42 protein-coding genes and 1 pseudogene (1 of these 43 cut by a window edge) are annotated in these 57,671 nt (G+C 72.6%); 24 read left to right on the top strand and 19 right to left on the bottom strand.

Annotated features, from left to right (window positions below; translation table 11 throughout):
* Positions 1 to 614 carry the beginning of a hypothetical protein gene (locus ACFOWE_RS09590; protein WP_377286844.1) on the bottom strand. Its footprint begins 826 nt before the window's first position, so the window shows 614 of its 1,440 coding nt (coding positions 1-614); its start codon is at positions 612 to 614; its stop codon lies beyond the left edge, outside the window.
* A 218-nt stretch (positions 615 to 832) separates the two neighbouring features.
* Between ACFOWE_RS09590 and ACFOWE_RS09585 the strand changes: the two genes are divergently transcribed.
* Both ACFOWE_RS09585 and ACFOWE_RS09580 read left to right on the top strand, forming a co-directional pair.
* A complete protein-coding gene (locus tag ACFOWE_RS09585) occupies positions 833 to 1,675 on the top strand; it encodes a putative RNA methyltransferase (RefSeq protein WP_377286843.1) in 843 nt (280 codons plus the stop codon).
* 171 nt (positions 1,676 to 1,846) lie between these two features.
* Positions 1,847 to 3,610 carry a S9 family peptidase gene (locus ACFOWE_RS09580; RefSeq protein WP_377286842.1) on the top strand — a complete coding sequence of 588 codons (1,764 nt, stop codon included), beginning with the start codon at positions 1,847 to 1,849 and terminating at the stop codon, positions 3,608 to 3,610.
* Positions 3,611 to 3,623: 13 nt separating this feature from the next.
* Here ACFOWE_RS09580 and ACFOWE_RS09575 read toward each other — a convergent pair whose 3' ends face one another.
* Positions 3,624 to 5,165 (bottom strand): PP2C family protein-serine/threonine phosphatase, encoded by a 1,542-nt coding sequence (locus ACFOWE_RS09575; protein WP_377286841.1) that lies wholly within the window; start codon positions 5,163 to 5,165, stop codon positions 3,624 to 3,626.
* A gap of 122 nt (positions 5,166 to 5,287) precedes the next feature.
* Here ACFOWE_RS09575 and ACFOWE_RS09570 point away from each other — a divergent pair, with 122 nt between their 5' ends.
* Both ACFOWE_RS09570 and ACFOWE_RS09565 read left to right on the top strand, forming a co-directional pair.
* The gene (locus tag ACFOWE_RS09570) at positions 5,288 to 9,475 is read left to right on the top strand and encodes a HAMP domain-containing protein (RefSeq protein WP_377286840.1); all 4,188 of its coding nucleotides are present in this window, start codon (positions 5,288 to 5,290) and stop codon (positions 9,473 to 9,475) included.
* A gap of 4 nt (positions 9,476 to 9,479) precedes the next feature.
* A complete protein-coding gene (locus ACFOWE_RS09565; protein ID WP_377287121.1) occupies positions 9,480 to 10,109 on the top strand; it encodes a response regulator in 630 nt (209 codons plus the stop codon).
* Here ACFOWE_RS09565 and ACFOWE_RS09560 read toward each other — a convergent pair.
* The 4 genes and pseudogenes from ACFOWE_RS09560 to ACFOWE_RS09545 form a co-directional block, all read right to left on the bottom strand.
* Positions 10,102 to 10,728 (bottom strand): MFS transporter, encoded by a 627-nt coding sequence (locus ACFOWE_RS09560; RefSeq protein ID WP_377286839.1) that lies wholly within the window; start codon positions 10,726 to 10,728, stop codon positions 10,102 to 10,104. The genes ACFOWE_RS09565 and ACFOWE_RS09560 overlap by 8 nt on opposite strands.
* A 131-nt stretch (positions 10,729 to 10,859) precedes the next feature.
* Positions 10,860 to 12,497, bottom strand: a pseudogene (locus tag ACFOWE_RS09555) (ABC-F family ATP-binding cassette domain-containing protein); the annotation flags it as partial.
* Between the two features lie 315 nt (positions 12,498 to 12,812).
* Positions 12,813 to 14,342, bottom strand: coding sequence for an NYN domain-containing protein (locus ACFOWE_RS09550; protein WP_377286838.1), 1,530 nt, complete (start codon positions 14,340 to 14,342; stop codon positions 12,813 to 12,815).
* Between the two features lie 205 nt (positions 14,343 to 14,547).
* Positions 14,548 to 17,211 carry a zf-HC2 domain-containing protein gene (locus tag ACFOWE_RS09545; RefSeq protein WP_377286837.1) on the bottom strand — a complete coding sequence of 888 codons (2,664 nt, stop codon included), beginning with the start codon at positions 17,209 to 17,211 and terminating at the stop codon, positions 14,548 to 14,550.
* A 249-nt stretch (positions 17,212 to 17,460) separates the two neighbouring features.
* On the opposite strand from ACFOWE_RS09545, the gene pyrE reads away from it, so the two are divergent.
* A complete protein-coding gene (pyrE, locus tag ACFOWE_RS09540) occupies positions 17,461 to 17,997 on the top strand; it encodes an orotate phosphoribosyltransferase (RefSeq protein ID WP_377286836.1) in 537 nt (178 codons plus the stop codon).
* Positions 17,998 to 18,116: 119 nt separating this feature from the next.
* Here the strand turns inward: pyrE and ACFOWE_RS09535 are convergent, their stop codons facing one another.
* The gene (locus ACFOWE_RS09535) at positions 18,117 to 18,554 is read right to left on the bottom strand and encodes a hypothetical protein (RefSeq protein ID WP_377286835.1); all 438 of its coding nucleotides are present in this window, start codon (positions 18,552 to 18,554) and stop codon (positions 18,117 to 18,119) included.
* 222 nt (positions 18,555 to 18,776) lie between these two features.
* On the opposite strand from ACFOWE_RS09535, the gene fbaA reads away from it, so the two are divergent.
* The 4 genes from fbaA to ACFOWE_RS09515 all read left to right on the top strand — a co-directional run bounded on the left by fbaA (position 18,777) and on the right by ACFOWE_RS09515 (position 23,042).
* Entirely contained in the window at positions 18,777 to 19,799 is a 1,023-nt protein-coding gene (gene fbaA, locus ACFOWE_RS09530) for a class II fructose-bisphosphate aldolase (protein WP_377286834.1), read from the top strand.
* A gap of 411 nt (positions 19,800 to 20,210) precedes the next feature.
* On the top strand, positions 20,211 to 20,630 hold the full coding sequence (locus tag ACFOWE_RS09525) for a DUF3151 domain-containing protein (protein WP_377287119.1): 420 nt from the start codon (positions 20,211 to 20,213) through the stop codon (positions 20,628 to 20,630).
* Between the two features lie 129 nt (positions 20,631 to 20,759).
* Complete coding sequence (locus ACFOWE_RS09520) at positions 20,760 to 22,043, top strand: adenylosuccinate synthase (protein ID WP_377286833.1); 1,284 nt, start codon at positions 20,760 to 20,762, stop codon at positions 22,041 to 22,043.
* Between the two features lie 66 nt (positions 22,044 to 22,109).
* Positions 22,110 to 23,042: a glycerophosphodiester phosphodiesterase family protein gene (locus tag ACFOWE_RS09515; RefSeq protein WP_377286832.1), complete on the top strand. Its 933-nt coding sequence runs from the start codon at positions 22,110 to 22,112 to the stop codon at positions 23,040 to 23,042.
* Between the two features lie 85 nt (positions 23,043 to 23,127).
* On the opposite strand, the gene corA is transcribed toward ACFOWE_RS09515, so the two are convergent.
* Positions 23,128 to 24,159 carry a magnesium/cobalt transporter CorA gene (gene corA / locus ACFOWE_RS09510; protein ID WP_449301207.1) on the bottom strand — a complete coding sequence of 344 codons (1,032 nt, stop codon included), beginning with the start codon at positions 24,157 to 24,159 and terminating at the stop codon, positions 23,128 to 23,130.
* Between the two features lie 638 nt (positions 24,160 to 24,797).
* Between corA and purD the strand changes: the two genes are divergently transcribed.
* The 4 genes from purD to ACFOWE_RS09490 all read left to right on the top strand — a co-directional run bounded on the left by purD (position 24,798) and on the right by ACFOWE_RS09490 (position 30,047).
* Positions 24,798 to 26,033: a phosphoribosylamine--glycine ligase gene (gene purD / locus ACFOWE_RS09505; protein ID WP_377286830.1), complete on the top strand. Its 1,236-nt coding sequence runs from the start codon at positions 24,798 to 24,800 to the stop codon at positions 26,031 to 26,033.
* A gap of 214 nt (positions 26,034 to 26,247) precedes the next feature.
* On the top strand, positions 26,248 to 27,084 hold the full coding sequence (locus ACFOWE_RS09500) for a phosphoribosylaminoimidazolesuccinocarboxamide synthase (protein WP_377286829.1): 837 nt from the start codon (positions 26,248 to 26,250) through the stop codon (positions 27,082 to 27,084).
* A gap of 184 nt (positions 27,085 to 27,268) precedes the next feature.
* Positions 27,269 to 28,537 (top strand): UDP-N-acetylglucosamine 1-carboxyvinyltransferase, encoded by a 1,269-nt coding sequence (murA, locus tag ACFOWE_RS09495; RefSeq protein ID WP_377286828.1) that lies wholly within the window; start codon positions 27,269 to 27,271, stop codon positions 28,535 to 28,537.
* 223 nt (positions 28,538 to 28,760) lie between these two features.
* Positions 28,761 to 30,047 carry a GTP cyclohydrolase IIa gene (locus ACFOWE_RS09490; RefSeq protein ID WP_377287117.1) on the top strand — a complete coding sequence of 429 codons (1,287 nt, stop codon included), beginning with the start codon at positions 28,761 to 28,763 and terminating at the stop codon, positions 30,045 to 30,047.
* Positions 30,048 to 30,099: 52 nt separating this feature from the next.
* On the opposite strand, the gene ACFOWE_RS09485 is transcribed toward ACFOWE_RS09490, so the two are convergent.
* Both ACFOWE_RS09485 and ACFOWE_RS09480 read right to left on the bottom strand, forming a co-directional pair.
* Positions 30,100 to 32,085: a sigma-70 family RNA polymerase sigma factor gene (locus tag ACFOWE_RS09485; protein WP_377286827.1), complete on the bottom strand. Its 1,986-nt coding sequence runs from the start codon at positions 32,083 to 32,085 to the stop codon at positions 30,100 to 30,102.
* Positions 32,086 to 32,145: 60 nt separating this feature from the next.
* Positions 32,146 to 32,469 carry a YciI family protein gene (locus ACFOWE_RS09480; RefSeq protein ID WP_377286826.1) on the bottom strand — a complete coding sequence of 108 codons (324 nt, stop codon included), beginning with the start codon at positions 32,467 to 32,469 and terminating at the stop codon, positions 32,146 to 32,148.
* Positions 32,470 to 32,608: 139 nt separating this feature from the next.
* Between ACFOWE_RS09480 and ACFOWE_RS09475 the strand changes: the two genes are divergently transcribed.
* A complete protein-coding gene (locus ACFOWE_RS09475) occupies positions 32,609 to 33,304 on the top strand; it encodes a DUF998 domain-containing protein (RefSeq protein ID WP_377286825.1) in 696 nt (231 codons plus the stop codon).
* Between the two features lie 200 nt (positions 33,305 to 33,504).
* Positions 33,505 to 34,452, top strand: a complete 948-nt coding sequence (locus tag ACFOWE_RS09470; RefSeq protein ID WP_377286824.1) for an EamA family transporter — start codon at positions 33,505 to 33,507, stop codon at positions 34,450 to 34,452.
* Between the two features lie 155 nt (positions 34,453 to 34,607).
* On the opposite strand, the gene hisC is transcribed toward ACFOWE_RS09470, so the two are convergent.
* Positions 34,608 to 35,669, bottom strand: a complete 1,062-nt coding sequence (hisC, locus tag ACFOWE_RS09465; RefSeq protein WP_377286823.1) for a histidinol-phosphate transaminase — start codon at positions 35,667 to 35,669, stop codon at positions 34,608 to 34,610.
* An 82-nt stretch (positions 35,670 to 35,751) separates the two neighbouring features.
* Between hisC and ACFOWE_RS09460 the strand changes: the two genes are divergently transcribed.
* Positions 35,752 to 36,375, top strand: a complete 624-nt coding sequence (locus ACFOWE_RS09460; RefSeq protein ID WP_377286822.1) for a Uma2 family endonuclease — start codon at positions 35,752 to 35,754, stop codon at positions 36,373 to 36,375.
* Positions 36,376 to 36,387: 12 nt separating this feature from the next.
* Here the strand turns inward: ACFOWE_RS09460 and ACFOWE_RS09455 are convergent, their stop codons facing one another.
* From ACFOWE_RS09455 to ACFOWE_RS09435, 5 genes are all read right to left on the bottom strand, one after another.
* Positions 36,388 to 37,050 (bottom strand): NUDIX hydrolase, encoded by a 663-nt coding sequence (locus tag ACFOWE_RS09455; protein WP_377286821.1) that lies wholly within the window; start codon positions 37,048 to 37,050, stop codon positions 36,388 to 36,390.
* A gap of 193 nt (positions 37,051 to 37,243) precedes the next feature.
* A complete protein-coding gene (locus ACFOWE_RS09450) occupies positions 37,244 to 39,088 on the bottom strand; it encodes a DUF4434 domain-containing protein (protein ID WP_377286820.1) in 1,845 nt (614 codons plus the stop codon).
* Between the two features lie 52 nt (positions 39,089 to 39,140).
* Positions 39,141 to 40,229, bottom strand: coding sequence for a glycosyltransferase (locus tag ACFOWE_RS09445; RefSeq protein WP_377286819.1), 1,089 nt, complete (start codon positions 40,227 to 40,229; stop codon positions 39,141 to 39,143).
* A 21-nt stretch (positions 40,230 to 40,250) separates the two neighbouring features.
* Complete coding sequence (locus ACFOWE_RS09440) at positions 40,251 to 41,513, bottom strand: nucleotide sugar dehydrogenase (protein ID WP_377286818.1); 1,263 nt, start codon at positions 41,511 to 41,513, stop codon at positions 40,251 to 40,253.
* Positions 41,514 to 41,642: 129 nt separating this feature from the next.
* Positions 41,643 to 43,277, bottom strand: coding sequence for a glycosyltransferase family 4 protein (locus tag ACFOWE_RS09435; RefSeq protein WP_377286817.1), 1,635 nt, complete (start codon positions 43,275 to 43,277; stop codon positions 41,643 to 41,645).
* A gap of 99 nt (positions 43,278 to 43,376) precedes the next feature.
* Here ACFOWE_RS09435 and wecB point away from each other — a divergent pair, with 99 nt between their 5' ends.
* Complete coding sequence (wecB, locus tag ACFOWE_RS09430; RefSeq protein ID WP_377286816.1) at positions 43,377 to 44,546, top strand: non-hydrolyzing UDP-N-acetylglucosamine 2-epimerase; 1,170 nt, start codon at positions 43,377 to 43,379, stop codon at positions 44,544 to 44,546.
* A 60-nt stretch (positions 44,547 to 44,606) separates the two neighbouring features.
* Positions 44,607 to 46,694: a glycosyltransferase family protein gene (locus ACFOWE_RS09425; protein WP_377286815.1), complete on the top strand. Its 2,088-nt coding sequence runs from the start codon at positions 44,607 to 44,609 to the stop codon at positions 46,692 to 46,694.
* A 576-nt stretch (positions 46,695 to 47,270) separates the two neighbouring features.
* On the opposite strand, the gene ACFOWE_RS09420 is transcribed toward ACFOWE_RS09425, so the two are convergent.
* Entirely contained in the window at positions 47,271 to 48,113 is an 843-nt protein-coding gene (locus tag ACFOWE_RS09420; RefSeq protein ID WP_377286814.1) for an HAD family hydrolase, read from the bottom strand.
* A 213-nt stretch (positions 48,114 to 48,326) separates the two neighbouring features.
* Between ACFOWE_RS09420 and ACFOWE_RS09415 the strand changes: the two genes are divergently transcribed.
* Entirely contained in the window at positions 48,327 to 49,676 is a 1,350-nt protein-coding gene (locus ACFOWE_RS09415) for a tetratricopeptide repeat protein (protein WP_377286813.1), read from the top strand.
* 17 nt (positions 49,677 to 49,693) lie between these two features.
* On the opposite strand, the gene ACFOWE_RS09410 is transcribed toward ACFOWE_RS09415, so the two are convergent.
* Positions 49,694 to 50,500 (bottom strand): SDR family NAD(P)-dependent oxidoreductase, encoded by an 807-nt coding sequence (locus tag ACFOWE_RS09410; RefSeq protein ID WP_377286812.1) that lies wholly within the window; start codon positions 50,498 to 50,500, stop codon positions 49,694 to 49,696.
* Positions 50,501 to 50,833: 333 nt separating this feature from the next.
* On the opposite strand from ACFOWE_RS09410, the gene ACFOWE_RS09405 reads away from it, so the two are divergent.
* Positions 50,834 to 51,715 (top strand): alpha/beta fold hydrolase, encoded by an 882-nt coding sequence (locus ACFOWE_RS09405; RefSeq protein ID WP_377286811.1) that lies wholly within the window; start codon positions 50,834 to 50,836, stop codon positions 51,713 to 51,715.
* A gap of 654 nt (positions 51,716 to 52,369) precedes the next feature.
* Here ACFOWE_RS09405 and ACFOWE_RS09400 read toward each other — a convergent pair.
* Positions 52,370 to 53,398 (bottom strand): acyltransferase family protein, encoded by a 1,029-nt coding sequence (locus ACFOWE_RS09400; protein ID WP_377286810.1) that lies wholly within the window; start codon positions 53,396 to 53,398, stop codon positions 52,370 to 52,372.
* A 380-nt stretch (positions 53,399 to 53,778) separates the two neighbouring features.
* On the opposite strand from ACFOWE_RS09400, the gene ACFOWE_RS09395 reads away from it, so the two are divergent.
* The 4 genes from ACFOWE_RS09395 (at position 53,779) to ACFOWE_RS09380 (ending at position 57,598) form a co-directional block, all read left to right on the top strand.
* A complete protein-coding gene (locus tag ACFOWE_RS09395; RefSeq protein ID WP_377286809.1) occupies positions 53,779 to 56,223 on the top strand; it encodes a sensor histidine kinase in 2,445 nt (814 codons plus the stop codon).
* A gap of 67 nt (positions 56,224 to 56,290) precedes the next feature.
* Positions 56,291 to 56,698 (top strand): roadblock/LC7 domain-containing protein, encoded by a 408-nt coding sequence (locus tag ACFOWE_RS09390; RefSeq protein WP_377286808.1) that lies wholly within the window; start codon positions 56,291 to 56,293, stop codon positions 56,696 to 56,698.
* Positions 56,695 to 57,042: a DUF742 domain-containing protein gene (locus ACFOWE_RS09385; protein ID WP_377286807.1), complete on the top strand. Its 348-nt coding sequence runs from the start codon at positions 56,695 to 56,697 to the stop codon at positions 57,040 to 57,042. The genes ACFOWE_RS09390 and ACFOWE_RS09385 overlap by 4 nt, the downstream gene beginning before the upstream one ends.
* Positions 57,023 to 57,598, top strand: coding sequence for a GTP-binding protein (locus ACFOWE_RS09380; RefSeq protein ID WP_377286806.1), 576 nt, complete (start codon positions 57,023 to 57,025; stop codon positions 57,596 to 57,598). The genes ACFOWE_RS09385 and ACFOWE_RS09380 overlap by 20 nt, the downstream gene beginning before the upstream one ends.
* Positions 57,599 to 57,671: the final 73 nt, after the last annotated feature.

Genomic DNA, 57,671 nt, shown 5'->3' with positions numbered 1-57,671 from the left:
CGGCCGGGCGTGGTGTCCGCGACCGGCAGGAAGAGCACCGGGAGGAGAACGAGCGGCGCCAGCGCGGCCCGGACCACCCAGGAGCGCCGGGCGTGCGGCGGCCGCGCGGCACGCAGCATGAGCCACAGGGAGGCGAACGTGACCAGCCCCTGCACGAGGCTGGTGGAGACGAGGAACGGACCGCCCCACATGTCCAGGCAGTTGTTCTCCAGCACGGCGTCCACCACGGCGTCCACCCCCAGCGGCAGGAGGGGGAGGAGGGCGACCAGGGCGATCGCTACGGCGACGACGCGGGCGGCGGCCCGGCCGATCCCCGGCAGGCCCTGCCGGTTGCCGGCCAGCCAGGCCGCCAGGGCCCCGGCCATGAGCGGCGAGCCGCCGAACTCGAAGAACGGCACCGCGTAGACGGCCTGGAGGATCCCGTAGCCGTGGTCGTCCATGAACGTGTTGCCCACGCATCTGGCCGGGTCGCCGTAGACGGCGTAGCCGTAGCTGTAGGACTCCGGGCCGGTGAGCAGCCAGTGGACGGTCGGCGCCACCGCGAAGGCGAAGGCGGCGGCCCACTGCGGCCACGCCGCCCTCCTGGCCTGGACCGCCACGGGACCTTCGGTCACGACGACTCCTTCCGCGAGCCTGCCGCCTGCCCTCCGCGCCCTCCGGTGCGGATCAAGATCGGCTCACTGTACGGCGGGCAATCGTAAGGGTGTGAGGCGACATTCCGCCTCTTTCCGGAGAGCGAGCCGCACGGCCGGGCCACTCCTGGACCGGACCGGGCCCGCTCCGGGGGGAGCACCGGGACCGGCCGTGCCGCCGGGGGCGGGATGATGGGGGCATGCTGGCCGACATCGTGGAGTTCCTCGTCTGCCCGGTCTGCGCGGACCGGCTGGAGTTCGGGGAGCGGGCGCTGCGCTGCCCGGCCGGGCACACCTTCGACGTCGCCCGGCAGGGCTACGTCAGCCTGCTGACCGGCTCGCGGGTGCCGGGCACGGCCGACAGCCCCCAGATGGTGGCGGCCCGGGAGGCGTTCCTGGGGGCGGGCCACTTCGACCCGCTCGCCGAGGCGGTCGCGGAGGCGGTCTCCGCCGCCTGCCATGCGGCGCGGGCGGTCGTCGCGGACGCGGGGGCGGGGACCGGCCACTACCTGGCCCGGGCGCTCGACCGGCTCCCGGGCGCGGCCGGGATCGCCCTGGACGTCTCCAAGCACGCCGTCAGGCGGGCCGCGCGGGCGCATCCCCGGCTGGGCGCGGTGGTCGCCGACGTGTGGCGGCCGCTGCCGGTGGCGAGCGGCGCGGTGGACGTGCTCGTCAACGTCTTCGCCCCGCGCAACGGCCCGGAGTTCGCCCGGATCCTGCGCGACGGCGGCACCCTGGTCGTGGTGACGCCCACCGCGCGGCACCTGCGCCCGCTGGTGGAGCGGCTGGGCCTGCTCTCCGTGGACGAGTCGAAGGAGCGCCGGACGGCGGAGAGCCTGGGCGGGCATTTCACCGAGACGGGGCGGGCCACGCACGAGTTCCCCATGGCGCTGGGGCGTGCCGCGGTCGAGGCGGTCGTGGGCATGGGACCGAGCGCCTGGCATGTGGATTCAGGTGCCATGGCGGCGAAAATCGCGGAACTTCCCGAGACGAGCGAAGTGCTCGCGTCTTTCCGCATTTCTACCTTCAAGCCGCTGCTCTGATCAAGAGAACGACTTGACATTTCCCTTTGTCGCCCGTGTTACTGAAGTGATATTAGCCGTAAATCGCACACATTTCTTAAGCAAATCAGCGGAGAAGGCGACATACTAGACGGCAACCCGGCGGGCCCGTGCTCGTGCGCGCGGAGCCGATGCCTTTGATGGAGGCAATTCATGAAGACGGAGGGACGCTGGCAGGCGAGGTTCCGGGCGCCCCGCGTGACGCTTCCCGTCTGGGCGCGGCAGGCCCCCTCCCGCGCCGTCTACCGCAGCAACGCCTCCGGAGTCTGGGAGGTCTACGCCTGGGACCGCGCCGAGGGCACCACCCGCCAGGTGACCGCGCGCCCCATGGGCACCTCGCACGGCACGATCGACCCCACCGGGCGGTGGATCTGGTGGTTCGACGACACCGACGGCGACGAGTGGGGCCGCTGGATGCGCCAGCCCTTCGCCGGCGGACCGGACGAGCCGATCGACCTGGCCCCGGGTCATCCCGCCGGGATCGCCCTGGCCGCGACGGGCGACGCGGTGATCGGCATGGCCCGGCCCGGCGAGGGCTTCACCGTCCACCTCCTGCGGCCCGGCGGCCCGGCACGGGTGCTCTACGCGCACACCGAGGCCGCCTCCGTGGCCGCGGTCTCCCTGGACGCCTCCCTGATCGCGATCGGCCACAGCGAGCACGGCGACACCCGCCACCCCGCGCTCCGGGTGCTCCGGCAGTCGGGCGAGACGGCCGGCGAGCTGGCCGACGGACCGGGCAGGGGCGTCGTCGGCCTGCGCTTCGCCCCGGTCCCCGGCGACCGGCGGCTGCTCGCCCTGCACGAGCGCCGGGGCCGCCGCGAGCCGCTGGTCTGGGACCCGGTCAGCGGCGAGCAGCGGGAGATCTGGCTGCGCGACCCCGGTGAGATCACCGCCGACTGGTACGGCGACGGCCGCTCCCTGCTGGTCGTCCGGACCCACCGCGGCCGCACCCACCTGCACCGCTACGACCTGGCCGGGGGCGTGCTCACCCCGATCGAGACCGAGCACGGCATGATCGACGCCGCCGTGCCCCGCCCCGACGGCACGGTGGAGTACTCCTGGTCCAGCGGCGCCCACCCGCCGGTGATCCGCTCCAGCGGCGGCCAGGTGGTGCTGGGCCACGGCGGCCCGTCCTCTCCCCCGTCCGTCCCGGTCGAGGACGTCGACGTCGACGGGCCCGGCGGGCGGGTCCACGCCCTGGTCTCCCGCCCCGAGCGCGGCGCCGGGCCGTACCCGACGGTCTTCCTGCTGCACGGCGGGCCCGCGGCGCAGGACGACGACTCCTTCCTGCCGCAGGTGGCCGCCTGGGTGGACTTCGGCTTCGCGGTCGTGCGGGTCAACTACCGGGGCTCCACCGGGTACGGCTCCGCCTGGCGCGACGCGCTGTCCGGCGAGGTCGGCCACATCGAGCTGGCCGACGTGGCGGCGGTGCGCGAGGCGATGGTGGCGCGCGGTCTGGCCGACCCGGAGCGGCTGGTGCTGGCCGGATCCTCCTGGGGCGGCTACCTCACCCTGCTGGGGCTGGGCACCGAGCCGGAGGTCTGGGCCGCGGGCGTCGCGGCGATCCCGATCGCCGACCACGCGGCGGCCTACGAGGACGAGCCGGAGTCGCTGCGGGCCTACCACCGGGCGCTGCTCGGCGGCTCGCCGGACGAGCAGCCGGAGCGCTACGCGCGCTGCTCTCCGATCACCTACGTCGACCGGGTCGAGGCGCCGCTGCTGATCCTGGCCGGGGAGAACGACCCGCGCTGCCCGATCCGCCAGGTCGAGGCCTACGTCTCCCGGCTCGCCGCCCGGGACCACCGGCACGAGGTCCACCGGTACGGCGCCGGCCACGGTTCGCTGGTCGTCTCCGAGCGCATCGCCCAGATGGCCGCCCAGCTGGACTTCGTCCGCCGGCACGTGCGGACCGCCTGAGGGGAGCCGGCCGTCAGCCGGCGCGCAGGACGACGATCGCCATGTCGTCCGCGCTCGGCTCGGGCGCGAACTCCTGCACGGCCCGGCGGATGCGCGCCGCCACCGCCCCCGCCGACAGGCCCACGCACTCGGCGAACAGCGCGGCCAGCCCTCCGTCGTCGTCGAGCAGCCGGTCGCCCCGGCGCCGCTCGGTGACGCCGTCGGTCACCGCGAGCAGCACGTCACCGGGGTCGAGGTGGACCGTCTCGGCCTCGAAGGCCACCTCGGGGAAGACCCCCAGCAGCGACTGGGAGGTCACCACCGTCTCCACCTCGCCGCCCGGCTTGAGCCGCAGCGCCTCCGGATGGCCCGCGGAGACGAGCTTCAGCTCCAGGCCGGTCCCCACCGGCGTGATCTCCCCGTGCAGCAGGGTGAGGAACCGGGCCCGCTCGCCCTCCTCCAGGATCGCCTGGTTGAGCCGGCCCAGGACGGCGGCCACGCCGTACCCCTCGCGGGCGAGCAGGCGCAGCGTGTGGCGGGCCAGGCCGGTGACCGCGGCGGCCACCGGGCCGGTCCCGCAGACGTCGCCGACCGCGAACCGCCACGTGCCGTTCCCCGTGGCGAACAGGTCGTAGAAGTCGCCGCCGACCTCGTTGGTCTCGCCCGCGGGCTCGTAGACCACGGCGTGGTCGAGCCCCGGGATCTCCCCGGGGTCGTCGGGCGGGAGCAGGCTGCGCTGCAGCGCCCGGTTGGCCGCGGCCTGCTGGGCGTAGAGCAGCGCGTTGTCCAGGGCGAGCGCGGCGCGCCGGGCGATGTCCTCGGCGTACTGCATGACCTCGTCGCTGAAGCGCTCCGGACGCCCCAGGCACATCGCGCCGAGCGAGCGGCCCCGCGCCAGCAGCGGCACCACGAACACGTGGGAGTCGCCGAGCTGCAGCGAACCGCCCTCCGCGGGGACCGTGCTCCCGGCGAGCACCTCGCTCAGCTCGTCGATGCGCCCCTCGTCGGCGTGCCAGAGGTAGGCCGGGCGCCCCGGGGCGCCGTCGTCGGTCCAGGTGTAGACCGCGCACCAGGTCGCCAGCCGGGGCACCGCGATCTGCGCGATGATCGCAGGGACCATGTCCGGGTTGAGCGTGCCCGCGAGCAGGTCGCTGGCGTCGGCCAGGAAGCGCAGCCAGATGGGGCCCCGGCCCGCGGGCTCCTCCTCGACCCACTCCGGGACCTGGCGGTCCGGGACGCCGGGGAGCGCCAGCCAGGCCCAGTGCACGCGGTGGTCCGCGCCGAAGGTGACGCCCCACTCCTCCACCGGGACGCCGGGCGCCCCCGGGGCGGCTCCGGAGCCGCTCGCCTGCCGCACCTCCGCCCGCACGCCGTACCCCAGATGGGTCCAGACCACCTCGAACGGCGCGTCGGCCGCCTGCGCGGCGAGCTCCGCGGCGAGCTCCTCGGCGACGTCCAGCACGGGGACGGCGGCCCAGGCGGTCATCACCTCGCGGGTGAACCGCCGGACCGCGGGCACGGCGGTGTCCCCGGGGGTGAACGTCGCGGCGAGCAGGGCACGGGGAGCGGTGGTCATCGTTCCCTGATTACCACACTCCGCACCGGCGCGGGTAAAACGAAGGCACGACCAGGGGGTTGCGCATCGTGACAGACTGGTACTACCCGGGGCCGCCCCCTCGGGAGTCAAGGAGGTCCGCCATGACGACGGCCGACACGGTGCCCGACACCGAGGAGCGGCGCTACAGCGAGTCCGACCTGCAACCGGTCCTCGAGACGCTCTTCGCCTGGCGCGACGGCGACTTCCGCCGTCGCGTGCCGCACGCCCCGCCCGGGATCCTCAGCGAGATCCGCCTGCTGCTCAACGAGGTCGCCGACCGCCGCGAGCACCTGGCCAACGAGCTGCTGCGGGTCCGCCGCGAGGTCATCGACGAGGGCCGGTTCGGCGAGCGCCTCTCCCCGGGCCCCGGCGTCGGCACGTGGGCGGAGAGCGTGCACTCGGTGAACGACCTGATCGACGCCCTGGTCGGGCCGGTCCGCGAGGCGGCGGACGTGATCGACGCCGTGGCCAAGGGCGACCTGTCCCGCAGGGTGGACCTCGAGCAGGGCCCGCAGGGCGAGATCCGCAGGCTCGGCAAGGCCATCAACGGCATGGTGGACCAGCTGTCCATGTTCACCTCCGAGGTGACGCGGGTCGCGCGCGAGGTCGGCACCGAGGGACGGCTCGGCGGCCAGGCGCAGGCGCTGGGCATGGCGGGCAGCTGGCGCGACCTGACCGAGGCCGTGAACGCCATGTCGACCCGCGTCTCCGCCCAGGTCCGCGACATCGCGCTGGTCACCACCGCGGTCGCCAAGGGCGACCTGAGCCGCAAGGTCACCGTCGACGCGGTCGGCGAGATGCTCGAACTGAAGAACACCGTGAACACCATGGTCGACCAGCTCTCCGCCTTCGCCGAGGAGGTCACCCGCGTCGCCCGCGAGGTCGGCACCGAGGGCCAGCTCGGCGGCCAGGCCCAGGTCCGCGGCGTCTCCGGCGTCTGGAAGGACCTCACCGACAACGTCAACGTCATGGCGGGCAACCTGACCACGCAGGTGCGGGCCATCGCGGCCGTCTCCACGGCCGTGGCCCAGGGCGACCTGTCGAAGAAGATCACCGCCGACGCGCAGGGTGAGATCCTCCAGCTCAAGGACACCCTCAACACCATGGTCGACCAGCTGTCGATGTTCGCCGACGAGGTCACCCGCGTCGCCCGCGAGGTCGGCACCGAGGGCCAGCTCGGCGGCCAGGCCCGCGTCCGCGGCGTCTCCGGCGTCTGGAAGGACCTCACCGACAACGTCAACCTCATGGCGAACAACCTGACCACCCAGGTCCGCAACATCGCCGAGGTCACCACCGCCGTCGCCAACGGCGACCTGACCCGCAAGATCGACGTCAACGCCCAGGGCGAGATCCTCGCCCTCAAGACGACCATCAACACCATGGTCGACCAGCTGTCGTCCTTCGCCTCCGAGGTCACCCGCGTCGCCCGCGAGGTCGGCTCCGAGGGCCGGCTCGGCGGCCAGGCCCAGGTCCGCGGCGTCTCCGGCGTCTGGAAGGACCTCACCGACAACGTCAACCTCATGGCGAACAACCTGACCACCCAGGTCCGCCAGATCGCGGCGGTCTCCACGGCGGTCGCCAACGGCAACCTCTCGAAGAAGATCACCGCCGACGCGCAGGGTGAGATCCTCCAGCTCAAGGACACCCTCAACACCATGGTCGACCAGCTGTCGATGTTCGCCGACGAGGTCACCCGCGTCGCCCGCGAGGTCGGCACCGAGGGCCAGCTCGGCGGCCAGGCCCGCGTCCCCGGCGTCTCCGGCGTCTGGAAGGACCTCACCGACAACGTCAACTCCATGGCGAACAACCTGACCTACCAGGTCCGCAACATCGCCGAGGTCACCACCGCCGTCGCCCAGGGCAACCTGACCCGCAAGATCGACGTCAACGCCCAGGGCGAGATCCTCGCCCTCAAGACGACCATCAACACCATGGTCGACCAGCTGTCGTCCTTCGCCTCCGAGGTCACCCGCGTCGCCCGCGAGGTCGGCTCCGAGGGCAAGCTCGGCGGCCAGGCCCGGGTGGAGGGCGCCGAGGGCATCTGGAAGCGCCTCACCGAGAGCGTGAACGAGCTCGCCGGCCGCCTCACCACCCAGGTGCGGGCCATCGCCGAGGTCACCACCGCCGTCGCCCAGGGCGACCTGACCCGCTCGATCACCGTCGACGCCGAGGGCGAGATCGGCGAGCTCAAGGACAACATCAACACGATGGTGTCCGTGCTCCGCGACACCACGACCGCCAACCAGGAGCAGGACTGGCTCAAGTCCAACCTGGCCCGCATCTCCCGTCTCATGCAGGGCCACCGCGACCTCATGCAGGTCGCCAAGCTCATCATGAGCGAGCTGACGCCCCTGGTCTCCGCCCAGTACGGCGCCTTCTACCTCGCCGAGCCCACCGGCGAGCACGACCTGCACCTCATCGCCGGGTACGGCGTCCGCCCGGGCGTCGGCCCCCGGCAGCGCTTCGCCGTCGGCGAGGGGATCGTCGGCCAGGCCGCCCTGGAGGGCAGGCGGATCATCCTGCGGGACGTCTCGGACCGGTACCTCACGGTCGACACCGGCCTGAGCTCCTCGACACCCGCGCAGATCGTGGTGCTGCCGATCCTCTTCGAGGACCAGGTGCTCGGCGTGCTGGAGCTGGCCTCGCTCAACGAGTTCAGCGAGATCCACCACGACTTCCTGGTCGAGCTCGTCGAGACCATCGGCGTCACGATGAACACGATCATCGCCAACTCCCGGACCGAGGACCTGCTGACCGAGTCCCAGCGCCTCACCACCGAGCTGCGGGAACGCTCCGACGAGCTCCAGCGCCAGCAGGAGGAGCTGCGCCGGTCCAACGCCGAGCTGGAGGACAAGGCCGCGCTGCTCGCCAAGCAGAACCGCGCCATCGAGATCCAGAACTTCCAGATCGAGCAGGCCCGCCGCACCCTGGAGGAGCGCGCCGAGCAGCTCGCGGTCTCCTCGCGCTACAAGTCCGAGTTCCTGGCCAACATGTCGCACGAGCTGCGCACCCCGCTCAACAGCCTGCTGGTGCTGGCCAAGCTGCTGTCCGAGAACGCCGAGGGCAACCTCACGCCGCAGCAGGTGGAGTTCGCCCGCACCATCCACGGGGCCGGCTCCGCGCTGCTCCAGCTGATCAACGACATCCTGGACCTGTCCAAGGTCGAGGCCGGGCGGATGGACATCCACCCCCAGCAGATCTCCCTGCCCAAGCTCGTCGACTACCTCGAGGCCACCTTCACCCCGGTGGCCCACGACAAGGGCCTGTCGTTCGCCGTCGAGGTGGAACCGTCGGTCCCGCAGGAGCTCCGCACCGACGAGCAGCGCCTCCAGCAGGTGCTGCGCAACCTGCTCTCCAACGCGATCAAGTTCACCCCCAAGGGCGAGGTTCGGCTCCGCGTGGTCCACGCCCCGCGCGACGTGGCCTTCGTGGACGAGACGCTCCGCGGCGTCGACGGCATCCTCGCCTTCGAGGTCGTGGACACCGGCATCGGCATCGCCGCCGACAAGCTGGAGGTCATCTTCGAGGCGTTCCGGCAGGCCGACGGGACCACCAGCCGCAAGTACGGCGGGACCGGCCTGGGCCTGTCCATCTGCCGGGAGATCGCCCGCCTGCTCGGCGGCGAGATCCACGTGCACAGCGACGTGGGCCAGGGCAGCACCTTCACCCTGTACCTGCCGCCGGCCTACACGGGCCCGCTGGCCTCGCGCGACGGCGGGGCCGCGACGCCGGGCGTCCCGTCCCGCCACGCGGTGATCCCCGGCCAGGTGGAGCAGTCCGACGAGCCCGCGGCCGAGCTCCCGGAGATCCCGATGCCGGAGAGCCTGCCCGTCGCCCCCCTCCCGCCGGACGACGGACCCGTGTGGACGGGTGGCGAGGACCCGCTCGCCGGAGCGAAGATCCTCATCGTGGACGACGACATCCGCAACGTCTTCGCGCTGACCAGCGTGCTGGAGCGGTACGGCTCCACGGTCGTCTACGCCGAGAACGGCCGGGAGGGCATCGAGCAGCTGGAGCGGAACGAGGACGTCGCCCTGGTCCTGATGGACATCATGATGCCGGAGATGGACGGCTGGGCGACCACCTCGGCGATCCGCCGGATGCCGCAGTTCGCCGACCTGCCGATCATCGCGCTCACCGCCAAGGTCATGCACGGCGACCGGGAGAAGAGCATCACCTCCGGAGCCTCCGACTACATCCCCAAGCCCGTCGACGTCGACCGCCTGCTGGAACGGCTCCGCGGCTGGCTCACCCGCGGCCGGTCCGCCGCCGCCGAGGAAGGTGCGTGAGGAGATGCCGCACCGCGCCAGGATCCTCCTGGTCGACGACCGGGAGGAGAACCTCATCGCCCTGGAGGCCATCCTCAGCTCCCTGGACGTGGTCCCGATCCGGGCCAAGTCCGGTGAGGAGGCCCTGAAGGCACTGCTCAGCACGGAGTTCGCGCTGATCCTGCTCGACGTGCGGATGCCCGGCATGGACGGGTTCGAGACCGCCTCGCACATCAAGCGCCGCGAACGCACCCGCAACATCCCGATCATCTTCCTGACCGTGGTCGACAGCGCCCCGGACTACGCCTTCCGCAGCTACGCCGCCGGAGCCGTCGACTACCTCACCAAGCCGTTCGACCCGTGGGTGCTCCGGGCCAAGGTCGCGGTCTTCGTCGAGCTCTACAACATGAACCGCCGCCTGGCCGAGCAGGCCGCCCTGCTCCGCGACCGCCTGAACGGCGAGCTGCCCGCGGGCCGGGACGGCGAGGCGGCCGTGATCCCCGAGCTCTCCCGGCGTCTGGCGGCCGCGGAGGACGAGCTGACCCGGGTCCGCGACCTGGCGCGCAAGACCGACGACCCCACCCTGAACGGCGCCGTCGCCGACCTCTCCGACCGCCTGCTCCACCTCCGCGCCGGCCTCGACGCCCTCACCTGACCTCCTCGGGCCGGGTCCCCGTACGGGCTCGCGCCCCCGGCCGGGTCCCGCCGCTCCCGCGCCGGGCCGGCCGCAGCGCGCCCTCCAGGCCGTTGGCGGCCAGCAGCTCGTCCGAGGGCAGGATGGACGGCAGGTAGGCGCTGTAGGCGGGGTAGAAGAACGCGCTCCCCGCGCCGAGCAGTGCGGATGCGACGGCCATGTGCCAGAGCCGGATCGTGCCCGTGAGCGCCGGCACGGAGACCGCGGTCACGGCGAGGAGGTCGATCCCCTCGACCGCGATGATCACTGAGCGCTTGGGGACGCGGTCGGCCACGACCGCGACGATCACTGAGCGCTTGGGGACGCGGTCGGCCACGACCCCGCCCACCAGGGCGAAGGCGAGGAGACCGCCGCTGAAGCACGTGGCCACCGCCGACAACGCGGTCGGGCTGTCGTCGATCGCGATGACCTGGAAGACCATCACGACCGTCCACATCCCGGTGGCGAACATCGACAGCGCGGTGGTGCCGATGAGGAGCCGGTAGTCGCGGTTGCGCAGCGGGCTCAGCGCCCGCCACCGGGCGGGCGCGGTCTCGGATACGGACTCGCCGGTCTCGGATACGAACTCGACGTCGCTCATTCCTTCTCTCCCTGAAGGGCCGGGTGCGCGGAGGACATGGTCTCTCCTTGGAAGGCCGGGCGTGCTGGGGACGGGACCTCTCTCTGGAGGGCCGGGTGTGCGGAGCGGAGGGGGTCTCCCCCGGGGTCCCTGGGCGCCGGGGCGCCGCCCAGGGGCAGGACGGGCCAGTTCGCCACGTCGCGGCGGAGCCGCCGGTCGTGGGTGGCGAGCGCGACCGCCGCTCCGGTCGCGCCGAGGGCCTCCGTCAGCTCGTCGACGAGCGCGATCGACAGGTGGTTGGTCGGCTCGTCGAGCAGCAGGACGTGCGGGCGGGCGGCGAGCACCACGGCCAGGTCGAGGCGGCGCCGCTGCCCCATCGAGAGCTCGCCGACGGGCTTGTCCGCGTCCGCCGGGGAGAGGATGCCGAGCGACTCCAGCGGGACGGCGTCGGCCTCCCGCAGGGCGCCCCTGCCGACGAGCCGCCCGACGTGGGCGTCGTAGACGTCGCGGGCCCGCCCCGCGGAGGACGGCGACGACTCCTGGGCCAGCAGCTCCACTCTGGCGCCGTGGGCGACGTGCACCGCCCCCGCCGACACCTCCTGGCGGCGGGCCAGCACGGAGAGCAGGGTCGACTTGCCCGCGCCGTTGGGCCCGCTGACGAGGAGCCGCGATCCGGAGGCGAGGACGAGCGTGACGGGCCCGTCCAGACGCCCGGCGACGGTGACCCCGGCCGCGTGGACGAGGGTGGCCCCGGGGCGCACCGGCAGGTCGGGCACCCGCAGCCGGAGCGGGGGCTCGGGCACCGTGATCGCGTGCTCGGACAGTTCGTCGCGACGCCGGTTGACGGCTCGGACGAGGCCCGGCGCGCGGGTGGCGCGCTGGTGCTTTCCGGTGCCCTTGGGCGGGCGCCAGCCCGTCACGAGCCGGCTCTGCGCCCTGGCGAGATCCTCGGCGAGACGGGCGTGCTCGGCCTGCTGCCGCTCGTACTCCTCCTCCCACCGCTCCCGCTCGGCTCTGCGGCCCTCCTGGTATCCCGCGTAACCACCGCCGTGGACACGGGGACGGCCGTCACTGCTGGGGTCGAGGTCGAGCATCACCGTGGCGACGTCGGACAGCAGCGCCCGGTCGTGGCTGACCAGAACGACCCCGCCGGGAGCCTCGCGCAGACGGGCGGTGAGGTACTCCAGGCCGTCCTGGTCGAGGTGGTTCGTCGGCTCGTCGAGCAGGAGGAAGTCGCGCTCCGCGCCGAGCAGGCAGGCCAGCCGTACCCGGTAGCGCTGCCCCACCGACATCTCGGCGAGGGGGCGGGAGCGGTCGGTGACGGCGCCGAGCGCTTCGAGCGCGACGTCGACGCGGCGGTCGGCGTCCCACGCGTCGAGCGTCTCCGCGGCGGCGAGCGCGGCGGCGTACTCCTCGGCGGCCCCGGGCCGCCCCTCGGCCAGGTGCTCGGCACTGCGGTCGAGGGCCCGCAGCGCGGCGCGGGCGTCGGCGAGTTCGAAGTCGACGAGGCCTCCGACGGTGCGCCCGCCGGTGACGGTCATCTCCTGCTCGGCCGTCCCGATCGTGCCGACCCGGTGGACTCTCCCGGAGTCCGGTTCGAGGGTCCCGGCGAGGATGTGGAGGAGCGTGGACTTGCCGCGGCCGTTCTCTCCGACGACGCCCCAGCGGGAGCCGGGGGAGACGGTCAGGTCGACGCCCTCGAGGACCTTGCGGCCGCCGCGGCTGATGTGGATGTCGGATGCCATGAGCTGCGCGCGGGCACGCGCAGGCAGGATTACAGAAGTGGTCATTTCTCTTCCGGAAGGAGGCGCCCTCGCCGCCGGCAGGCGGATGGAGGGCCCTCGGTCGCTGACGGGCGGCCGATCGGCCGGGGGAAACGGCGAACAGCCCGCGGTCTCGGCTCGCGGACGCGAGGAGGCGGGCTGGACGGGGTCCCGTCAGAGGAAGAGCAGATACTGCACGGACCAAGGCTAGCAAGCGGACGCCGTGCTCCGGCCTCCTTTTCCGGCCCGGGGCCGCCGCCGGCACCTCGTGCAGGACGCCCGAGTCGAGGTGCACCCCGGTGGGGTCGTCGGCGTTGACGACGACCACGAGGTCGTGAACGGTCAGCTGCGGGCGTGCTCCAAGGCGTCCCAGAAGCCGCGGCGCAGGGCGTGGCGGACCTCGTCGTGGAGGAGGAAGTCGATCGGCAGGGAGGAACCCTGCAGGAGCCGCGCCTCCAGGTCGGAGGGCATGCGGGGCTTGCGGGCGAGGACGGCTTCGAGCCACAGCGCTGGCGCGTCCTTGGCCACGGACTCGCCGAAGTCGTGCCCTTCCTTGTGCGCGGCCTTCACCGCGTCGGCCAGCGTCGTCGTCCCGCCGCTCGAGGTGTTCAGCGGCACGGGAGCCGCGTGCGGACCGGTGTAGGGGCCGACGGGCTGCGCGGCGGCGGGCTGCGGACCCGTGTAGGAGGCGGGCAGCTGGTAGCTCGGCGTGCTGCCGGTGTCGCCCTGGCCGTACTGCGAGACGGCCGGCGAGGAACCGGTCGGGCTGTGGTGCGCCCCGGCGTGCGCTCCCGGCTGTGTCACGGGCTGTGTCCCGGTGGGAGGAGTCTGCGCGGAGGACACGGCGGGAGCCGGGGAGGTCGCCGGGGACTCCTGGGCGTAGCCCGGATAGGCGGATGGCGAGGGGTTCGCCCGGCGGGACGGGAGCGGCGGCGCGGACCCGTCCGAGGCGGCGTCACCGCCCGCCCGCGTCCCGTTGGCCGGGAAGCCCCCGCCGGCCGGGGAGACGCCGTTCGGGGAGACAGCGGACATCCCGTTCGAGGGGGCGCCGTTGGCGGAGGGGAAGCCCCTGCCGGACGGGCTCCCGCCCGGCAGGGGGCCGTAGCCGGACCGGGCGCCGTTGCCCGCCGAGGAGCCGTTCCCCGAGGCCGCGCCGTTCCCCGAGATCGCGCCGTTGCCCTGCGGGACACCGGCGCTCCCGGAGACGCCGTAGCCGGCCGGGGAGCCGTTGCCCGCGGAGACGCCGGAGCCGAGCGGCACGGGGACGCCGCCGCCCAGGGACGCCGCGTGGCTCAGCGGCACGGGGACGCCCGGGGAGGAGATCTCCGCCGGACCGGAGGAGGCCAGGCTGACGTACGGCCGCAGGTGGCTCGCGCCGATCTCGATCAGGTCGTCGCACTCCTGTCGGAGCGCCCGGGAGACGCCCCAGCCCCCATCGGCGGCGATGTGCACCAGGGTCACCCGGATCCCCAGGTCCTGGGCGTCGCACACGACCTGGGCCAGGTCCTCGTCCCCGCTGACCACGACCGCGTCGCAGATCGCGCTGTTGCGGGCGAGCGTCAGCAGGTCGCGGTGGACCTGGGCGTCCACGCCCTCGCGGCGGCCGGGCCGGATCCGCGACAGCCGGAGTTTCAGCCCGGGGAGGTCGCCCAGGGCGTCGTGCTCGGCGCTGTGCCGGCCCTCGACGGTCGCCTCGTACCAGTAGCAGCGGAGCAGGGGCAGCCCCGTGCGCTCCCTGGAGAGACCGGTGAGCAGCCGGAGCAGGCCCGCGTAGTCCCACGAGACCGCCTCACGATGGCGGGTCCCGTGCGCGGCCATCGCACCGTCGGCCAGCAGATAGCCAGCGTCCACGAACAGCGCGCAGCGATCCACGCGACACCGCCCTTCCTACGCCGCCCGACCGTACGGCTCGGACACGTTTGAAGACGCCCCGACGGGCCGGACAAATGGGCCTCTCTCAGGGTAGTCAAGCCACTGACGACCTGAGAGCGAATCACCACGATTCCACCCTCAACCGACTGTTCACCAGAGCGTTTACGCCGACCGTACCAGTTTGTCCCTTTATTGAGACCAGCCATCACGAACGGGTCTGCACGCTCACGGCCGCCACCCCGAAGAGCACGGCGTCCCGGCGCGTGCTCACCCGGAGCACGGGCCTCGGGCCGAGCGTCGCCTGGAAGCGGTCGACGTCCACACCGGGCGTCAGCTCCACCTTGGCCGAGCCCGTGGACGAGCCGTCGAAGGGGTTGTCCGGGTTCCGGTCACCGCCCTCCGGCTGGAGCGGGCCCTGCCCCAGGCTCACCCGATCGCCCCGCAGGTCGGCGTCGCCCTCCCAGGTCACCAGGTCCATCCGGGCGGGCATGCCGGTGTGGGTCAGCCCGTCGAGCGGGATCCGCGCGGGGGAGCCCGCCTGGACGAGGGCGGTGGTGTCGACGACCATCGCCTGCCGGTACGGCTGGCGCGGGTCGGCCGCGATGACCACCAGACTCCAGCCGGCGTGCCGCGAGACGCCGGGCCGGAGCGGGACGTCTGCCACCCAGTACTTCCCGCGGAGCTTGCGCACCAGCCGGGTCACGTCGGCGAACGCCTGGTACGCCCGGCCGGACGGCAGCTCCTGCTCCGCCACCCGGGCGGCCCGCACCTGTGTGTAACCCGCGTCCCCCGGGGCCCGGAACTTGATCGTCCGTCCGGCCGCGGGCGCGCTCGCCGACCAGTACAGCCCGGCCCAGACGACCCTGCCGCGGTTCGGCAGGTCCAGCCGGGCCGCGCTCGAGTTCTTCGTCGCCGGGTCGCGGTCCTGGTCGTACAGGCGCATCGGCGCCGCGTCGTTGTCGCGGGCGCCGCCGTCCCTGGACCGCGCGGCCCGGCACATCCGGCCGGTGGGCGCGCGGGTCAGCAGGGTGTTGCCGATCGCCGCGGTGGTCACCCGGCCGTCGGCGGCGAAACGGGCCGGGGCGCCCACGGCCCGCACCCCGCTCTCCGTCACGGCCGTCGCCTTCGGCCCTCCTCCGGTGACCTGGAGCCGGAGCGGCACGCCGAGGGGGGCGGTCCGGTCGACCGCCACCCGCAGGAAGATCGAGGTGCCCTGGCCGGGGGCCAGCGGGGCGCGGGCGCAGCGTACGGCCCGGCTCACCGGCCGGCAGGACCAGCCGTCCACCGTGCCCACGCCCCCGGTGCCCACGGTGCCGGTGCCCACGCCCCCGGTGCCCGCGCCGTTTGCGGTGCGGGCCCCGGGAAGGGCGGCCACCCGCGTCCGGAGCCCGCCCGGCATCAGCGTCACCCCCTTCGGCAGGTCGATCCGGGCCACGACCGCGCGGCTGCCGGCCCGGCCCGTGTTGCGCAGCCGTACCGCGACCATGCCGGTCTGGGCGCGGACCAGTGCGCCGAGCGCGTCGATCCTGGCGTCCAGGCGGGGGGCGGGCACCCGGGTCCCGCCCCGCTGGTGCCGCAGGCCCACCTTCCGTCCCTGCGCCGGGGCGGCCAGGTGCGGGGGCCGCGCCGGCACGGGTTCCTCCCGCGCCGGCCGCGGGGGCCGCACGGGCGGCGGAGTCTTCGGAGGCCGCGGGGTCACCGCTCCGGGCCGTGCGGGCCCGGACGCCGCGCCCGTCGGGGACGGCGTGCCCGGGGACGGCACGCTCAGGGACGGCGCGGTCAGGGAGGGGGCGCCCGGAGACGGCGGCAGCGTGCTCGGGGTGAGCGGTGCCTCGTCCGGGAAGGGCTCGGGCTCCGCGACGATCGGCGGGGACGTCACCGGAACCGGCAGGGCGCCCGGGGCGGGCCGGATGACCGCCGGATCCCCCGAGGTCACCAGCACGAGCGCCGTCGCCGTGGCGATCGCGATGACGGCCGCGCTGCCCGCGACGGCCTGCTGCCGCCCCCGGGAGCTGCGCCGCGCCCAGCCGGCCGCGCTCCCGAGTCCGCCGAGGCAGCCTGCGAGCCCTCCCGCCGGCGCGGCCCCCGTCTTGCCGAGCGCCGTGAGGTATCCGTCCAGGACGGGACCCGCGACGAGCGGGCCGACGATGACCCGCATGCCCCGGTCCACGTCGGTCAGCTCCATGAACACGGACCGGCAGTCGGCGCAGCCGTCCATGTGCCGGTCGATGACCCGGGTCTCCCGCTTGGCCAGGCCGCCCCGGACGTAGGCGCCCAGCTTCGACAGCACCGGGCGGCAGCCCTTCCGGTGCGCTCCGGTCAGGTGCACCTTCAGGCACGCCTGGCGCAGCCCCTCCTTGGCCCGGGCGACGAGCTCCGCCACCTCCTCGGCGGGCAGGCCGATCAGCGGCGCGACCTCGGCGGGGTCGGCGTTCTCCACCTCCAGGTGCCACAGCAGGAGCTGCCAGCGCTCGGGCAGCGAGAAGAAGGCCCGCGCGACCAGTGAGCGCTCCAGTCCGGCCAGCGCCGGGTCCACGAACGGCACCGCGAGGTCGGACGGCCCGGCCCCCTCCCCGGCCGGCCCACCCCCGGTGTCCCAGTCCCGCTCGGTGACCGTGCGGCGGACCGCGGTGAGCAGGTGGATCCGGAAGGCCTCCTTGGGTCCGCCGCCCCGCCCGGTCAGGTCGAGGATCCTGGTGAACGTCTCCGCCACGACGTCCTCCGCCTCGGCCGCGCTCCGGACGAGCCGGCGGGCCAGGGCCCGGGCCGCCGGAGCGTGCCGCTCGTAGAGGCCGCCGTAGGCCGCCGCGTTCCCGTTGCGGGTCGCGGCCAGCAGCTCGGCGTCACCCTGAGACGTTTCAACACTCATTGTGACCTCGCGGTTACCTTTAGCTGTCGCGCCGGTTCATTCCGCAGTAACCGTCGTGGCTAAACCAAAGTCCGCCCTTTACCTGCCGGAGATCCGCCCGCGTCCCGCCCCACCGCCTGCCCGCCGCATGCCCACCGCATGCCCTCCAGCCCTCCCGTGACCCGCCTGCGACCTGCCCGTGAGCCGCTCCGCCCGACCGGCGCCCGCCCTGAGGAGGGGTCCCGCCGGGGCGGCCCTAACCTTGTTGCCATGAGCGATCGCGAGAACCTGCTGACCGAGATCAAGAGCAAGGGCGTCGTGCACGGCCGCGTGGTGCTGTCCTCCGGCAAGGAGGCGGACTTCTACGTGGACCTGCGCCGGGTGACCCTCGACGGGACGGCCGCGCCGCTGGCGGGCCGGGTCATGCTGGATCTCACCGCGGACCTCGACTACGACGCCGTGGGCGGGCTGACGCTGGGCGCCGACCCGGTGGCCACGGCCATGATGCACGCGGCGGCGGCCCGGGGACGCAGGCTCGACGCGTTCGTGGTCCGCAAGGCGGCCAAGGCGCACGGCATGCAGCGCCGGATCGAGGGGCCGGACGTCGCGGGGCGGCGGGTGCTGGTGGTGGAGGACACCTCGACGACCGGAGGGTCGCCGCTGACCGCGGTCGAGGCGCTGCGCGAGGCGGGCGCCGAGGTCGTGGCGGTGGCCACGATCGTGGACCGGGGAGCGGCCTCCGCCATCGCCGAGGCGGGCCTGCCGTACCGCACGGCCTACACGCTGGCGGACCTGGGCCTGGCCTGACGTCCGGCGCGGACCGCGGGCCCGGCCCCTCCGGAAACCACTACCGGCCGGGAACCACTGCCGACCGGGGAGCGCGGGCCGATCCGAGGCCGCCGGTCCCGGTTCCTGCTCCTCGGTCCCTACTCCTCCTTGCCGACGGTGAACTCCTGGCGTTCCCCCGTGCCGCCGGGCTCGCGCAGGACGCCGTTCACGTGGACGCGCACGGTGGACGCGTCGGTCAGCACGACGTCCACCTTCGCGTCGAAGGACTGCGCCTGCTCTCCGCGGGCCATCTCCCGGTTGAGCAGCACGTCCCCGCCGGCGACCTTGAGGAAGACGTTCGGGCAGCGGTCCGCGACGCACTCGACGAGCACGGTGGGGACCTTCCCGGACGTGGTGGTGGTGGAGGAGGAGGACCCGGCGCCGGGCGCCGGCGCGGAGGCCGGCTCCGCCTCGGAGTCGAGCGCGCCGAACAGCGACAGCACTCCCACCACGATCAACGACAGCACTGCCAGCGCCGCGAGGCCGGCGAGGGCCAGCCGGGCGATGCCCATGGGGTCAGACCTGTGGCGTCCCACACACTGGAGAGTAGCGGCATGTGCGGCGGTCCCTCGACCGCCCCCGGTTCCATCGGTCTCACAGAGCGTGTACGCGGACGAGCGAGACAATCTGGATCAAGGGAGTGGCGAAGCTACCGAGCCGGGTAGGAAAAAGGAATACTGGCCGTCGGGCCGTGTCCCATGAGGGCGCCTCCGGGCCCCGCCGACCTGCACCTGTCCGTCTCCAGGGAGTTGACACCGATGCCTATCGCGACCCCAGAGGTCTACGCCGAGATGCTCGACCGGGCCAAGGCCGGCGGTTTCGCCTATCCGGCGATCAACGTGACCTCGTCCCAGACCCTGAACGCCGCGCTCCGTGGCTTCGCCGAGGCCGAGAGCGACGGCATCATCCAGGTCTCCACCGGCGGCGCCGAGTTCCTGTCCGGCACCACCGTCAAGGACATGGTGACCGGTGCGACGGCACTGGCGGAGTACGCCCGCGTCGTCGCGGCGAAGTACCCCGTGACGGTGGCGCTCCACACCGACCACTGCCCCAAGGACAAGCTGGACGGCTTCATGCGTCCGCTGATCGACATCTCCCTGGAGCGGGTGGCCAGGGGCCAGGACCCGCTCTTCCAGTCGCACATGTGGGACGGCTCCGCCGTACCGCTGGAGGAGAACCTCGAGATCGCCAAGGAGCTCCTCGACAAGTGCCACCGCGCCAACATCGTCATGGAGATGGAGATCGGCGTCGTCGGCGGCGAGGAGGACGGCGTCGTCGGTGAGATCAACGAGAAGCTCTACACCACCGCCGAGGACGCCATCGCGACCGCCGAGGCGGTGGGCGTCGGCGAGCAGGGCCGCTACATGCTCGCCGCGACCTTCGGCAACGTGCACGGCGTCTACAAGCCGGGCCACGTCAAGCTCCGCCCGGGCGTGCTGAAGGAGATCCAGGAGGCCGTCGGCGCCAAGTTCGGCAAGGACAAGCCGTTCGACCTGGTCTTCCACGGCGGCTCCGGCTCGCTGCTGGAGGAGATCCACGAGGCGATCTCCTACGGCGTGGTCAAGATGAACATCGACACCGACACGCAGTACGCCTTCACCCGCCCGATCGCCGCGCACATGTTCAGCAACTACGACGGCGTGCTGAAGGTGGACGGCGAGGTCGGCAACAAGAAGGCCTACGACCCCCGCTCCTACGGCAAGGCCGCCGAGGCCTCCATGGCGGCGCGCGTCGCCGAGGCCTGCCGGCACCTGAAGTCCGCGGGCACCAAGCTCGGCTGATCTCTCCGCCCGGTCCGCCGGCGGACCGGGCGGCGCGCGAGCCCACCGGCCCTCGGAAGGTCATCCGGGGGCCGGTCGCGGTCTGATCCCACCGATCGGGTAGGACTGTCCATACGGTTTCCCCCACAGGGGGACGGTCCCGATCGGGGAGGTTTCAGACAGGCCCTGACCGCTGCGGGCGGAAGACACCGCAGCGAGGAAGCAGTTCCCCCGCCGGACGAGTCCGGCGATCCTCGACAGGAGGGTGGCTCCTCCGCTCCCCGAGAGAGCGGCTTCTCGCCTCCCCCGGCTGGGACAGCCGGAGCAGCGACGGCCGAGCCCTCACCGATGCCCTCCGGGGCACGGAGAGACCGTACCAAGGAAGTGATTCCCCTACCGGGCGAACGCGACAGTCCCCTCATTAGGAGAATGATGGAATCCCAGGAGAACCTCCTCGCCGGCCCCCCGCCCACCCTGCTGCCCGACCTGCCCGAGGCCAGGGAGGCGCTGGCGTCCGGCGCCAAGGCGTCCGACGTGGCCGCGAGCTTCCCCGCCTACCCCGCGGCGTGGGCGGCCCTCGCGGACGAGTACTTCGCGGCCAACCACGCGGTGACGTCGTACGCGTTCGCCCGCACCGGCTACCACCGCGGTCTCGACCAGCTGCGCCGCGCCGGATGGAAGGGCCACGGCCCGATCCCCTGGGAGCACGAGCCCAACCGCGGCTTCCTGCGCTGCCTGTTCGCGCTGGCCCGGGCCGCGCAGAGCATCGGGGAGAAGGACGAGGCCGAGCGCTGCTTCACCTTCCTGAGGGACTCCAGCGGCGAGGCCTACAACGAGCTGGCCGGCCGCTGAAGCGCGGGGGATCCTCCCTCACGGGGAGGGGAGATCCCCTTTCCGGGGACCATTCGGGTATTCTCTCCACGCAAGAGCCCCTGTCGCGATTGCGTCAGGGGTTTTCGTTTTGCGGTAGGAGACTCAACGATGCCGGCTGTCGTTCTCTTCGGTGCCCAGTGGGGCGATGAGGGCAAGGGTAAGGCCACCGACCTGCTCGGCGACAAGGTTGACTACGTCGTCAGATACCAGGGCGGCAACAACGCGGGCCACACCGTCGTGATCGGTGACCAGAAGTACGCCCTGCACCTGCTTCCGACGGGCGTGCTCTCGCCGAACGTCGTCCCCGTCATCGGCAACGGCGTCGTGGTCGACCCGGGCGTGCTGCTGAGCGAGATCGAGGGGCTCGAGGCGCGCGGCGTCTCCTCCGAGCGGCTGCTGATCTCCGCCAGCGCGCACCTGATCATGCCCCACCACAAGGCCATCGACAAGGTCTCCGAGCGCTACCTCGGCAAGGCCCGGATCGGCACGACCGGCCGGGGCATCGGCCCCGCCTACGGCGACAAGATCTACCGGATGGGCGTGCGGGTCCAGGACCTCCTCGACCCCGGCATCCTGCAGAAGAAGATCGAGGTCGCCCTCAACGAGAAGAACCAGATTCTCACCAAGATCTACAACCGGCGCTCGCTCGACCCGGCCCGGGTCCTGGAGGAGTACCTCGGCTACGCCGAGCGGCTCAAGCCGTACATCGCCGACACCTCGCTGATCCTGAGCCGGGCGCTGGACGAGGGCAAGGTGGTGCTGCTGGAGGGCGGCCAGGGCAACCTGCTCGACATCGACCACGGCACCTACCCGTTCGTCACCTCCTCCTCGCCCACCGCGGGCGGCGCCTGCGCGGGCGCGGGCATCCCGCCGACCCGCATCAGCCGGGTGATCGGCATCCTCAAGGCCTACACCACCCGCGTCGGCTCCGGCCCGTTCCCGACCGAGCTCACCGACGAGATGGGCGACTGGCTGCGCACCACCGGCGGCGAGTACGGCGTGACCACCGGCCGAAACCGCCGCTGCGGCTGGTTCGACGCGGTGATCGCCCGCTACGCCACCCGGATCAACGGCGTCACCGACTTCTTCCTCACCAAGCTGGACGTCCTGTCGGGCCTGGAGAAGATCCCGGTCTGCGTGGCCTACGAGGTGGACGGCGTGCGCCACGACGAGATCCCGATGACCCAGACGGACTTCCACCACGCCAAGCCGGTCTACGAGGAGTTCCCCGGCTGGCAGGAGGACATCTCCGGCGCCAAGTCCTTCGAGGACCTGCCGGCGAACGCCCGCGCCTACGTCCGCGCCCTGGAGGAGATGAGCGGCGCCCCGATCTCCGCGATCGGCGTCGGGCCCGGCCGGACCGAGACGCTCCAGCTGCGCCCGCTGATCTGAGCCGCCCGCCGGGCGGCCCCGCCTGTGTGGAGCCGCCCGGCGCGCTCACTCGGTAGGGTCCGGGATGTGCATGCCGAGATCCACGGTCACCGCGGGGCCCGAGGGCTCCGCCCGGAGAACACGCTGCCCGGGCTCGCCCACGCCCTGGAACTGGGCGTCGACGCGCTGGAGTTCGACGTCGCGCTGACGGCCGACCGGCGGCTCGTGCTCACCCACGACCTCACCGTCTCCGCCGTGACCAGCGCCGACACCGGCCCGGCCCGGGCGGGCGACCCGCTCTTCCCCTACGTGGGCAGGCCGGTCGGCGCGCTCACGCTGGCGCAGCTGCGCACCCTGGAGTGCGGTCTCCGGCTGCCGCGCGACCCCGACGACCGCTTCGTCGCCACCCAGGTCCCGGTGCCCTGCACCCGGATGCCGACGCTGAGCGCCGTGCTGGGCCTGGTGGACGCCTACGGCGCCGACGGGGTGCGGCTGCACGTGGAGCTCAAGTCCGATCCGACCCGGCCGGACCTGACCGCCGACCCGCGGGAGTTCACCGAGCTGGTGGTCGCGGAGCTGGACCGGCACGACCGGCTGGGCGGGGCGGCGATCCTCAGCTTCGACTGGCGGATCCTGGCCGTCGCGCGGGAGCTCGCCCCGCGCACGCAGCGCTACGCCCTGATCGAGCCGGACACCCTCGGCAGCGCCTGGCTGAACGGCCTGGACCTCGCGGACTTCGGCGGTGACGTCCCGGCCGCCGCGGTCGCGGCCGGGGGCACCGCGGTCTCGCCGGAGCACGTGATGGTGGACGAGGAGTTCATGCGGCGGGCCGCCGCCGCCGGACCGGCGGTGGTCCCGTGGACCGTCAACGAGCCCGGCCGGGCGGCGGAGCTGCTCGACCTGGGCGTGGCCGGGATCGTCACCGACTATCCCGACCGGATGCGCGCCCTGTGGACCGAGCGCGGCCTCTCCCTGCCGGCCCCGCTCTCTCTTCCGGACCGGCCCGCCGCCACCGTGTAGCGCCTGCGTCCGCCGCCGGACCGCGCCTTCCGGTCCCGTCCCGCAACCCGGCTCATCCCCGTGCCGGGCCCGCCCGGGACGGCCGCTACATCCAGCCGTTGCGGCGGAAGCCCCGGTAGAGCAGCGTGCAGGCGAGCACCATGACGCCGAGCACGGCCGGGTAGCCGTAGACGGCGTCGAGCTCCGGCATGTGCTCGAAGTTCATGCCGTAGATCCCGGCGATCATCGTGGGGACGGCCATGATGGCCACCCACGCGGAGATCTTCCGCATGTCCTCGTTGGCCAGGGCGTTGGAGCGCGCCAGTGCCGCCTGCAGCACGGAGTTGCAGAGTTCGTTGGACGACTCGACCTGCTCGCAGACGCGGGCGAGGTGGTCGACGACGTCGCGGAAGTACTCCCGCATCTCGGAGGGGATCATGCGGCGCTGGGCCAGCGTGGACATCGGCGACTGGAGCGGGGTCACCGCCCGCTTCAGCTCGATCATCTCGCGCTTGAGGTTGTAGATCCGGCCGATGTCCCGGGCGCTGACGTCGGCGAAGACCATGGCCTCCACCTCCTCCAGCTCGACCTGCATCTCGTCGGCCACGTGGAGGTACTTGTCCACGACGTGGTCGGCGATCGCGTGCAGCACGCCGGTGGGGCCGCGGCGGAGCAGCTTCGGCTTGTCCTCCAGACGCTCGCGGACCTCCGCCAGCGGGCAGTAGCGGCCGTGCCGTACGGTCACCACGAAGTCGGGGCCGACGAACGCCATGATCTCGCCGGTGCCGATGATCTCGCTGGTCGCGGTGAGCTCCGGGTGCTCCAGGTACGCGACGGTCTTCAGGACGACGAAGAGCGAGTCGTCGTAGCGCTCGACCTTGGGTCGCTGGTGAGCCTTGACGGCGTCCTCGACGGCGAGGGGATGGAGGTCGAAGACCTCGGCCAGCCACTCGACCTCGGGGGCGTCGGGCTCGTGCAGGCCGACCCAGACGAAGGCGTCGCCCTTCTCCTGGGCGGCGTTGTGCGCGCGGACCAGCTCCAGGGCGTCCGGGATGCCCAGGGCCTCGATCCGCTCGCCGTTCACGTAGGCGGCGTACTCGACGAGCGAGTCGCTCGGCGGGACGCAGGTGCCGTTCAACCGGTCACGGACCGGGACAGCGGGCGCGTGTGGCGCACGGACTGCACGCACGTGCCGAATTCGGGGAAAAAGGAGCGAAGAACGCATGACATGCCTTTCCCGCCCGACCAGACATACTTCACGCGCGAGACGATGTCACCTCGGTTCAAACGGAAAGCGCGCGGAGCCGGTCGGGCACCGATTGGTGAGTGGTCGAGAATGCGCACGGGAACGTGCGCGAGCACGTACTGCTGGGATCGCCAGAGGACATCCCCAACCACCTCCAATCGGTATGAGGCACGCATAGCCGTCCGAATCTACCACGGCAAGAGGGGAGTGGCTCCCAGCCTACTCCCCGCCCACGCGGCCGATCATGCGTAATCGGGAGATCCGCCTCACATCCGGGCCGGCCGTCCACAGCCTGGGGACGGGACCGCGGACCCGACCGGGCTTTCTCCACGGCTCGGTTCACTCCGGTTCTCCACGGCTCCGTTCCCCGCAGCTCCGTTCGCGCCGGTTCTCCACGGCTCCATTCACTCCGGTTCTCCACGGCTCGTTCCCCGCGATCCTTTCCACAGGACGCGCTCCCCGTCAGCCGGTTCTCCACAGGCCGGGGACGGGCGGGAGTCCGTGCGGGCCCGGCCGATAGGCTCTCGCACGTGCGCGTTCTTGTGATCGGATCCGGCGGGCGTGAGCATGCCCTGTGCCGGTCGTTGAAAGCAGACCCCCAGGTCGCCGAGGTCCACTGTGCTCCCGGAAACGCGGGCATCGCGCAGGTCGCGACCCTGCACCCGGTGAAGCCGGCCGACCCCGACGCGGTCGCCGCGCTGGCGGTGGAGCTCGGCGCCGACCTGGTCGTCGTCGGCCCCGAGGCGCCGCTGGTCGCCGGGGTCGCCGACGCCGTGCGGCAGGCGGGCGTGCCGTGCTTCGGCCCGTCGGCGCAGGCCGCGCGGATCGAGGGCTCCAAGGCCTTCGCCAAGGAGGTCATGGCCGCAGCCGGCGTGCCGACCGCCCGCTCCCGCACCTGCGCCACCCCCGAGGAGGCCGCCGCCGCCCTCGCCGAGTTCGGCACGCCGTACGTGGTCAAGGACGACGGACTGGCGGCCGGCAAGGGCGTGGTGGTCACCGAGGACCTCGACGAGGCGCTCCGGCACGCCGCCGCCTGCGGGCGGGTCGTCATCGAGGAGTTCCTCGACGGCCCGGAGGTGTCGCTCTTCGCGCTCTGCGACGGGACCACGGCCGTGCCGCTGCTGCCCGCGCAGGACCACAAGCGGGCCTACGACGGCGACGCCGGGCCCAACACCGGCGGCATGGGCGCCTACACGCCGCTGCCGTGGGCCCCGGCGGACCTGGCCGAGCGCGTCATGGCCGAGACGGTCATCCCGACGGTCACCGAGCTGGCCCGGCGCGGCACGCCGTACACCGGGGTGCTCTTCGTGGGTCTGGCGCTGACCTCCGGCGGCCCGAAGGTGATCGAGTTCAACGCCCGGTTCGGCGACCCCGAGACCCAGGTCGTGCTCGACCGCCTCCGGACGCCGCTGGGCGGCCTCCTGCTCGCCTGCGCCACCGGGAGGCTGGCGGAGTCCGGGCCGCTCGCCTGGCACGACGGGGCCGCGGTGACCGTGGTGGTCGCGGCGGAGAACTACCCGGCCGACCCGGTCAAGGGCGACGTGATCGAAGGCCTCGACGAGAAGGTCGAGGGCGCCTACGTGCTCCACGCCGGGACCGCCGCCGACGGTGACGGCCGCGTCGTCTCGGCCGGTGGGCGCGTGCTCAGCGTGGTCGGCACCGGTCCCGACGTCGCCGCGGCCCGGGACGCCGCCTACGAGCTGGTCGGCCGCGTCCGGCTGCGCGGCTCCCACCACCGCACCGACATCGCCGCCCAGGCTCTGTAGACCGCCTCCCAGGCCCGGCAGAGGCCCGCGGCGCCCGTTCGGGACGTCGCGGGCTTCTGGACACCGCGGGCTCATCGGGACACTGCGGACCTATCGAGACGTCGCGGGCCCGTCGCGACGCCGCAGGCCCGTTCCGGACACCGCGGGCCCAGCGGGACGCCGCAGGGCCTTCCCCTCCTCAAGGCGGTCTGAGCCCTGGTGGCAGACTTGGGCCGTGAAGCACCTGCACTCCGGCAAGGTCCGCGACCTCTACCAGACCGACGACGGCCTGCTGCTGATGGTCGCCTCGGACCGCATCTCCGCCTACGACCACACCCTGACCCCCGACATCCCCGACAAGGGCGCGATCCTCACCCAGATGTCGCTGTGGTGGTTCGAGCAGCTCGCCGACGTCGTGCCCAACCACGTGGTCGGCCCGGGCCCCGACTCACGGAGCGTGCTCTGCCGGCCGCTGCGCATGGTGCCGGTGGAGTGCGTCGCCCGCGGCTACCTGACCGGTTCAGGGCTGGTCGACTACCGGCGCGACGGCGAGGTCTCCGGCGTGCCGCTCCCGTCCGGCCTGGTGGACGGCTCCCGCCTCCCCGAGCCGATCTTCACCCCCTCGACCAAGGCGCCCGTCGGCGAGCACGACGAGGCGATCAGCTTCGATCGGGTCGTCGACGAGGTCGGCGCCGACGTGGCCGAGGAGCTGCGCCGGATCACGCTGGCCGTCTACCGGCGCGGCGCGGAGATCGCGCTGGAGCGCGGCATCATCCTGGCCGACACGAAGATCGAGCTGGGCTGGGACGCCGACGGCGTGCTGACGCTCGGCGACGAGGTGCTGACCCCCGACTCCTCCCGCTTCTGGCCGCTCGACGCGTGGGAGCCCGGCCGCTCGCAGCCCTCCTTCGACAAGCAGTACGTCCGCGACTGGCTCACCTCGCCGGCCTCCGGATGGGACCGCGCCTCCGGTGAGGCGCCGCCGCCGCTCCCCGACGAGATCGTCGAGCGCACGCGGGCCCGTTACGTGGAGGCCTACGAGAGGCTGACTGGCCGCCCCTTCACGGGGTAGGTGCCTTCGCGTGGAACCTCGGGGGCGCGAGATCGTGGGGTCGCGTCCCCGGGGACCAGCGCTCCGGTCGCTCACGGAAGTGACCGGGCCGGGCGTGTCCACCGGCTACTGTTGGGCCGACACTCCGGCTGCCGTCCCCCCGGCGCACGAGTCACACTTCCCCACCTTGCAAGGAGCATGACGCATGGTCCGTTACCGTGTGCGCGGTGGCAACGCGCTGCGTGGAACCGCCTTCATCCAGGGCGCGAAGAACGCCGTGCTGCCGATGATCGGCGCGGCGCTGCTCGCCGCCAAGGGCCGGACGGTGCTGCGCAACGTCCCCATAATCGAGGACGTCCGCCGCGCGGTGGAGCTGGCCGAGGCCATCGGCGCCAAGGTCGAACTGCACGAGGCCGAGCGCACATTGGTGATCGACGCCTCCACACTGAGCAGCCCGGTGCTGCCCGCCCGGATCGCCCGCCGCTTCCGCGGTTCGGTCCTGTTCGTCCCCGCGCTGCTGCACCGCCTCGGCGAAGCCGTCATCGAGGGCGTGGGCGGCTGCAACCTGGGCAGCCGCAACCTCGACTTCCACTACCTCGGCTACAAGCGCCTGGGCGCGGCCGTGGTGGAGGAGGACACCGTCATCCGCGTCAAGACCAGCGGGTTCACCGGCGCCAAGCTGTACCTCGACACCCCCTCGCACACCGGCACCGAGAACCTCATCATGGCGGCCGTCCTCGGCCGCGGCACCACCGTGATCGAGAACGCCGCCCTGGAGCCCGAGGTCCTCGACGTCATCGACATGCTGACCCGGATGGGCGCGAAGATCAGCGGCGGAGGCACCGGCTTCATCACCGTGGAGGGTGTGGAGGAGCTGGCGGCCGTCGAGCACACCGTGATGCCCGACCGGCTCGACGCGGGCGTGTTCGCCATGGCCGCGGCCGTCACCGGCGGCGAGGTCAACCTGGTCGGCGCCGAGCTGGACCACCTCGGCGTGGTCCGCTACAAGCTGGAGCAGATGGGGGTGGAGTTCGCCTCCCACGGCGCGGTGCTGCACGTGCGCCGGGACCGCCCGCTCCGCCCGATCAACGTGATCACCGACACCTACCCCGGCTTCGCCACCGACCTGCAGTCCCCGATCATGACGGTCGCCTGCCTCGCCGACGGCGCCAGCTACATCCACGAGCGCATTTTCGACGGCCGTTTCGCCCTGGCCAGTGAGCTGAACAAGATGGGTGCGAACATCGAGGTCACCGAGAACCGCGCCGTCGTGCACGGCCCGACCCCGCTGAAGGGCACCCAGGTGACCGCGCACGACCTGCGCTCGGGAATCGCGCTGGTGCTCGCCGGCCTGATCGCCGAGGGCGAAACGGTCATCGAGTCCGGTTATCTCATCGACCGCGGCCACTCATATCTGGCCGAGCGCATGCAGGCGCTGGGCGCGGATGTCGTTCAGGAGATTTCGCCGTCATAATCAACCGGTTTCGACCGTCTATAACCGTCTTGACCTGTAAGAACAGGGTGAGTCAAGGGTTTAGCCGCCGGTCTGTCCCAGGACGGACACGGAATCGGGCGTGACATTACGGCCCCAATGCACGATCGTTCCAAAAGAGAGCCGAAACAAACGGACGGCATGATGGGAACGAACATTGGTCGAGCGGGCCGAAGAAGCTCCACGAGTGTCACGCACGGGTGCCATGACACCGGATCTCACCATCGGTGTGGTGGGCCCCCACGATCTGGTCGAACGAGTGATGTTGATGGGTCACGCGGCGGCACCCCTGCCCTGCCGCCTCGTGGCCGCCGCCTACCGGGACGAGCAGGAGGCCCCTGACAAGGTCACCCGGTTGGGGGCGGGGATCGACGCCTGCCTGTTCGCCAGCCCGATCCCCTACGATCTGGCGCGGCGTTCCGGTGTGCTGACCATGCCCGCGACCTATGTGCAGCTCGGCGGGGCGGCGCTGATCGCCGCGCTGGGCAGGGCGGTGATGGACGAGCGGATCGATCCACGCCGGGTCAGCGTGGACGTGTTGAACCGGGCGGACGTCGAGGAGGCCTACGCCGACGTGGGCCTGCCCGCCGACGAGGTGCACAGCCGCGACGAGCCGGGGGCGACGGGCACGATCGCCTCCTTCCACGAGCGACTCTTCCGGCAGGGGACCACCACGGGGGTGCTCACCTGCCTGCCGGCCGTCGCCGACCGCCTGCGGTCGGCGGAGGTCCCGGTGGTCCGGATCCGCCCGACCTCCGCCGCCGTCCGTACGGCGCTGCACACCGCGGCGCTGCTCGGCGCGCACCACCGGCTGGAGGAGTCGCAGCTGACCGTGGTCCTGGTGGAGGTGCCCACGCTCCGGGAGCCGGTACGGCGGGCCGCACCCCGCCACTGGCGCGACGAGCTGCGCCTGTCCCTCCACCGGCTGCTGGTGCAGGAGGCGAACCGGATCAACGCGACCGTGACGGCGATCGACGACCACAGTTACATGGTCACCGCGACCCGGGGCTCGGTGGCCACCGCCACCGAGGGTTTCCGGGTGCTCCCGTTCGCCGCGCGGGTCCGCGACGAGCTCGGCCTGGCCGTGGAGGTGGGCGTCGGCATGGGCCGGACGACCCACGACGCCGAGGCCCACGCCCGGGCCGCGCTGGCCCGCACCCAGACGGGCAAGCAGACCCAGGGCTTCGCGGTGGACCGGGAGGGCCGGGCCCTGGTCCCCGCGCCCAGGACGCCCGCGCACGGCGGGTCGGCCAAACCCAAGGGCGTGGAGGTGCTGGCCCGGCTGGCGGCCAAGCTGGAGAACGGCGACACGGTCGTGGACGCCGAGGGGGCCGGCAAGATGCTCGGCGTCACTTCGCGCACGGCACGGCGGCTGCTGCGCACGCTGGTGGACGAGGGACTCGCGTGGCCGCTCCCGCCGAACCGGACCCCGCAGCCGGGTCGGCCCCGCCAGCTCTACCGCCTGATCGTGGAGAAGCTCGGCAGCCGCTAGGCGGCCGCGCACGGCGGTGCCCCCTGCGGGCTCCGCCGTGCTCTCCGGCCGGTCAGGCGCCTGGCCTGAGCCGCCGCAGGGTGTAGCCGTCGCCCGCCGGATCCAGGTCCCTGGTGGCCTGCTTGAAGAGGTACTCCGCCCGTTCGTAGGACAGGCGGCGGCGGCCCGTCTCCGGGCACAGGTCGGCCGGCGCCGGCGTCCGGGCCGGCCCCGGCCGCCGGTCGCTGAGGAAGAGCGGGCCCCGGGTACGGCCCGCCACCAGATCAGGGAGGAGGCGGGCGGTCCCGGACCGCCAGCTCACCCAGGAGCCGCCCGTGCGGGCCCGGCGGTCGTCCAGGTCCAGGTCCTCGACGTTCAGGGACAGGACGGCCGTCACCGCGGCTCCGGACTCGTGCAGGAGCCGCCACAGGGCCCGTTCGCGCAGCGGCAGATCGGGACGGCTCCAGAGCGCCTCCAGCCGGGCCGGGTCGATGCCCTCCGCCCGGGGGCGGGTCCCGGCCCGCCGGTCGAGACCCGCGGCGAGGTGCTCCATGGACGCCCAGGCGCCGAACGACCGGACGGCCGCCCGGTGCCGGTTCCAGGTCGCGGGCGCCGCCTCGCCCCAGGCCGCGGTGAACACCCGCGCCACCTGGTCGGCGGTCAGGGAGGGCAGCGGCGTGCGGTCGCCCAGGGCCAGGCGGAGCCGCCGGAGGGTCTGCCCGTACGAGCGGACCGTTCCGGCGTCCAGCTCACCGCGTTCCAGGAAGTCCCGGGCGGCCTGCGCGAGGGTGGGGCCCGGCGCGGCGGGAACGGTGATCTCGGCCGCCCGGCGGCGCAGGTGGGCGCGCTCGGCGGCGTTCCCGGTGAGGGAGGCGGCCCGTTCGAACTCCAGCCGCGCCTCTTCGAGCCGCCCCGACCGGGCCAGGAGGTCGCCCCGGACGCTCGGCAGCAGGTGGTAGTCCCGCAACGCGGGGTCGCCGGCCAGGGAGTCGGCCAGTGCGAGCCCTGCCTCCGGCCCGTGCGCCATCCCGAGCGCCACGGCCCGGTTGAGCTGCACGACGGGCGTCGGCAGCAGCCGGGCCAGCGCCCCGTACAGGGCCGCGATCCGCGCCCAGTCGGTGTCGGAGGCGGTCCGCGCCTGCGCGTGGCACACGGCGATCGCCGCCTGCAGCACGTACGGGCCGGGTGTGCCGCCGATCTCCCGCGCACGCAGCATCGCGGCGAAACCGCGGCGGATGAGCAGCTGGTCCCAGCGCCCCCGGTTCTGCTCGTGGAGCAGGACCGGTTCGCCCGAGGGCCCGGTCCGCGCGGCGGAGCGGGACGCCTGGATCTCCATGAGCGCGACCAGCCCGTGCACCTCGGCCTCCTGCGGCATCAGTCCGGCCAGCAGCCGGCCCAGCCGCAGCGCTTCCAGGCAGAGTCCCGGCCGCACCAGGTCGTCCCCGGACGTCGCCGAGTACCCCTCGTTGAAGATGAGGTAGACGACCCCGAGCACCGACGAGAGCCGCTCGGCCAGCTCGGCGCCGGAGGGCAGGTCGAACGGCACCCGCTCCTCGGCCAGCGTCCGCTTCGCGGCGGCGACACGCCGGGCGATCCGCGTCTCGTCGACGAGGAACGCCCGGGCGATCTCCCCGGTCGTCAGACCGCCGAGGAGCTTGAGCGTCAGCGCGAGCCGAGCCTCGGCCCGCAGCACGGGGTGGCAGGAGACGAACATCAGCCGCAGGACGTCGTCCTGCTCGGGGTCCTGCTCGGGGTCCTGGCCGGGGTCCGGCTCGGGGTCCCGCTGCTCCAGTCCGCGGGCGAGCTCCCCCTGCTTGCGTTCGAAGCTCCGGGAGCGCCGGATGTGGTCGACGGCGCGGCGCCTGGCGACGGTCATCAGCCAGGCGCCGGGGTTGTCCGGGACCCCCGACCCGGGCCACTGTTCGAGGGCGGAGACGAGCGCGTCCTGGGCCAGTTCCTCGGCCAGGCCGACGTCGTGCACCATCCGCGCGATCCCCGCGACGATCCGGGCCGACTGGAGCTTCCAGACCGCGTCGACCGTGCGATGGACGTCCGTCACCGCACGATGACAGCACCGCCCCGGTCCCCTTCGCAAGCCGGGGCGGCGCCGCCCGGCGGGTCAGGGGCCGAACACCTGCTGGATCACGCTCTCCCCGTCACCGACGATCCTGCGGAAGCGGCGGGCCAGCTCGATCGCCTCCTCCTTGGAGCGGACCTCGACCAGCGCGAAGCCGACCACGGCCTCCTTGGCCTCGGTGAACGGCCCGTCGGTCACGGTGATCTCGTCACCGGAGGAGGTGACGCGGACACCGCCCGGCTCCAGGCCACCGGTGGCCAGCAGGATGCCCGCAGCGGTCATCTCCTCGATGAACGCGGCCATCTCGGTGTACAGCTTCTCGTCGGGGGCGGTGTCGGACGCCTTGCTCATCATCAGGTAGCGCATGGGGCCTTTCCTCTTCTCTCCGTTGCCGTGCCCGTACGTCGAACGGCTCGATGTGACAGGGAACACCGCCGTTCCCTGTCACATACCGGATGCGACGCATGGGCGAGCACCGATGAAGAATCCCAGAAAGGCACCGCCCATGACCGCCGTCCAGATCCCCTCTTCCTCAGCCACCTCGGCCACCACCGCGGCCACCACCGGAGGCACCACCGCGGCCGGCACCCGCTCCCTGCTCACCTGTGCGATCGTCGCCGCGCCCCTGTGGACGGCCGTCTCCCTCGCCCAGGCCGCCACCCGCGAGGGCTTCGACCTGACCCGCCATCCGCTGAGCGCGCTGAGCAACGGCTCCCTGGGCTGGCTGCAGATCACCAACTTCCTGCTCGCGGGCGTCCTGACCGTCGCCGGGGCGAGCGGCCTGCGCCGGGCCATGCGCGGCACCCACGGAGGCACGTGGGCGCCGCGGCTGGTCCGGGTCAGCGGCCTCGGCATGATCGCCGCGGGGATCCTCGTCATGGACCCGGGCGGCGGCTTCCCCGCCGGCGCCCCCCACGGGATGCCCGCGGAGCTCAGCTGGCACGGCTACGGCCATCTGGCCGCCGGATCGATCTCCTTCACCGCCCTGATCGCCGCCTGCTACGTCCTGGGCCGCCATTTCGGCCGCGCCGGGCACCGCGGCCACGCCGCCGCCTCCTACGTCGCCGGCACCGCCCTCCTGGCCGGGAACGGCTGGGCGATGAGCGGCGGAACCGCCGGGTCCCTGACCCTGGCCGCCGGAGCCGTCACCGCGATGCTCTGGGTCTCCGCGGTCGCCGCCCGCTACCACCGCGGCCTCTGACCCGGCCCTCCGCACACCCGTCCACGGCCGGGGACGCCGGGGGCACCGGAGACATCGGAGACGGCGGAGACGCAGGAACCGCGGGAACCGCGGGAACCGCAGGAGCGCGCCGGGCGGGCGAGCCTCTCGCCCACCCGGCGAACCTCCCTGTCCGGTCCCCGCGAGCTTCCTGTCCTGCCCAGCCTGTATCGTCATGTGCCATGAGTCCAGACACTGCTGACAAGCGCACCTCGCTCCTCGTCTGGGGAGCGCTGGGGATCGTCTACATCGTGTGGGGCTCCACCTATCTCGCCATCCGGATCGTCATCGAGACTCTCCCCCCGCTGCTCAGCGGCGCCCTGCGCTTCGCCGTGGCCGCCCTGGTCCTGGCCACCGTGCTCCTCGCGCTGCGGGGCCGTACGGTCCTGCGGATGACCCTCCGGCAGGCCGGCGGCGCGGCGCTCGTCGGCCTGCTCCTGCTGACCGCCGGCAACGGCATGGTCTCCGTGGCCGAGCAGCACATCTCCAGCGGGCTGGCGGCGCTGCTGGTGGCCTCGGTGCCGCTCTGGCTGGTGATCCTGCGCGTCGTCGCCCGGGACCGGCCGGGACTGCTCACGCTGACCGGAGTGCTCGTCGGGTTCGGCGGGGTCGCAGGGCTCTCCCTGACCGGCGGGGACGCCGCGACGGACGGCACGGGCATCACGATCATCCTGCTCGCGTCCGTCTCGTGGTCGATCGGGTCCTTCATCTCCTCCCGGATCCCGATGCCGCCCGACCCGTTCGCGGCCAGCGCGGTCGAGATGGCCGCGGGCGGCGCCGGGCTGCTGCTGATCGGCCTGGCCGCCGGCGAGCGGCTGGACCCCGCCGTCGTCTCCGGACGCTCCTGGGGCGCGCTGGCCTATCTGGTGGTGATGGGCTCCCTGGTCGCCTTCACCTCGTACGTGTGGCTGCTGGGCAACGCGCCCATCTCCCTGGTCTCGACCTACGCGTACGTGAACCCGGTCGTGGCGGTCGCGCTGGGCGCGCTGGTGCTGGGAGAACCGGTGACCGGCTCGATGGCCGTCGCCGGACTGGTGATCGTCGTCGGCGTCGCGCTGGTCGTCTCCACCGAGCGGCGCAAGAAGGCCGTACCGGCCGCCGAGCCGGAACCGGAACCCGCGGCGGCCTGACAGGCCCCGAACCGGTGCCCGGTGGCGACAGGCCCCGAACCGGTGCCCGGTGGCGACAGGGCCGGAACCGGTGCCCACAGTGGTCCGGCAGGCCCGGAGCCGGTGCCCGCGGCGCGCTGACCGCCGGGGGCACCGGATGTCCGCAGAAGGGCCCGTCAGGCGTCCCTGAAGGCCGCGGCGGCGGCCAGGAAGGTGTCGTTGGCCTCGGGGGTGCCGATCGAGACACGCGCCCCCTCGCCCGCGAAGGGCCGCACCGCGACGCCCTCGGCCGCGCACGCCTCCGCGAACTCCAGCGTGCGCTCGCCGAGCCGGAGCCAGACGAAGTTGGCCTCGGTGACGGGCACCGTCCAGCCCTGCGCGATGAGCGCGTCGCGGACCCTGGTGCGCTCCCCGACCACGGTCTCGACCCGCTCCAGCAGCTCGTCCTCGGCCGCCAGGGAGGCGACCGCGGCGGCCTGCGCGAGGTGGTTGACCGCGAAGGGCACCATCGTCTTGCGCACCGCGGCCGCCACCGGCTCGTTCGCGATCAGGTAACCCACCCGCAGGCCCGCCAGGCCGTACGCCTTGGAGAACGTGCGCAGCACGGCGACGTTCGGCCGGTCGCGGTAGACCGTCAGACCGTCGGTGACGTCGGCGTCCCGGACGTACTCCCGGTAGGCCTCGTCGAGCACGACCAGCACGTCCTCCGGGACGCGGTCCAGGAACGCCTTCAGCTCGCCCGAGCGCACGACCGTGCCGGTGGGGTTGTTCGGGTTGCAGACGAAGACCATCCGGGTGGCGGGGGTGATCGCCTCGGCCATGGCCGCCAGGTCGTGGGTCTCGCCGGCCAGCGGCACCCGGACCGAGGTCGCCCCGGCCAGGTCCGCCAGGAGCGGGTATGCCTCGAATGAGCGCCAGGCGTAGACCACCTCGGCGCCCGGCTCGCTGACGGTCTCGAAGAGCTGCTGGGCCACGGTCACCGAGCCGGCGCCGAGCGCGATGTGCTCGGGCGGCACGCCGTACCGCTCGGCGAGCGCCTCGGTCAGCGCGGTCGCCGCGGGGTCGGGGTAGCGGTGGACCTCCGTCGCGGCCCGTGCGACCGCCTCGACCACGGAGGGCAGCGGGTCATAGGGGGATTCGTTGGACGAGAGCTTGTAGGACCGGCCGTCGGGGGAGACCACGGCCTTGCCCGGCCTGTAGGCGGGCATCGTGTCCAGGATCGCGCGGAAACGAGGCATGGCCTTACCTTATGAGGAGCGGGCGGATGGGACGTCATCCTGCGAGACTGGAGGGACGAGCATGCCCGACCGGGAGGACGACATGAGCGCTGCGCCGCTGTCCGAGAGCGAGCTCCGCCCGGAGCCGTCGGTGTGGGATCCCCTGCCCGATTGGGCGGTTCCCTCGGTGAAGGGATTCGTCGCGGAGGACCTGGACAGACTTCCCGGAATCCCTCCGCACACCGAACTCATCGATGGCAATCTCGTCTTCGTGAGCTCCCAGACCCGTTTCCACACCCGCATGCTCTCCCTCCTCGAGAGGGAGCTGAGCAAGGCGGCGCCGGACCATCTCCGGGTGGAGCGGGAGATGACGGTCAAGCTGGGGCGGCGCCAGCGTCCCGAACCCGACCTCGTGGTGCTCCACGCCCACGCGGCCGCCGACCTGATGCGGACCTTCTACGAGGCGGCCGACGTCCTCCTCGCCGTCGAGGTCGTCTCGGAGGAGTCGGAGGAGCGCGACCGCAAGCGCAAGCCGTTCCTGTACGCGGAGGCGGGCATCCCGTATTTCTGGCGGGTCGAGTACGAGAGCGGTCGCCCCGCGGTCTACGTTCACCACCTCGATCCGGCCGTCCGCGGATACGCCCTCACCGGCGTTCACCGCGATCACCTGAGGCTCCGTCTCCCCTTCGACCTCGACATCGACCTGACGGAGATCACCAGGATCTGACCCGCGCGGCCCTCAGTCCCGGGGGCGGAGCATCGGCGGGTGGAGGTTCTCCGCCGGGCCGCGCCGGTAGAGCTTGGCGGGGCGGCCGCCGTCGCGGGTGGTGGTCCGGCCGGTGGGGATCAGGAAGCCCTCGGCGTTGGTGACCTTGCGGTGGAAGTTCCGCGGGTCCAGCAGGCGGCCCCAGACGATCTCGTAGACCCGGCGCAGCTCGGCGACGGTGAACTCCGGCGGGCAGAAGGCCGCCCCCAGCGAGGTGTACTCGAGCTTGGAGCGGGCCCGCTCGACCCCGTCCATCATGATGCGCCGGTGGTCGAAGGCCATCGCGGTCAGCTCCTCGACCGGCTGCCAGCTCATGTGCGCCTCGGTGGAGGCCGGCAGGTCGGGTGCGAGGCCGAGGTAGGCCACGCTCAGCACCCGCCGACGGGGGTCGCGGTCGGGATAGCCGTAGGTCTGCAGCTGCTCCAGGTGGACCGGGGCGCCCGGCAGGCCGGCCCGCTCGGCCAGGACCCGGGCCGCGGCGGCGGGCAGGTCCTCGTCGAGCTGGATGAAGCCGCCCGACAGCGCCCAGTGCCCCTCGTAGGGCGGGTTGTCCCGCCGCCAGACGAGCGCGCTCAGCGCCTGTCCGCGCACCGTGAGCACGACCAGGTCCACGCTGACCGGAATGAGGGGCACCACGCCAGGCACGTTACACCGCCGGGAGATCAGCACGGCACGGATCGGCGCGCCACCGGCCGATGTGGACGCCCGGCGGACCGACACGTCACCGGCCGATACGGACGTGCGGCGGACCGACACGTCACCGGCCGATACGGACGTGCGGCGGACCGACACGTCACCGGCCGGTACGGACGTGCGGCGGATCGGCGCGTCACAGGTCGATGCGGACGTGCAGCGCTTCCGCGGCCGTGCGCCCGTCGGGGGCGGCGACCTCGATCCGGACCCAGGTGTCGGCGGGCACCTGGGTCCAGTCGAACGGGACCCAGGCGGTCGTCATCCGCTCGGGGACGCCGGGCGGCGGCGAGGAGAGGCCGATCCCGGCGATGTCGACGATCCTGGGCGCGTCCTGCCCCTCCCAGGTGATCGTCACCTTGCCGCCCATCGTCAGGCCGTAGCCCCGGATCTCGATGCCGTCGCGGATGTCGCGCCCCGAGCGCACGGCGTCCACCGGGATCGGCCGGCCCGCGTCGGCGGCGATCTCCTCCGCCAGCGACGGGGAGCCGCAGGTGAAGAAGTCGCTCCACATGTAGGAGACGACCTTGGAGGCGTAGCGGCCGACCTGCGTGACGGCCTGGTCCAGCCGCTCCTTGTCGGTCCGGCCCCGGGTGCCGGTCCGGGAGCCGCACGTCTCGCCGGACGGCTCGAACGCCTCCACGTTGGCCCACAGCTGCACGTCGTAGCCCTGCGCCGCCATCTTGTCCCGGGCGGCGGCCATCTCCCGGTAGTAATCGCGGGTCGAGCCGTGGTAGGCCTCGCCGTTGGTGGTCTCCCCGACCATCTGGCGGAGCCGCTCGTCCACCGGCTCGTCCCGCTCGTCCGGCCAGAACAGCCCGACCTTGCCGGTCCCCCGGCTGTCCTGCGGCGCGATGATCCCGACCCCGGTCCGGGCGATGGCCTCGAAGCCCGCCGCCACCTCCTGGGGCGTGGCGCTGAACGCCTTGTCCTTGCGGGCCTCCAGGTAGGGGCTGACCAGGACGGGCTTGCCGGGCATCTGCTGCTCGACGATCCGGTGCTGGGAGGCGTAGACCTTGAGCGTCGGGTGCTCCTTGGCCGCCTCCTCGCTGCCCTCCAGCGCGCCCGTGTAGACCATGTCCCGCATCTGCAGCTCGAACGACTGGTAGAAGCCGCCGAGCGAGGCCCGGCCGGCGAAACGGTCGCCGTAGTCCGTCAGGATGCGCCGGGTGAGCGTGGTGAGCGTGTCGACGCCGCGCTCGGAGGCGCGGGTGGTCTGCGCCGGGTCGCGCGGGGCGAGCGGGAGCGCGGGGAAGACCCGCATGCCGAACCGGTCACCGAGGTCGAGCAGCTCGGTCAGGCTGTCCTGCGCCGCCCCGGCGATCAGGATCACGTGGTAGCCGCGGCCGCGGGCGCTGAGGTTCTCGCAGTTGGCGTCGTCGCTGCCGTCCTCGGGCGCCACGAGGCGGTAGAAGACGGTCTTCCCCACGGTGATCTTCTTCTCCACCTCGGGGCAGCGGAAGAGGCCCGGCCCGAACGCCTCGTCGGTCCGGTAGACGAACGTCCAGCTCACCCGGTTGCCGGGGTTGAGCTCCCGCAGGTCGCGCTCGGCCGCCGCCATGCACGGCACGCCGTCCTCCTCGCACTTGTCGTAGCGGGGGTCGGCCTTCTCCCCCGCGGAGTCGAGGACCCGGCCGTCGTCGTCGAGGAGGCGGGCCTGCAGGCCCCAGCCGATCCGGATCACGGTGTCCCCGCCGACCTGGTGGATGGCCGACAGCTGGCGGCGCCACGTGCAGTGGTCGCTCGACGGCATGAGCCAGTAGCCGGTCACCGCGTACGGCGTGCGCATCGCCGTGTCGAACGTTCCACAGGGGTCGGTGAACGCGGTGGGCGAGGGCGGTGCGGACGGGGAGGCCGAGGCCGCCGAGGTGGAGGAGGCCGTCTGCCCGCCGACCGTGCCGGGGTCGCCGGAGCGCAGGACCAGCACGACCGCCGCCACCGCCACCAGGATCGCCACGCCGAGGAAAGCCGTGAACCAGCGCACGTTCAGGACACTACCGCTCTCTGGATCAGCCGGGCATAAGCCTCGAAAGAGGTCAGCTCTTGACTCCCGCCCACTCCTCCAGCTGGGCGACGAAACGGCGGGCGGAGTTCGGCCAGTGGTGGTTCGCCCGGGCCGCGGCGTAGCCCCGGGCGCCCTGGGCGTGCCGCTCGGCGACGTCGTCGCGGAGCATCAGCACGGCCTTGGCCACGGCCTTGGGGTCCTGCCAGGGCACGATCAGGCCGCTGTTGTAGCGTTCTACCAGCTCCACCGCGCGCGGCGACGGAGTCGTGATCACCGGGATGCCGTGCGCCATGTACTCCACGATCTTCGTGGGCATGGAGTGGCGGTAGTTCGGCTCGTCCCGCAGGAGCGACAGACCTGCCAGCGCGCCGTCGAGCCGCTTGAGCGCCTCGTCGTTCGGCATGAAGTCGCGCCACTCCAGCAGGCCCTCGGTCACGGCCTGGTTCAGCGCCGGGCGCGACTGCGGGTCGGCGTAGCCGATCAGCTCGACCGAGACGTGGTACGGCTGGAGCAGCCGGGCCACCTCGATGGCCTCCTTCACGCCCCGCGCCTCGGAGAGCCAGCCGAGGTAGACGACCCGGTCGTCACCCGGCACGACCACCCCGTCGGGCACCCACGTCTCGTTCGGCACCACCAGGTGCTCCCTGCGGAAACGCCCGGCGTAGGCCGACTCGGCCAGCAGCAGGTGGAGGTGGCGCTCGGCCGTGCCCTCCAGCAGCCGGGCCAGGAAGCGCACCGGCGGCCGCAGGAACGCGGGCAGCCAGGGCTTGAGCGACAGGGTCGCCGGGGTGTCCTCGTGGACGTCCCAGACCACCGGCGGGCGCCCGCGCACCCCCGCGACCGCGAGCAGCAGCTCGGGGTCGTGGATGACGGCCAGGTCGACCTGGCCGCGCATGCGCTTGAACACCCTGCGGGCGGCCAGCACCGCGGAGACCCGCCTGCGCTCCGCCGCCCGGGGCAGGTCGACGCCGTTCACCCAGGACCGGGCCATGACCCCCCGGGCACTGTACGGCGCCGCGTACGTGACCTCATGACCGGCATCCACGAGCGCCCGGATCTGCCGGTGCAGGATCCGGGCGTCCTCGGGGTGATGCACCACCGTCATGACGAGCACGTGCACTGCGCGCAGCCCCTTCGTCGCCTAGAGCCGCTCGACGCGTTCGCCCTCGGCGAGCACACCGCGGGTGTCCAGCACGAGCCTGGCGTGGTCCTCGACGGTCGCCAGGTCGAAGGCGGCGTGCTGCTGCAGCAGCAGCGTGACGTCGGCTTCGGCGACCGCCTTGGCGAGGTTCTCCTCGCGCGGCACCGGAGTGCCGTCCACCTGCCACTGCTTGACGTGCGGGTCCGCGAAGACCAGCTCGGCGCCCAGCTCCAGCAGGCCGCGGGCCACCGGCAGGGCCGGCGTCTCGCGCTCGTCGGCGATGTCGGGCTTGTAGGTGACGCCCAGCAGCAGCACCTTGGAGCCGTTCACCGCCTTCTTGTGGCGGTTGAGCAGCCGCTGCACACGCGTCACCACGTAGGACGGCATCCGCTCGTTGATCTCCTGGGCCAGCTCCACGAACCGGAACGGGTAGCCCAGCTTGCGCACGGTGTAGGACAGGTAGGACGGGTCGACCGGGATGCAGTGACCGCCCACGCCCGGACCGGGCAGGAACTTCTGGAAGCCGAACGGCTTGGTGGCCGCGGCCTCGATGGACTCCCAGAGGTCGACGCCGAGCTCGTCGCAGAAGATCGCCATCTCGTTGACGAGGGCGATGTTGACGTGCCGGTAGGTGTTCTCCAGGAGCTTGGCCATCTCGGCCTCGCGGGTGCCGCTGACCGGCACGACCTGCTCGATGAACTGCCCGTAGAACGCGGTCGCGACGTCGCGGCAGGCCTCGGTGTAGCCGCCGACGACCTTCGGCGTGTTGCGCAGCCCGAACTTGGGGTTGCCCGGGTCGATGCGCTCGGGGGAGAAGGCCAGGTGGAAGTCCTCGCCCGCGGTCAGGCCGGAGGACTCCAGGATGGGGCGGGCCACCTCGTCGGTGGTGCCCGGCCAGGTCGTGGACTCCAGGACCACCAGGGTGCCCGCGCTGAGGTTCTTGGCGACGGTCGCCGTGGCGCCCTCCACCGCGGACAGGTCGGGGCGGTGGTCCTCGTCCAGAGGAGTGGGCACGCAGATGACGATGGTCCGGCTCTTGGCCAGCACGCTCTCGTCCAGCGTCGCGCGGAAGCCGCCGGCCAGCATGTGCTCCAGGTCGGCGTCGGTCAGGTCGTCGATGTAGGAGCGGCCGTCGTTGAGGGCGTCCACCTTGCGGGGGTCGACCTCGTATCCGACGACGCGCAGTCCCGCGGCCGTGGCCTCTTTGGCCAGGGGCATTCCGACGTAACCCAGACCGATCACGGCCAGGTCGTAGCCGGTCACTGGGAGACCCTGAGGAGCCGGAAACAACACTTCATGGTCGCAAAGGTTATCTCAACTCGGCACACGCCACGCCTGATGCGATTAAACGCATCGCAAACGTCGTGACCGCCCGCTATGGTCATCAGATCATCAATCCGTGATCGAGCGATAGAGGCCACGATAGGTCTCCGCGACCCGGCTCCACGTGCGTTTCGCCGCCACCTCGGCCCGTCCCGCCTCGCCCATCAGGGCCCGCCGCTCCGGGTCCTCCCGCAGTCCGGCGACCGCCTTGGCCAGTTCCTCGGGGTCTCCCGGCGGGACCAGCAGACCGGCGCCCTCGCTCCCCACCAGCTCCGACAGAGCGGGCAGGTCGCTGAGCACGACGGGCTTTCCGAGCGCCATCGCCTCGACGGGTTTCAATGGCGTAACAAGTCGGCAAACCCGCAGGTCCTCGCGGGGGCAGACGAAGATGTCGATGGCCGCCTGGGCCTGCAGCGCCTCCTCCGGGCCGACCCTGCCGGGCAGGATCGCGATGTCCTCCAGGCCGAGCACGGCGACCTGCTCCAGCAGCGCGGGGCGCTCCGCGCCGTCGCCCACGAGCAGCACCCGCACCGGGGTTCCCGCGTCCCGCAGGATCGCGGCGGCGCTGATCATGGTCCGGAAGCCCTCGTAGGCCACGATGCTCGAGACCGAGCCCATGACGATCTCGTCGGCGGCGATCCCGTAGGCGGCGCGGAAGGCGGCGCCGTCGTACTGGGCGGTCAGCAGCGAGTCGTCCACCGCGTTGGGCGCCAGGTAGATCTTCTCCCGGGGCACCCCGCGCTCGACGATCTCGGCGGCCATGGTCTCGGCCAGGGTGACCACGGCGTCGGCGGAGCGCATGATGAAGGCCTCGCGCTCGCGCTGGAGGATGTGCCGCTGGCTGCCGACCCGCTTGGGGTCGCGCGAGGCCCAGGTCTCCTCCAGGAAGCCGCGGACCTCGTAGACCATCGGCGTGCCGGTCCGCTCCCGCACGGCCAGCGCGACCGAGCCGTTGCGGTGGTCGGTGGCGGCGTGGATCACCTGCGGCCGGAGCGTGCGGACCAGCTCGGTCACCTCGCCGGCGCCGCGGATCATCCGGCCCCGGCTCTCGAACGGCACGTCGCCGCTGGGCAGCAGCCGGTGGTAGGGGACGCCCTCGATCTCCTCGTACGGCGTGGCGTCGGCGTGGCCCTGCATCATCGGCCAGCCCCAGCTGGTGACGACGTGCGGGTCCAGGCCCGCGGCCTTCTGCGCCGTGACGATCCGGTGCGTGCGCACGGTGTAGCCGGCCTGCGTGTACGGCAGGGCGTTGGTCACGCAGTGCAGCACCCGGCCCTCGACCCGCTCGCCCACGATCACCTTGGACTTGGGCGGGATCGGGTTCGGCTGGATGGCGGCCAGCTCGCCGGCGTAGTAGGCGGCCCTGCGCTTGATGAAGGGGTACTTCGCGTGGCCCTCGAGCGCCGCGACGGCCTCGGTCATCCGGCCGGCGTCGAAGTGCTCCTTCGCCTCGTTCCAGGGACCCTTGACCATGCGCATGCCGAGCTTGCGCACCGCGCCCCTGGCGCGGCGCGCCATGGGCCAGGCCACCCGGCCCACCACGGGGCGCAGGCCTGGCGGGAGGGTCTCCGCGGCCGCCTGGGCGACCCGGACGGGGTCGGTCTTGACCTTGGTCACGACGACCCGGGAGACGATGATCGGATGCTGCGCGAAACCCTTGAGGAGTCCGCGGAGACCGGCACGCGCCGACTTCGCGGAACCCATTGAAGGCGCTCGGGACTCCGGCGGACTGGCGTCAGGTACCACGGTCGTGACCGTACCATAGGCAACGTTTGCCCCACTCCCCTATGAAAGGCGAGGTCAATGCGGGACTCAGCCCCCTCCCAGGTGACGCCGGCCCCCGAGAACCCCCTCGTCCTGCACGTGCTCGGCGCCCGGCCGAACTTCGTCAAGGCGGCTCCGGTGGTGCGCGGTCTCGCCGAGCTGGGAGTGCGTCAGGGCATCGTCCACACCGGCCAGCACTACGACGCGCTGATGTCGGACGTGTTCTTCGCCGACCTGGGGCTGCCCGAGCCGATCGCCAACCTGGGCGTCGGCTCCGGCTCGCACGCCCGCCAGACGGCGGCCCTGCTGACCGGCCTGGAGGAGGTCGTGCTGGAGCACGGCCCGGCGCTGGTCGTCGTCTACGGCGACGTGAACTCCACCCTCGCCGCGATCCTGGTCTGCGCCAAGCTCCACGTGCCGACCGCGCACGTCGAGGCGGGCCTGCGCTCCTTCGACCGCGGCATGCCGGAGGAGGTCAACCGGATCGTCACCGACGCCCTGTCCGACATCCTCTTCGCCACCTCGCCGGACGCCCTGGCCTACCTGGGGCGCGAGGGCGTGGACCCCGCCCGGGTGCACCTCGTCGGCAACCCGATGATCGACAGCCTCTTCTCCGCGCTGGACCGCCTCGACCCGGCGCCGGTCCGCGAGCGCCTGGGCCTGCCCGAGCGGTACGGCGTGGCCACCCTGCACCGACCCGCCAACGTCGACGACCCCGCCGCGGCCCAGGAGCTGGTCGACGCGGTGATCCAGGTGAGCGAGCGGCTGCCGATCGTGGTCCCGGTCCACCCGCGCGGGCGTGCGCGCCTGGCCGAGGCCGGGCTGGTGACCGGCGGCGACCTCACGATCGTCGACCCGCTGGGCTATGTGGACTTCCTCTCCCTCGTCCGGGGCGCGGCCCTGGTCGTCACCGACTCCGGCGGCGTGCAGGAGGAGACCACCATGCTCGGCGTGCCCTGCCTGACCGTCCGGCCCAACACCGAGCGGCCGGTCACCGTCACCCACGGCACCAACCGCCTGGTCACCCCGGCCCTGCTCCCGGCCGCCGCCGACAAGGCCCTGGCCGACGGGGCGGCGACCCCCTCGGGCGAGCTGCCCCCGCTCTGGGACGGCAAGGCCGGTCCGCGGATCGCCCGGGTGATCGCCTCCTGGCTGGAGGGGGAGAACCTCTCTCCGGCGTCGCAGGCCGTACCGCCCAAATCCGCTTAAATCCCCTGTTTCGTACGGCGGAAGCCGTACCCTGGCACGACCCGGACGAAGGCGATCCCCATGAGCTCCACCTCCCCCATCAGTGACGAGACCCCCGGCGAGACCTCCGAGGAGCCGAGGTTCCAGCGGCTGGGACCGGTCAACTGGCTGCCCGAGGAGCGCAAGGTCGTCGAGCGCTTCGAGGAGCGCGTGCGGGACCTGGAGCGGCGCCTGGCCATCGCGGAGGCCCGCGCGGACTACGCCCAGTGGAAGCTGGAGTCGACCAAGGTCCAGCGGCCCTACCGGGTGGCCGAGGCGCTCACCGCCGCCAAGGGGCCGGGGGTCGTCCGCCTGCCGGGCAAGCTCCGCATGGCGCTCAAGCCGCGCAAGGGGCCCAAGGCTCCGCGCCCGGTCGCCGAGGTGGTCGCCGAACTGGACGGGCTCGGGCCGTCGGTGGACGTGCCGCAGGTCAAGTGGCCGGACGGGCCGGTCGTGCGCCCGGACCTGAAGGTCGCGGTCATCCTGGACGACTTCTCCCGGATGGCGTTCAAGTACGAGTGGGACCAGATCGAGTTCGGCCTGCGCGACTGGCCGGAGATCTTCGCGGAGAAGCGGCCGGACCTGCTCTTCGTCGAGTCGGCCTGGCACGGCAACCAGGGGCGCTGGCGCTACCAGATGACCGGGACGAACGCCCCCAAGCCGGAACTGCGGGCGCTCATCGACTGGTGCCGCGAGGAAGGGATCCCGACGGTCTTCTGGAACAAGGAGGACCCGCCGAACTTCGACTTCTTCATCGACACGGCCAAGCTGTTCGACCACGTGTTCACGTGCGACGGCGACATGGTGCCGAAATATCGCGAAATCCTGGGACACGATCGGATCGACGTGCTGCAGTTCGCGGCGCAGCCCCGGGTGCACAACCCGATCCAGGAGAAGCAGGGGCGCATCCACGACGTCGTCTTCGCCGGCATGTACTTCCGGGACAAGCACCCCGAGCGCCGCGAGCAGATGGAGACCGTGCTCGACCCGATCCGCGAGCTGGGCCTGCACATCTTCGCCCGCAACGGCACGGTCGACGAGAAGTACGCCTGGCCGGAGAAGTACGTCCCGCACATCGTGGGCGAGCTGCCGTACGACCGGATGCTGGCCGCGTACAAGATGTACAAGGTCTTCCTCAACGTGAACTCGGTGCTCGACTCGCCGACCATGTGCGCGCGCCGCGTCTTCGAGCTCTCCGCCTGCTCCACCCCGGTGGTCTCGGGCTGGTCGAGGGCCATCGAGGAGACCTTCGGCGAGCTGGTCCCGATCGCCCGCGACCAGCTGGAGTCCTACAACAAGGTCATCCACCTGCTCAACAGCCCCGAGCTCCGGGCCCGCCAGGGGCACCTGGCCATGCGCGAGGTCTTCGACAAGCACCTGTTCTCGCACCGCGTGGACCAGATCCTGGGCTTCCTCGGCCGGCCCGTCGAGCCCCGGACCCGCTCGGTCTCCGTGGTGCTGCCGACCAACCGCGCCGCCCAGATCGAGCACGCCATCTCCTCGGTGGCCAAGCAGATCCACCGGCCGCTCCAGCTGGTCATGGTCCTGCACGGCCTGGACATCGACCCGGTCGTCGTCGCCGACAAGGCCCGCATGGCCGGGATCACCGACGTCGTGGTGCTCGCCGCCGACCCGTCGATGTCGCTGGGCGCCTGCATGAACATGGGCATCGCCGCCGCCGACGGCGAGCTGATCGCCAAGATGGACGACGACAACCTGTACGGCGAGCACTACCTGTCGGACCTGGTCCGCTCCTACGACTACGCGGACGCCGAGCTGGTGGGCAAGGGCGCGCACTACGCCTACTTCGAGTCCACCAACACCACGATGCTCCGCATGCCGGGCCTGGAGCACCGCTACGCCTGGCTGGTGCAGGGCGGCACCTTCCTCGGCAAGGCCGACATGTTCCGCCACTACGGCTTCGAGGACGTCACCCGGGGCGAGGACACGCGGCTGGTCAAGCGGCTGAAGGAGGACCGGGTCAAGATCTACTCCGCCGACCGGTTCAACTTCGTCTACTGGCGCAGCGGCGACCCGGCCATGCACACCTGGCAGCCCGACGACCACAAGCTCACCCGCGGCGCCCAGTTCTCCTTCGTCGGCCGCCCGGACGACCACGTCATGATCTGAGGCGGTCCGGGCAGATCTTCCTTCCGGGCCGGGTCCCGTGTCCAAGCGGTTGGTCATCGTAGGGCTCGGGCGGGTCCCGCGTCCGTCCGGTCTCCGCGGGGGCGGTGACGGTGCGTAGACCGCGCTCCTCTTCGGCGGGTCCCGCGTTCCCGCGTCGGGCCGGTCTGTGCAGAGCGTGGGGGCGGGCCGGTGCTCCGGCCGGCCGTCGCAGTTGAGGTCTCGTTGGTTGCCGCCTCCGGCGTGCTCCGGGCGCGCGGGGTTGCGGGCTCTTTTTACGCCGGCCGGAGCACCGGCCCGCCCCCACGCCTTCTGCGGGTTCGTACTCATGCGGGCCGTAGCGTCTCACTCTCGGGCCGCCCACTGTTCTCGCCGACGCTGAAGCGATCCGCGCGGGACCGGTCCAGGGTTGCGCGCCGTCGCCTTGCGGCCATCGTGGCGGGAAGGAGCTCATGGTCGCTCTCCGCAGGGAGCCCTACGGGGTCCTCGTCGAGGGAAGCCCGTCAGAAATTCTCGTCTCGGACCGGGAGAGGGGCGGAATCACTGATCCGCCCGGAGCCGGCGCGTCACCGGAGCCCCTCAGACGCGCGAGGAGGGATGACTCTGCGCAGGCCCGGCCGTTGTGAGCAGTTCCTCGAGTACCTGGGCCACGCCGTCCTCGTCGTTGGAGGGCGCGCGGCGGTCCACCGCGGCGAGCACGGCCGGATGGGCGTTGGCCATGGCGTAGGAGGTTCCGGCCCATTCGAGGACCGGAAGATCGTTCGGCATGTCGCCGAAGGCCCACACCTCGGCGGGGGTCACGCCCCTCAGGTCGCAGAGGGCCGCGAGCGTCGCGGCCTTGGTGACACCGGAGGCGCTGATCTCCAGCAGACCGGTCCCGCCCGAGTGCGTCACCTCCGCCTCACCCATGACCGCCCGGCGGGCCGTCTCCCACATCGTGTGGGCGTCCTGCGCTCCCGACCAGACCAGCAGTTTGACGATGGGGGCGGCCTGACGGAGGACGTCCTCCAGCGTCGGCACCCTCGTCTGGACCTCGCCGTGCGCGTCCCGGCCGTCGTGGTAGGCGACCTCGCAGATCACCTGGTGGCCCGTCTCCACCGCGAAGGTGAGACCCGGCAGCACCGCCCGCAGGGCGGCCGCCAGTCTCCGCGTCCCGGCCAGGTCGAGGGCGTTCACGGCGGTGGCCCGGCGTCCGGCGACGTCGTAGACGATCGCACCGTTGCTGCACACGGCGGTCCCGACGCAGCCGACCGCCTCCGCGATGGCGTCCACGTACCGGGGCGGCCGGGCCGTCACGAAGACCACTTCGATCCCCAGATCCCGGGCGGCGAGGAGCGTGCGACGGGTCCGTTCCGAGACCGTCCCACCGCTGCGGAGAAGTGTGCCGTCGAGGTCGGTCGCGATCATGCGGGGGAGCTCCATGACCGCGATTATTCATCCGTGATGCGGCCCGGCCACGCCCCGTCTCATCGGGGCGTGGATCCGGCCCACCAGGATGGGGGGGCTTGGACGCGTCGGCGGAGGATCGGCACCGCGTCCTCCGCCGGTCCGGCCGTTCCCGCCTCCGGGAAATGATCGGTAACAGGTGGGACACGTGTGGACATACCGGTCTTTGTGCGCGTCACGATGTACGTCGTGTCCACTCCCGCTGATCCGCAGTCGCTCGCCTTCTCGCCGGTTTCCGCGCGTTCACTCCAGGTCGTCGCCGTCACCGCCACGGCGGTCTCGCTCCTGACGGCCGGCGCCGGATTCGCCGTGTTCGTCGCCGACCTGGTCGCAGCCGAACCCGAGGTGCTGAACGTGCCGGACAAGCGCATCAGCGTGGTGGGCGCGGCGCTCTGCCTGACCGGTCTGGTGATCAGCACCGTCTTCCTGCTGCGGGCACACAGACGGCTGCGGGTGGCCGGACTCCTGGACGATCTACTCGACCAGGCCAACCTCGCCGTGGGGAAGGGGGAGGCTGGGGATCCCGCCGCCGCCCGCGACCACTTCGCCGCCCTGCTGCCGGTGTTCGAGCGTATCCTCGGCACCGAGCATCCACGGACGTTGCTCGCCCGGCTCTACCTCGCCTGCTGGACGGGTGAGACCGGAGACTGGGCCGCCGCCCGCGACCATTTCGCCGCCCTGCTGCCGATGTCCAAGCGTGCCCTGGGCTTCCGGCACCCGCAGACGGTGAGCACCCGGCACAATCTCGCCCTTTCGGCAGCGGAGGCAGGGGATCACGCCACGGCCCACGACCAGTTCACCACTCTACTGCCGGGGTTCGAGCAAGTTCTGGGCGCCGAACACCCGTACACGCTGGACGTCCGGCGCCAACTCGCTCGCTGCGCGGGAGAGATCGGAAACTGGGCCGCCGCCCGTGACCAGCTCGCCGCCCTGCTCCCGGTGCGTGAGAAGGTGCTGGGCACCGAGCATCCGTACACACGAGCCACCCGGCACAATCTCGCCCACTGGACGGGAGAGGCGGGAGATCCGGACGCCGCCCGCGACCAACTCGCCGCCCTGCTCCCGGTGGAGGAGCGGCTGAACGGTGCCGAGCACCGGGACACACTGCTCGTCCGGAGCAACCTGGCTTACTGGACGGGAGAGGCCGGGGACCCCGTCGCCGCCCGTGAGCAGCTGACCGTCCTGCTGCCGGTGTTCGAGCAGGTCCTGGGGCTCGAGCATCTGCACACGTTAGGCGCGTGTGAGAACCTCGCCCGCATGACGGGGAAGGCGGGGGATCCTGCCGGGGCGCGTGACCGGCTCATCCCCCTGCTGCCGGAGTTCGAGCGACTGTTGGGCGCCGAACATCCGGACACGCTGGCCGTCCGGCACCATCTCGCCTGCTGGACGGGAGAGGCGGGAGACCCCGCCGCCGCGCGCGACCGGCTCGCCGCCCTCCTCGCGGCGCGCGAGAAGGTGCAGGGCGCCGAGCACCCCGGCACGCGGGAGACCCGGCACCAGCTCGCCCGCTGGAAGGGGGATCCGGCGGCGGACCGATGAGTTCTCGCGCCCGGTGCTCAGACGGCCTTGAGGAAGCCGCCGTCGACGGCGAACTCCGCGCCGGTCGTGCCGGCCGAGCGCGGGGAGGCCAGCAGGGCGACCATGTCGGCGATCTCCTGCGGGTCCACGAGACGGCCGATGGTCAGGTTCATCATCTCGGGCGCCACGTTCCGCAGCACGCTCTCGCGGTCCGTGCCCGCCTGCCCGGCGATGATGTCGGCCGCGCCGCCCTCCTCGGTCCACCACGCGGTGAGGACCGGGCCCGGCGAGACCGTGTTCACCCGGATGCCCTGCGGGCCGTACTCCTCCGACAGCACCTTGGTGAGGGTGTTCATCCCGGCCTTGGCCGCGTTGTAGTCGACGTTCATCGGGGCGGGCTGCCGGGCGAGCACCGAGGAGACGTTGACGATCGCGCCACCGCCCCGTCCGAGCATCACCGGGATGGCGGCCCGGATGGCGCGAACGGCCGAGAAGAGGTTGAACTCGAACATCTCCCGCCAGTCGTCGTCGGTGGGGGTCAGGAACCCGAAACGCGGCAGGCTCACCCCGGGCGGCGGGCCTCCGGCGTTGTTCACCAGGACGTCCAGACCTCCGAACTCCTCCACCGCGCGCTCCACGACCCGGCCGGGCGCCTCCGGGTCCATCAGGTCGACCGGGACGTGCACCAGGTTCGCACCGGCCAGCGCGTCCAGCTCGGCGCTGCTCTTGCGGGAGGCGGCCACCACGCGGGCGCCCTCCGCCAGGAGAGTCCGCACGACGGCCAGCCCGATGCCCTTGGAGGCCCCGGTGACGACGGCGACGCGCCCGGTCAGCTGCAGATCCATGAGAACTCCTTCGCCAGGTGACGCGGCCCGGACCGTGGGCCGCGTCCCGAAGGTATTCCGATCACCGTCTCCGCCTCCGGCGGCGAGCGGACGCACAACTCCAGCGGATTCCGGTCGCCGCACCGGGTTCCCGAGCACCCGTTCCGTCCGCCCGGTCCGGTGGAAGTGAGCGCGGTAAGGCAGGCCACACCACGGCGGAAGCGAGGGTGGGACCGGGGCGCACCGCGGCCGGAGAGCCGGGATGCCGCGAGCGGATACGTGGCCGGAAACGCGGAGGCGTGACCGGAAAATAGGGATGCGATCCCCGGGCCGGGCCGGAGAGAATCCCTCCCCGTGAACGTGGTGATCGAGGAGCCGGAGCGGCTCGGACAGACTGAACTCCCCGGCGGCCGCCTGCTCGGCTGGGCGGAGTGGGGACCCCAGGACGGCGCACCGGTGCTGCTCTGCCCCGGTGCGGCCACCAGCCGGTGGCTGGGCTTCGGCGCGGAGGCCATCAGCGATCTCGGTGTGCGCCTCGTCTCGGTCGACCGGCCCGGCCTCGGCGCCTCCGACCCCATGCCGGGCCGGACGCTCGACGACTGGGCGGACGACGTCCGCCACCTGGCCGAAGCACGCGGGCTGGGAAGGCCGGCGGCCATCGGGTATTCGCAGGGGGCGCCCTTCGCCCTGGCGTGCGCGGCGGCGGGCGTCGTCGCCGGCGCGGCGATCGTCTCCGGCACGGACGAACTGGCCGCGCCGGGGTTCGCCGACGCCCTGATCCCCCAGGTCCGGGGCATGGTGGAGGCCGTGGCGGACGATCCCGCCGCCGCGGAGGCCTCCTTCGCCGGGTTCGGCGACCCCGAGACGATGTGGGAGATCGCCATCACGGGCAGCTCCGACGTCGACCGGAAGGTCTACCTGCAACCGTCGTTCGAGCGCGCCTACCGCCGGGCGATGGCCGAGGCGTTCGCCCAGGGGCCCGCCGGGTACGCCCGCGACACCGTCCTCGCCACGGGCCGCTGGCCGTTCGACCCCGCCCGCATCACCGTCCCGGTCGACCTCTGGTACGGCTCGCACGACACCAGCCCGGTCCACTCGCCCGACCTCGGCGCCGCGCTCGCCGGGCGCATCCCCACCGCCCATCGCCACGTCGTCGCCGAGGCCGGCGCCTCTCTGCTCTGGACCCACTCCGAGCCGGTCCTCCGCTCACTGCTGCGCCGTACCGCCGGCGTCTGACCCTTCGTCCACCTCAGGCCGCACCTGTCGCGTTCCGGCCTCCCGCCTCCCCTCACGCCGTACCACCCGTACCCGGCGGAAGACCGCCGCACGGCAACCGGTCTCCGGGGAGAGGAGCCCCCGCCGAGGCGGCGGAAGGTCCGCCCGACGCACTGGCAAGGGATGGCCGACCGCGGAAGGACCTCGCGTTCCCGGCAGGGCTCCCTGCGGAGAGCGACCATGAGCTCCTTCCTGCCAGGATGGCCGCAAGGCGACGGCGACCGGCCCTGAGCCGGTCCCGCGCGGATCGCTTCAGCGTCGGCGAGGGCAGTGGGCGGCCCGGAAGGAAGCGACTACGGCCCGCATGGGTACGGCTCGCACACGGCGTGGGGGCGGGCCGGTGCTCCGGCCGGCGTATAAGAAAGCGCAACCCCGCGCGCCCGATCAACGCCGGAGGCGGAATGCCACCAGAGGGCGACTGCGACGGCCGGCCGGAGCACCGGCCCGCCCCCTCGCCCACAGTGACCGGCCCGGCGCGGGAACGCGGGACCCGCGCACACAAGAAGCGGGAACGCGGGACCCGCGCACACAAGAAGCGGGAACGCGGGACCCGCGCACACAAGAACCCGACACGGCGACCACTCCAGCCCGGGAACACGGGACCCGCCCAAGGGCTCAGCCGGGACGGCGCAGCCGGGTGAAGGCCCAGTCCATGCGGGGTTCGACCGCCCAGCGTGCCGCCCGCCGTACCGGTGGGCTGCACAGGAGCGCGGCCAGCCCCACACCGGAGGCCGCCACCACCGCCACGCCCGGCGGGGTCGCGGCCCAGTCGCCGTAGAACCGTTCGGCGGCCTTCACCACGAAGCCGTGGAGCAGGTAGGCGTACATGGTCGCCGCGCCCAGCCCGGAGTACCAGGTCCGCCGGGACGGGGTGACCGCCAGGAAGGCGGCGACCAGCAGCGCGCCCGCGGCCAGCAGGCCCAGGCGGATCAGGCTTCCGGTGAGGTCGTCCACCCCGATCGCCTCGTTCGCGTGCCGCCACCGGATCCACTCCGTCTTCACCGAACCGTGCACGGCCAGCGCCGAAACGGCCCCCGCCGCCAGCGTGACCGCCCCCGCGATCCGCACCCCCCGCCGCCGGAGCAGCTCGAAGTGCTCGGGCCGGAGCATCAGGCCGAGCACGTAGAACGGGAGCAGCCCGAGCGTGCGGTTCATCGACAGCTCGTCGGGGAGCGCGCTGGTCCCGGAGAGCAGCGAGAGCCCCACCGCGACCGCCAGCGGCCACCGGAGCTGCTGCCAGACCGGCGTGGACAGCCGCCAAAGGAACAGCGACATCAGGAACCACGTCAGGTAGTACGGGTCGAGGAGGCTGATCTCGAGCTTCCCGTACAGGACCAGGCGGGGCAGGGAGTAGGCGAGCTCGAAGAGCACGTACGGCACGGCGAGCGCGCTGATCAGCTTGCGCGCCTTGCCGGAGGAGAAGGTGAAGTTCCGCGACAGATAGCCGCTGAGCACGATGAACAGCGGCATGTGGAAGACGTACACGTAGGAATAGGCCGCGTGCGCGACCGCCACGTCCCGGAGATCCTCGATCAGGTGTCCGGAGACCACCAGCGTGATCGCCAGGAATTTGGCGTTGTCGAAGAACGGGTCACGGCCGATCCGCCCGGCCGGGGCCGTCCGGACGGAGGGCGCGATGCTCACGGCTCCCCTCCGCCGATCCGGCGGACGGGCCGCCGTGCCCGCCGGACCGCTCGCCGTGCCCGCTCACAGGCCTCCGCCGGTCCTGCGAGCAGGCCGCCGTGCCCGCCGATTCGCTCGCCACACTCGTTCACAGCCCCCGGACCCTAACGAGGCGGCGCGAAATCCCCGGCCAACGGCGGGTGAAACGCCGGGGAACTGTCTCACGGCACAGCCGCGACGACAGTCACAATTTTGACACTTGCCCCGGTGAACGCACTAATCATCAGATCTGCACCTGCGCCGGAAGCGTATCGGTGCTAGTCTCCTGTCCGATCTTTCGGAGGCGTATTCGTTCCCGGACCGCCACGAGCCTCCGCACACCGAGGTTGGGACGAGTGGGCATGGGCTCTGAAAACCGCTCGATTCGGTTCAAGATCTTCATGCTGCTGCTCCTGCCCCTGCTCTCCCTCAGTGCCCTGTGGGGCTTCGTGCTCAACCTGACGGTCGGCGAGGGCACCGCCCTGCTGCGGGCCGACTCCCTCTACGAGACCGTCGGCGTGGCCTCCACCGAGCTGGGGCGGGAGCTCCAGGCCGAGCGGACCCGCTCGGCCGCGGCCATCAGCTCACGGGAGCTCACCAGCGGCTTCGGCGAGCAGCGCGACCGTACCGACCGGGCGTTCGCGAAGTTCAGCGAGGCCGCGCGGACCACCGGGGAGGACGACCCCGAGCTGCGCGCCGCCCTGGACCAGGTGCTCCGGCAGCTCGGCGACCTGCCGGAGATCCGCTCCGAGATCGACAAGGGCCGGTACACCCGCCTGGACGCCCTCGATCGCTACAACGGCATCCTGGACTCGGTCTTCCTGCTGTACCAGCAGCTCGTCACCGTCCCCGACCTGGTGGGCTCCCAGCAGGCCATGGCCATGCAGACGATGGGCCACGCCCGCGAGATGCTCGCCAGGGAGGACGCGCTGGTCAGCGGCGCCCTGATCGACCTGCGGTTCTCCGCCGAGGAGCGCACCGCCTTCGCCGAGTACGTCGCGACGCGCGAGTTCCTGCGGAAGCGCGGTGTGTCCGTGCTGGACACCGAACTCGGCAAGCCGTACCGCGACCTGTTCGGCTCCACCGACTTCAGCACGTTCACCTCGGTGGAGACCGCCATCATGTCCGGCGGCTCCGGGCTGTCCGACGAGGCGCGGCGCTGGAAGGCGGTCGCCACCCCCCTGGCCGACCGGCTCGACCGGCTCGCCGCCTCCTCGTCCGAGACGCTGGCCGAGCGGTCCCGGTCGATGGCCGTCGGCGTCGTGGCCAGGATCGTCCTCGCCGGCGGCGCGGGCCTGGCGGCGGTGGTCGTCTCGATCGTCGTCTCGGTCCGCTTCGGCCGCCGGCTGGCGGGCGAGCTGGCCGGCCTCCGCGCCTCCGCGCTCGACCTCGCGAACGTCCGGCTGCCCCGTCTCGTGACCCGGCTCCGGCGCGGCGAGGAGGTGGACGTGACGGCCGAGGCCCCGCCGATCGGGGCCGGCGCCGCGGGCGGCTCGGCGGAGATCGTGGACGTGGCCCGGGCGTTCGGCTCGGTGCAGCGCACCGCGGTCGAGGCCGCCGTAGGCGAGGCCCGGCTGCGCCGCGGCGTCAGCCAGATCTTCGTCAACCTGGCCCGCCGCAAGCAGGGCCTGCTCCACCGCCAGCTCACCCTGCTCGACAGCATGCAGCGCCGGGCCACCGACCCCGACGCCCTCGACGGCCTGTTCCGTCTGGACCACCTCACCACGCGCATGCGCCGCCACGCCGAGAGCCTGGTCGTCCTGTCCGGCGCTCCGCCCGGCCGCGCCTGGCGCAACCCGGTGCCGGTGGTCGACGTCGTGCGGGCCGCCCTCGCCGAGGTGGAGGACTACAAGCGGGTCACGGTGGCGCCGCTGCCCGACGCTCTGCTGGACGGGGCCGCCGTCGCCGACATCACCCACCTGATCGCCGAGCTCATCGAGAACGCCACGCTCTACTCCCCGCCGCAGACCACGGTCACCGTCCGCGGCGACGTGGTGGCCAACGGATTCGCCGTCGAGGTGGAGGACCGGGGGCTGGGCTTGAGCGAGCTGGAGTACGACGAGATCAACGCCAGGCTCGCCGACCCGCCGGAGTTCGACCTGGCCGACAGCGACCGGCTGGGCCTGTTCGTGGTGGGCCAGCTCTCCGCCCGGCACGGTGTCCAGGTCGTGCTGCGCGCCTCGCCGTTCGGCGGCACCACGGCGATCGTGCTGCTCCCCCGCGCGGTGCTGGCCGAGAACCCCTCCCCGCTCTCCGTCACCGCCGAGCGGATCTCGGAGCGGCGGGCCGTTCCGGAGGACTCCGGCAGGCCCGCGCTGGGCCCGTCCTCCCGCCGCTCCGGACTGCCGCGCCGTACCCGGACGGTCCCTCCGGCCTCCTCGGCGGGGAGCGTACCGGAGCAGCCCCTGGCGGCGCCGACGCTCACCGTGGTGCCCGGCCCGGCGGACTCCGGGACGGCGGACTCCGGTAATCTGCCGGACCGCGAGACCATGGATCCCGGCGGCCTGCCGGGCCGCGGCCCCGCGGGGCAGGACAGCCGGCCGGCCCGTGAGACCACGGGCCCCGGTGCCCTGCCCAGGCGTGTACGGCAGGCGAATCTCGCCCCTCAGCTCCGCCAGGACGCCCAGGCGCCCGCGGAGCCGGCCCCCGCGGCGGAGCCGGCGGACGCCCCGTGCGCCGCGCGCTCACCGGAGGAGGCCCGGGCGCTGCTGACCGCCTTCCAGGCGGGCGCGCGGCGCGGGCGCGAGGAGCAGGCCGGCATGGACGACTTCGCACACCAGACGACAGGCGAGAAGGAGGACGAGTGACCGAGCACAGCGAGGGTGCCGGCACCGGGCACGGCGCCGGGGTCACGCGTCCGACGGAGGAGGTCACATGGCCGGCAAACTGAACGGCACCGGCGAGCTCAACTGGCTCCTCGACGACCTGACCAGCCGGGTCGGCGCGGTGCGGCAGGCGGTGATCCTGTCCACCGACGGACTGGCCGTGGGCTTCTCCAAGGGGATCAGCCGCGAGGACGCCGAGCACCTGTCCGCCGTGGCCGCCGGTTTCCAGAGCCTGGCGCGCGGCGCCGGCCGCCACTTCGGCGGCGGTGAGGTCCGCCAGACCATCGTGGAGATGGAGTCGGCCTTCCTGTTCGTCACGGCCGCCGGGCAGGGCACCTGCCTGGCCGTGCTGAGCGACGCCGACGCCGACGTCGGCCACATCGCCTACGAGATGGCGATGCTGGTCAAGCGGGTCGGCCAGCACATCTCGGCGAACCCACGCCAAGGCCTGTCATGACCCACTGGATGGATGAGGACGCCGGTCCGGTGGTCCGGCCCTACGCGCTCATCGGAGGCCGTACCCGGTCCTCCGGCGACGCGCTGGACCTGGTCGCCATGATCAACGCGACCGGCGCCCACCCCTCCGGTGGATTCGTCCCCGGACCGGAGCAGGAGCGCATCCTGTCCCTGGTCACCACCCCGGCCTCGGTCGCCGACATCGCCTCGGAGCTGGACCTGCCTCTCGGCGTGCTCCGGGTCCTCCTCGGTGACCTCAAGGACCACGGTCTCATCTCGATCGGACGCGCCTCGGCGAGTGAGCGCATTCTCAAGGAAGTGATCAATGGACTTCGAGCCCTCTGACGAACCGGTCGCGCTGAAGATCCTCATCGCGGGCGGCTTCGGTGTGGGCAAGACCACGCTCGTCGGCGCGATCAGCGAGATCCGCCCCCTCCGCACCGAGGAGGTGCTCTCCGACCGAGGCATCGGCATCGACGACACCGACGGCGTGGAAGGCAAGACGACCACCACGGTCGCGATGGACTTCGGCCGCATCACGATCCGGGAAGGGCTGGTCGTCTACCTGTTCGGCACGCCCGGCCAGGAGCGTTTCTGGTTCATGTGGGACGAGTTGTCCTACGGCGCGCTGGGCGCGGTCGTGCTGGCCGACACCCGGCGGCTGACCGACTGCTTCCCCTCGATCGACTACTTCGAGCAGCGCGGCACGCCGTTCATCGTGGCGGTCAACTGCTTCGACGACGCCGACCACTACGACGTCGAGGAGGTCCGCTCGGCCCTCGACCTGGACCCGGACGTCCCGGTGCTGATGTGCGACGTGCGGCGGCGCTCGTCGGCCAAGACCGTGCTGGTCACCCTGGTGGAGCACTCCCTGCGGGTGCTGACCGCGAGCCAGGCCTGACCGCGGGCGGATCCGGCCGCGGTCCAGGACCGGTCACGGGCCAGGCCTGACCGCGGGCCGGGCCCGGCCCGCC

It is taken from the genome of Planomonospora corallina (assembly GCF_042650625.1).
Lineage (GTDB): Bacteria > Actinomycetota > Actinomycetes > Streptosporangiales > Streptosporangiaceae > Planomonospora_B > Planomonospora_B corallina.
This window is presented reverse-complemented; position numbering and strand designations above follow the sequence as displayed.

Excerpts from the sequence above, each read along its gene's own strand:
- ACFOWE_RS09585 (WP_377286843.1), top strand. The coding sequence starts at position 833 with ATGCTGGCCGACATCGTGGAGTTCCTCGTCTGCCCGGTCTGCGCGGAC.
- ACFOWE_RS09580 (WP_377286842.1), top strand. The coding sequence starts at position 1,847 with ATGAAGACGGAGGGACGCTGGCAGGCGAGGTTCCGGGCGCCCCGCGTG.
- ACFOWE_RS09575 (WP_377286841.1), bottom strand. The coding sequence starts at position 5,165 with ATGACCACCGCTCCCCGTGCCCTGCTCGCCGCGACGTTCACCCCCGGG.
- ACFOWE_RS09570 (WP_377286840.1), top strand. The coding sequence starts at position 5,288 with ATGACGACGGCCGACACGGTGCCCGACACCGAGGAGCGGCGCTACAGC.
- ACFOWE_RS09565 (WP_377287121.1), top strand. The coding sequence starts at position 9,480 with ATGCCGCACCGCGCCAGGATCCTCCTGGTCGACGACCGGGAGGAGAAC.
- ACFOWE_RS09560 (WP_377286839.1), bottom strand. The coding sequence starts at position 10,728 with ATGAGCGACGTCGAGTTCGTATCCGAGACCGGCGAGTCCGTATCCGAG.
- ACFOWE_RS09545 (WP_377286837.1), bottom strand. The coding sequence starts at position 17,211 with ATGAGTGTTGAAACGTCTCAGGGTGACGCCGAGCTGCTGGCCGCGACC.
- pyrE (WP_377286836.1), top strand. The coding sequence starts at position 17,461 with ATGAGCGATCGCGAGAACCTGCTGACCGAGATCAAGAGCAAGGGCGTC.
- fbaA (WP_377286834.1), top strand. The coding sequence starts at position 18,777 with ATGCCTATCGCGACCCCAGAGGTCTACGCCGAGATGCTCGACCGGGCC.
- ACFOWE_RS09525 (WP_377287119.1), top strand. The coding sequence starts at position 20,211 with ATGGAATCCCAGGAGAACCTCCTCGCCGGCCCCCCGCCCACCCTGCTG.
- ACFOWE_RS09520 (WP_377286833.1), top strand. The coding sequence starts at position 20,760 with ATGCCGGCTGTCGTTCTCTTCGGTGCCCAGTGGGGCGATGAGGGCAAG.
- murA (WP_377286828.1), top strand. The coding sequence starts at position 27,269 with ATGGTCCGTTACCGTGTGCGCGGTGGCAACGCGCTGCGTGGAACCGCC.
- ACFOWE_RS09490 (WP_377287117.1), top strand. The coding sequence starts at position 28,761 with ATGACACCGGATCTCACCATCGGTGTGGTGGGCCCCCACGATCTGGTC.
- ACFOWE_RS09480 (WP_377286826.1), bottom strand. The coding sequence starts at position 32,469 with ATGCGCTACCTGATGATGAGCAAGGCGTCCGACACCGCCCCCGACGAG.
- ACFOWE_RS09475 (WP_377286825.1), top strand. The coding sequence starts at position 32,609 with ATGACCGCCGTCCAGATCCCCTCTTCCTCAGCCACCTCGGCCACCACC.
- ACFOWE_RS09470 (WP_377286824.1), top strand. The coding sequence starts at position 33,505 with ATGAGTCCAGACACTGCTGACAAGCGCACCTCGCTCCTCGTCTGGGGA.
- hisC (WP_377286823.1), bottom strand. The coding sequence starts at position 35,669 with ATGCCTCGTTTCCGCGCGATCCTGGACACGATGCCCGCCTACAGGCCG.
- ACFOWE_RS09460 (WP_377286822.1), top strand. The coding sequence starts at position 35,752 with ATGAGCGCTGCGCCGCTGTCCGAGAGCGAGCTCCGCCCGGAGCCGTCG.
- ACFOWE_RS09435 (WP_377286817.1), bottom strand. The coding sequence starts at position 43,277 with ATGGGTTCCGCGAAGTCGGCGCGTGCCGGTCTCCGCGGACTCCTCAAG.
- wecB (WP_377286816.1), top strand. The coding sequence starts at position 43,377 with ATGCGGGACTCAGCCCCCTCCCAGGTGACGCCGGCCCCCGAGAACCCC.
- ACFOWE_RS09425 (WP_377286815.1), top strand. The coding sequence starts at position 44,607 with ATGAGCTCCACCTCCCCCATCAGTGACGAGACCCCCGGCGAGACCTCC.
- ACFOWE_RS09420 (WP_377286814.1), bottom strand. The coding sequence starts at position 48,113 with ATGGAGCTCCCCCGCATGATCGCGACCGACCTCGACGGCACACTTCTC.
- ACFOWE_RS09410 (WP_377286812.1), bottom strand. The coding sequence starts at position 50,500 with ATGGATCTGCAGCTGACCGGGCGCGTCGCCGTCGTCACCGGGGCCTCC.
- ACFOWE_RS09395 (WP_377286809.1), top strand. The coding sequence starts at position 53,779 with ATGGGCTCTGAAAACCGCTCGATTCGGTTCAAGATCTTCATGCTGCTG.
- ACFOWE_RS09390 (WP_377286808.1), top strand. The coding sequence starts at position 56,291 with ATGGCCGGCAAACTGAACGGCACCGGCGAGCTCAACTGGCTCCTCGAC.
- ACFOWE_RS09385 (WP_377286807.1), top strand. The coding sequence starts at position 56,695 with ATGACCCACTGGATGGATGAGGACGCCGGTCCGGTGGTCCGGCCCTAC.
- ACFOWE_RS09380 (WP_377286806.1), top strand. The coding sequence starts at position 57,023 with ATGGACTTCGAGCCCTCTGACGAACCGGTCGCGCTGAAGATCCTCATC.